Raw genomic sequence first — 56,497 nt, 5'->3', positions numbered from 1 at the left:
CACCTTTATCCCCGTCCAGCGTGCCACTGCAAACGCTGATATTTTTAGCTTTTTGTTTTGGAGATTTTTGCTCGCTAGCGTTTTTATGTATCTTGCGAGCCTGAAATTTAAGCCTAAATTCGACACAAAAACCATATTTTTCGGCATTTTTTGCGGGCTAATGCTCTTTTTTGACTTTACCTGCCAGACCTTTGCCCTGCGCTACACTCTATCATCATCGGTAGCCTTTATTTTGGGGCTTAATGTCATTATGGTGCCATTTATGATGTATGCGTTTTTTCGCAAAAAAGTTGGTATTTTCGCATTTTTAGGCGCAGGAGTGGCGCTTTTGGGGCTGTTTTTTCTAAGTGGGGCTAGCAAGGTTGGCTTTAACCTTGGCGAGCAACTCACGCTGATTTCTGCCTTTATGTATGCCCTACACATCGTATTTACCGGCGTTTGCACTAGGAGGTGCAACCTGCACGGCTTTGTGGTGATGCAGTTTGTTTGCGTGAGTGTTTGCACGCTTTTTGCCGCGATTTCCACACCGCACGAAAATTTCGCAAATTCCATAAATTTAATCGGAAATTTGACATTTTCCTTCAAATTTGACTTCATTTTCGCCCTGATTTTAACCTCGATTTTCGCCACTGTTTTTGCGTTTTTTATCCAAACACTAGCCCAAGAAAAGGGCGTCAGCGAGATCAAAACGGTGCTTATTTTCACACTCGAACCCCTTGGCGCTGGCGTGCTGGGATACATTTTTGGCGAAAAGTTAAGCCCGCTTCAAATCACGGGCGCAGGTTTGATACTAGGCGGAATTTTACTAAGCGAGCTTGGCGGGATTTTAAGCGCGAAATTTCGCAATAAGCGCAGTGGCGAAAAAACAGACCGAAGCGATTAAAATTATCGCCGCACCGCTTGTGAGATTGTAAAAATAGCTTAGCGCTAGCCCACTAAGGCAAAAAATCGCAGAAATTATCACAGCACTTATCATCATAATGCCTAAATTTTTTGAAATTTTTTCCGCGATAAATGGCGGGATCGTCATCAGCGAAATGACTAGTATCAGCCCCACAATCTGGATTGCGCTCACAATCGCAAAGCTCGCCATTATCACCAAAACATAATAAAACACGCTCGTATTTACCCCACGAAGCGTGGCAAACTCCCTATCGAAGCTAATCGCCAAAAACTGCCTATAAAAGCAGATTATAATCAGCACAAAAACAGCATCGCAAATGAGAGTGAAATTCAAGGTCGCGCTATCAATAGCCAAAATCGAGCCAAACAAAAAGCTCATCAAATCGCTTTTATAACCCGGCGCAAGGTCTGCAAAAATAATCCCCAGAGCCATACCAAAAGCCCAAATTGCGCCAATTATGGCGTCAAATCGTTCGTTATTTCTAGCCGTGATATAGGCGATTATCAAAGCTAGCACAAGCGAAAACACGCTCGCGCCCAAAAGTGGCGAAAATCCAAAATATATCGCCATACCGACCCCGCCATACGCCCCGTGCGCGATTCCACCGGCGATGAAGCTCATTTTATTTATGACGATCAATGAGCCTATCACGCCACAAATCACGCTTACTAAAAGTGCGCCTATTAGGGCATTTCGCATAAATTCCAAAGCCAAAATTTCACTCATGCTCGTCCCCGCAGTGGCAGTCATTTAGCGCAAGCTCGACCGAGCAAAAATGCCCATGCTCCTCGCGCAGGTGTTTTAAAAACTTCGCCCTCCCACTCGGATGCACGCTGTGCATGTGAAGCGAACCACCACTGACATAAACAGCGCGGTTTGCGTAATTTAACGCCAAATTTAGATCATGGCTAATCATAATAATGCCCGTGCCCTCTGAATTTAGGCTTTTTAGCAGTTCATAAATCTGCACCTGCCCCATAGTATCGATACTAGCCAAAGGTTCGTCCAAAAGCAAAATTTTCGCATTTGCGCACAGAGCGCGCGCGATATAGACCCGCTGTCTCTGCCCCCCACTTAGCTCGCTGATTTTTGCCTCGCCAAGATCTCTCATACCCACTCGCTCCAAGGCTTCAAGGGCTTTTAGGCGATCTTTTTTGGTGTAAAATCCAAAAATTTTTTTATCTATTAGCCCCATTAAAACCACATCAGCCACGCTGATTGGAAAGCTTTTGTTAATAGCGATGAATTGGGGCACATAGCCGATTTGCTTCCTAGCAGCAACCGGGGATTTGCCAAGCACCTCGATTTTGCCACTATCTGGCCTTAAAAGTCCCAAAATCAGGCGCAAAAGCGTGCTTTTACCACTACCATTAGGGCCAAAAATTGATAAAAAATCGTTGATTTCATACTCTAAATTTATCGAATTTAAAATTTGGCGCTTTTCGTAAGAAAACGAAAGGTTGCTAAGCTTTACGGCGCTCATTTTTGCGCCCCCGCAGCCGAGATTTCATCTATTAATTTTTTAAACTCACTTTGCCACTCATAGCTTAAAAAATCGATTTGTGTGAGCTTTGCGCCTGTTTGGGTGGCTAGGATTTGCGCTGCCTTGCTTGCAAACTGCGGGCTAGTGAAGATCACGCCGATTTTTTCATCATTTGCTAGCTTTATCAAATCCGCCAAATCAGCCGGTTTTGGCTCGCCCCCACCTTGCTCGACTGCGATTTGAGTGAGATTATACCTGCGCGCGAAATACCCAAGTGTGGGGTGATAAATGATAAATTTCGCCCCAGACAAATTTGATAAATTTTGCAAAGCGTAAGCGTGAAGCTCGTCTAATTCGGCTTCAAATTTAGCCAAATTTTGCTCGTATTTGGCGCAGTTTGCGCCGTTTAGTTCGCATAAATTTTTAGCGATATTTTGCGAAATTTGTTTTACCAAAATCGGATCTAGCCAAATGTGCGGATCGGCTCCGTCGTGGGCGTGTTCGGCGTGAGTATCATGCTCGGCGCGATCGTGTTTTTCGCCCTCTTCGCCTAAATTTTCGAAATTTACCTTCTCAATCCCTGCGCTTAAATCATAAAATTTCACCCCACTAGCGTTTGCGCTAAACCTTTTTAACCACACCTCATCAAACTCCGTGCCTATCCCAAAATACGCCACGCTCTTTGCGATATCACGCATTGTGGCGGGTTTGGGCTCGTATGTGTGAGGATCGGCGCCCTTATCCACGACGCTTTTTATCACAAAATCATCATCTGCGATTTTTTGCGCGAAATATCTCACAGGCTCGATTGTTACGCTAATTTGCGCCAAATCTTGGGCGAAATTTGCGCTAAATAAAAATGGGATTATTAAAAATTTGGGCAAAATTTTCATAAATTCTCCTTGTAAAACTGACGATTATATCATTTATAATAGAAATTTTGGTATTATTGCGAGAATTTGAGGTCGTTATGGAAAATATCTGGGACAAAAAAGCCGAAACTTACGCTAAATTCGATACAAATTTAAATGAATTTGGACAAAATTTATTTAAATTTATCGAAGATGAGGGCATAAATTTTGCAAACAAAAGCGTCATCGACATAGGCGCAGGAACCGGCGTGTATTCGCTATATATCGCTACTTTGGGCGCTAAGCTTTACGCTCTTGATAGCGCGAAGGCAATGCTTGGCGAGCTTAAAAACAGCGCGCAAAAATACGGCATTAAAGTCGAGCAAATCATAAATGATGATTTTGCGAATTTTACCCAGAAAAATGAGCTTAAATTTGACATTGCGTTTTTGAGTATGAGCCCTGCACTGCGCAGCGAGCAGGACTTTGATATGTTTTTAAACCTAGCAAAACGCAAAATTTATGTAAATTGGGCGAGCGAGCGAAATTCCTCGATGTTAGCGCCGATTTTCGCGCATTTTGGGATAAAAAAATCTAGTCTAAATTTAACCACGCAAAATTTCGAGTTAAATTTAAAAAACAAAAATATCCCTTACAAATCGCGCGAGATTAGCGAAAGGCGCATACAAAGGCGAAATTTAAGCCAAGCGGTGCAAAATGCGCTGTGGCATTTGGGGGTAAATGGTGCAAATATCAGCGAAAAGACGCTAGAAAATCTTTTGGAAAAACAGGTAAAAAATGGGATTATCACAGATGAAATCAACGCTACTTTCAAAGCTTTTATTATTTAGTATTGTCCCTATTTTAGGCATTTGCGATGATATTTTCACGCCGCTAAAAATGCCAAATTTCAGCCCCGAAAAAGCTAGCCTTGGCATGAAGCTCTACCGCGACACTAAATTTAGCGAGCAAGAGCGCTCTTGCGATAGCTGCCACAATCTATACCTAAACTCATCGGGTGCTAGCGTGCGAAATGGCGAAATCCCCACAATCCTAAACGCTTATTATATCGAGCGATACTCGGGCGGAAACTTTTTCCCTAGCCTAAATGAGCGCATTAAAACCTCGGTTTTAAGCCCCAAAGAGTTAGCCTCATCAAAAGAGAAAATCGAGCTAATAATCACCCAAAATATAGCCTACAAACGCGAATTTAAAAAGCTCTATGGCAAGGCAAATTTCGAAAATTTCGTCGATGCCCTAGGCGAGTATCTGAAATCAAAAACCACGATAAATTCTAAATTTGACCGCGTTTTGCGCGATGAGGAAAAATTCAGCGAAAGCGAATTTAAGGGCTATTTGCTCTTTATCGAGCTGTGTTCGTATTGCCACAATGGCGCGAATTTAGGCACCAACTCATACGCCAAAGTGCCTAATAAAAACCTAAATTTCAACCCAAACACAAGGATTGCAAACTATCGAAGCCACACTTACAAAAGAGTGCCGACCCTGCGCAATATCACCAAAACAGCCCCTTACATAAACGGCGAGTATTCGCTAGCGCGCTCGATTAAATTTTTGTTCCGCGATGTGTTTGATTACAGCTTAGACGATGATGATTTGCAAAATTTGCTGGATTTTTTGGCGACATTATAAGGAGTTATGATGAAAAAATTATTTTCAAATTTTAACCAAATTAGTAAAGACACCATAAACTGGATAATCATGAGTATTATCATGATAATAAGCCTTAGCTTCGCGCTAAGTTACTTTATTTCGCTAAAAAATGTCTCAGACTACAACACCATAACACGCCAAATGACGATGATTTATGATGCGAATACTAGGCTAAATACGCTCTTTGCCTCTGATAAACCTAGCCGCGATTTTAGCTCGATTAACGAAAATATGAAAGTCGTGTATAACACCCTAGATACGCTGGGGCAAAATCCGCTGATTTTGGATAATTCATTTAGCAATGATGTCGAGTATCTAAAAACAGCCTTTGCTGAAAAAATCAAACTCATCGACGAGCTAGGCGCGCTAAATTCGCAAAATAGCGTCATCTTGCACGCCATAGAGCAAAAATACATCAACCCAAACTCGCGCTACGAAGTGGTAAATATTTTCTCGCAAATCACGCAGCTAAACTACAATAACTACACCGAAATTTACGCCATAAAAGAAAAAATCAAATACATAACTCCGCAAAATTTAACCGAGCAAAATTTCTTGAAAAACGCAAATTTGGTGCTTGATAATCTCACTAAGCTAAATTTGATTATCACCCGAAATGAAAGCGCAATCAACGGCAAATTCAAGGATTTAAGGGAAAAATTTGCGAATTTCAACGCCGAATTTTACAACTCGTTTTCCGAAATGACTATGGTTTTTACCGCGATATTTTTGACATTTTTGCTCATCACTTACATGGTAAATTCAGACGCAATCAGCAAAAAACAAAAACTCCGCCCATACAAAGCCCTAGTCGATAGGGACGAAAACGCCGTGTTTTTGCTAAATCATAAATTTCAAATCACCTACGCTAACAAACAAGCAACCGAAATGTTTGGCTACAAACTAGACGAGCTAAAAGGCAAGGATATCGGCATAATCGCAGCTAGCGAGGACCATGCCAAATTCGAAAAAAAACTTAAAGAAGAAAGCGATAAGATTGGATATTTCACGCAGCAGCTGCGTTTGCTAGATAAAAATGGCACGCCGATTAACTCCAAAATAAAGCTCTCAAAATTAGACGAAAAGTCCAAATACCCGCACTATGGCGTTTTTATCAAAGATATGCGCCCAAATGAGGCTATGCAAGCTAGCCTAGCAGCAGCAGAACAAACCCTGCTCGAACAAGGCTATGTCGATAAAATGACAAATTTCGGTAGCGAACTAGCCCTAAACGAAAGGATAATCAAACCAGAGATAGAAGGCTATATCATCTACCTAACAATCGCAAATTTTGATAATCTTAGACTATTTTATTCTAGCGATATTACTAGCCAAATCATAAAGGTATTTGCAAGGTCGCTTGATTTGTTTTTGGCCACAGAAAAAATCCCAGCCCAGCCATTTCGTATGCAAGGCGATGAATTTTGCCTATTTTATCCCGTTCATAAAGCTAGCAAAGAAAATATCGATAATAGAATTATTGTCGCAAATCATGTGCGCAAAATCATCGCAAAATTTACAAACCAACAGACCAAAATCGCAACCAAAGCCGGCGACATAAGCGTAACGATAAATGTCGTGGCTGGCGTAAGTAGCAATAAAGACAATAATCGCGCTACAAGGGTATTTCAAGCGGTCATGGCGATGTATGAAGCACAGCAAAAAAACGAGAATTTGGAGTATTACCGCCCAAACAACCCAATCGAGCTAAAATACACCCAAAACCAGCTTATGATAAATACAATCCAGCAAGCAATCAAAACAAACCATGTCTTCGTGCTAGTCCAGCCGATTTTCGATATCTCAAAATCAGATCCAAACGGCAGAGAATACGGCACGCAAAGGACAAATTTCGTCCCTCTTGTCTATGAAATTTTAATCCGTCTAATCGATGATTCTGGCAGGGTTAGGCACCCGGGCGAGTTTATGGATGTCGCAAAGCAGGCCTCACTTTACACTTCGCTGACAAAAATCGTAATCGAGGAGGCATTTAGGCTAATCGAAAATTTCCCAAATTCGAAATTTAGTATAAATTTGTCGTTTTTCGATATCGCAAACAACGAAATTCGCGCACTTTTGGAAGAAAGATTAGCAAAGGCAAAAAACGCGAAAAATCTCTTTATCGAAATTTTAGAGAGCGAGGAATTCGACGATTACGATAGCCTGCGAAAGTTTATCGCCACAGCCAAAAGCCGCGGCTGCAAGATAGCTATCGACGACTTTGGCTCGGGGTATTCGAACTACTACCGAGTTTTAACGCTGGATGTGGATTTCATCAAAATCGATGGCGCACTCATCAAAGATATCGTAGCAGATGAGAGCTCGCGCGCGATCGTGGAGACTATCACAGCCTTTGCGAAAAACAGAAATTACGAAATCATCGCAGAATATGTCGAAAATCACCAAATTTCGACGATTTTGGAGAGCATGGGTATAAAATACATGCAAGGATTTTTTTACAGCAAACCAATGGAACCATCAAAAATCGCCGTGTAAATGGCGATTTTATCGTGGTTGTAAGCTAAATTTGCTTAATTTGTCATTGCGAGGAGCAAAGCGACGAAGCAATCCAGAGAAATTTAAATTCAAAATTCTACTTAAATTTAGCATTGAATGATTTTGTGAATTTAACCTGCGCTGTGCTTTTTTCGTAAGGGGGAAGGGGGCTTGAATTGCGAGGTCGCGCCCCTTCCCCCTTACAATCCCCCAACCCCCGACGACGCTTTACAAGGTGGCTAAATTTAGAAAAACTTCGTTTTTCTAAATTTAGCTGGTTTTATTTTAACGGAAATGCTTCGCATTTCTCGCAATCGTGGCGAATTTACCCATTTTTTCTGTTATACAAAATCGAGCAAATGAAGGCTGAAAAAATAAAAATTATCCCCAGTGTGCCGGTTATCACCTCGCTGATTTCAAATTCGAGCTTGATAAACATAATCGCTGCAAGCGTGCCAATCGCATAATGCGCGCCGTGTTCTAAAAAAATAAACTTCGCCAGCGTGCCACGCTCGACCAAATATATCGTGAGTGAGCGCACAAACATCGCCCCAGCCCCAAGTCCTAGCATGATGATAAAGATATTGTTGCTTAGCGCAAACGCCCCAATCACGCCGTCAAAGCTAAAACTAGCGTCCAACATTTCGAGGTAAATAAAGCCGTTTAGGCCGTTTCTAACGCCATTACAACTGAAAATTTTATCAAACGACTTTATCAAAATAAACAAAATTATCGCGCTAAAATATGCGATAATCGCCGTTTTTGAGGGGATTAAAACAGCCAAAACTGCGCCTAAAATCACAGCGAGTAAAATTTCAAATTTTGGGAAATTTTTGAGCCTTCTTACCAAAGCATTTTCTTCTAAAACCCGTATCCAAGGCTCTCTGTCCTCATCGTCGAAGAAAAAGCTCAAAAACACCATCATCAAAAACGCCCCGCCAAAAATGTAAATGCCGTCTTTATTTTCTTCTAAAATTTCACTATACCGCGCAGGGTTGTTTAGCGCCAAATTTAGGCTCTCAAAAAGCCCCAAATGCGAAGCAGCGCTTACGATGATAATCGGAAATGCGAACCTCATACCAAAAACCGCCACAGGTATGCCCCACACGATAAACCTTTTGCGCCAAATCGCGTTCATATCCGCTAAGACCTTGGCATTTACCACGGCATTATCGAAGCTAAGGCTGATTTCTAAAATCGATAAAAGCGCGCAAATATACGCCCCAGCGAACCCGCCTAGCCAAAATCCTACCAAAACTGCTACAAAAAATATAAAAAATGATGAATAAAAATAACGCAAATTTTTCCTTTTTTTGAGCGATTTTAGCGTAAATTTGCCTTGAATTTAATATAATTTGCCCAAATTTCACACAAAGGCGAAAAATGTTAAGCAACCCAGTGTTTTTAAGCATACTTTTGATGAGTATTTTGTGTTTGCTTCGCTGTAATGTCATGCTAGCTATCCTAATCAGCGCGATTTGCGCGGTGCTGACTAGCCATATCCCGCTAATGGACGCCATAGGCTATTTCATCAACGGTAACCCACAAACTGGCAGTGTCGGCATGGGCGGAAACTTGGAAACTGCGCTATCGTATATCCTACTTGGCGTCATCGCAAGTGCCGTAGCTCGCACAAATTTAACGGCGATTTTGGTGCGAAGCGTGGCTGGATTTATCAGCGATAAAAAATTTATTTTCATCGCTATGATTGCCTTTATTTCGTGTTTGTCGCAAAATTTAATCCCTGTTCATATCGCATTTATCCCGATTCTAATCCCGCCACTTGTAAAGATTATGAACTCACTAAAACTCGACCGCCGCGCCATAGCCTGCGCGCTGACATTTGGTTTGCAAACCCCGTATATGGCGTTTCCTGTGGGCTTTGGTCTGATTTTTATGGGAATTATCCAAAAAGAGATGAGCAAAAACGGCATGGATGTAGGTATCAGCGATATCGCTGGGGTCATGTGGATGAGTGCCATACCTATGGTAATTGGCCTTGTTTTAGCCATGCTTTACTACCGCAAGCCACGAAGCTATACTCAAACCAAAGAGAGCATTGAGGCGCATTTTGAGGAATTTAAAATGCAAAAACGAGAATGGGGCGTGCTAGCTGGGATTATAGTGTGCTTCATCGCTCAACTTGTCCTTAGCATGGTAATCCAAATCGACGCTGGTTCAATGCCCTTTGCCGCTCTGGCTGGAATCCTTACAATGCTACTTTTAGGCGGTATTCCATGGGGCGAGTTAGATAGCATTTTCGACCAAGGCGTGCATATGCTAGGATACATCGCGTTTTTGATGCTTGTAGCTGGCGGATTTGGCACGATTATCAAAGAAACAGGCGGTGTGGGCGAGCTAGTAAGCGCAGTGGCTAGCCTAAGCGGTGGCAAAATCGGCGGTGCGGTGCTAATGATAGGCATAGGGCTTCTTGTAACAATGGGAATCGGATCTAGCTTTGGCACGATTCCAATTATCGCGACGATTTATTGTCCGCTAGCAGCTGAGCTTGGTTTTAGCGTGGCTGCGACGATTTTTATCATCGGTGTGGCAGCAGGTCTGGGGGACGCTGGAAGTCCAGCCAGCGATAGCACACTAGCCCCTACTGCTGGGCTAAACATCGACGGCGAGCATAACCATATCTGGGATACTTGCGTGCCGACATTTATATTTTTCAATATCCCGCTAATCATCTTTGGCGTAATTTTTGCGATAATTTTATAAATTTTTAGGGTTAAATTTCAAAATTTAACCCTAGATAAATTTTGAAATTTGCAGAATTAGGCAATAAATTTGGATAATCTTTCTAACTAAAATTTCTTAAATTTGCTAAAATTTTCTCACTAAATTTCAATCAAGGAGAAAATATGAAAAAAGTCCTAATTTCACTAGCTCTCGGAGCCATTTTAGCCACCACTGCAAGTGCCAAAGGCGAAGCGGATATGCCAAAAAATGTAGTGAGTGCGTGGGATAAAACCTTTGCAAAAAGCGACAAAGTAAATCACAAAAAAGTAGCCTTCAAAAACCGCTACGGAATTGTAATCGTTGCGGATTTATACACTCCAAAAAATATGAGTGGCAAACTCCCTGCAATCGCCATTTCTGGCCCTTATGGCGCAGTCAAAGAGCAATCTAGCGGACTTCACGCCCAAACCCTAGCCGAGCGAGGCTTCGTAACTTTGGCGTTTGATCCAAGTTTCACAGGCGAAAGCGGTGGCGATGTGCGCGACATTTCTAGCCCTGATATAAACACAGAAGATTTTAGCGCAGCCGTGGATTATCTGGGCGTGCAAGACTTCGTCGATAGAGAAAAAATCGGAATTTTAGGCATTTGTGGCTGGGCTGGATTTGCGCTAAATGCCGCTATCAGCGACACTCGCATAAAGGCCGTCGCAGTTACTACGATGTATGATATGACCCGTGTAACCGCCAAAGGATACAACGACAGCGTAGATGAAAATGCTAGGTATGAAGCCAAAAAAGCTCTAAATTTGCAACGCTGGGCGGACTTTGAAAAGGGCGAGGTAGAGTATTTGCCAAGCGGAAATATCGACCCTAAAACCATTACCGAGCAAACACCAAAATTTGTCGCTGACTACGCGCTGTATTATAAAACCGAGCGTGGTTACCACGAACGCGCTATCAACTCAAAAGAGCATTTTTGGAGCAAAACAGACGCATTAGCGCGTATGAGCGATAAAATTTTAACTTACGCTAGTGAGCTTCGCGCCCCTGTTTTACTAGCGCACGGTGAGATTGCGCACTCACGATATTTTAGCGAGGACGCATTTAAAGAACTTGGAAGCAAAAACAAAGAGCTTTTTATCGTGCCAGGGGCAAGCCACACGGATTTATACGATAAAAAAATTCCGTTTGATAAATTTGAAGAGTTTTTTAAAGCAAATTTGAAATAAATTTGGCAAATTTGGCGCGAATTTGCGCCAAATTTGACTTAAATCACCAAAATTCCAGCATTTCTCATTAAATCTAGCGCGCACTTTTCATAATACTCGCGCGAGTGGTTTGGCGCGTCGTATGTCGCCACACACTCGGTTGGCACGACAATGTCCTTATTAATGTCATTTTCGTTGAAATATGTGCGAAGTGCAAGGGCAAATTGCAAAACGCAAATATCCGTGCAGCACCCCGTAATCACAAATCTATCAAATTCGGCTAAAAGCCCCTTATCAAGGGCATAAAAGCCGTTTGTCGAGCGTTTTTTGGTAGTGTTTTGGGGGGTAGCAAATTCGGCAAGTTCATCGATTATTTCGGCCTCTGGCGAGCCCTCGATACAGTGCGCTGGGTAGCGTTTCATCTCCAAATCCCGCTCGCCGTGCGCGTCGCAGATGAAATGCACGCCTGCGCTTCTGCGGATTTGCGAAGCGATTGCGGGTGCGATTTTAGCGATGTTTGGATCTGCCATTGCGCCAAATTTCGCAAAACCATTTACCATATCGATTACAAAAACTAAATCCTTCATAAAATCTCCTTTAAAATCTCTTTTCGCTCATCTTTTAAAATATCCATTTGCGCCCGAACTAGCGAAATTTGGGCTAAATTAATACCGCAAATTTCACTTTCTTGCCCCACTCCAAGCTCGCACAAAATCTCTCCCTCAGGGCTAATCACGCACGAATGCCCGCCAGAGGCGCTATTTAGGGCTACTAAAAAACACTGCGCCTCAATTGCCCTAGCCCGCGCGAGAGTGCGGAAATGCTCTATGCGAGAGTGCGGAAACTGCGCGATGACAAAGATAATTTGCGCGCCATTTTTGGCAAGGTAGCGGAAAATTTCGCCAAATCGCAAATCATAGCAAATCGCAAGTCCGATTTTTATGGATTTTTCGCCCTGCGAAATTTCACAAAGCCCAAATTTATCGCCAGCGCGGACAAATTTATTTTCACCTGAATTTGAAAAAAGAAAAATTTTATCGTAATGATAAATTTCACGCCCATTTTGATACACCAAGGCGCGGTTGTAAATTTCGCCATTTTCGTTCAGTGCAAGCCCAGCAATTGCGACTTTTTGCGCTGAAATTTCGCGTAAAAAGTCGCGCGCTTTTTCGTTTTTTTCTGATGGAATTTCGCTAAAAATTTCAGGCGCAAATCCGCTTAAAAATGTCTCAGGAAGCACGATAATATCGCAATCCCTCGCCTGCGAAGCCAAATTTCGCGCATTGGATAAATTTTGCTTGAATTTTAAAATTTCGCTTTTAATCTGCGCTAGTGCAATTTTCACTTTTCTACTCCTCTCATAGCGTTTGCGTGAGTGAGCGCAACCGCGATAGCATCGGTTATATCGAGCGGTTTGATCTCGCCTTTGAGCCCTAGTATTCGCTTGACCATGAAGGCGACCTGCTCTTTTGCGGCCTTTGCCTTGCCGGTTACGGATTTTTTGATTTGAAGTGGTGTGTATTCTGCGAAGTTGCCATAAACTTGCAAAATTTTTAGCCCCAAAGCCCCGCGAAACTGCGCTAGTTTTAGCACGGATTGGGGATTGTAGGCGTAAAACATACTCTCGATTGCGACCTCGTCGATTTTGTGTTGCGAAAATATAAGATCAATCGCCTCCGCCATTTGCGTCATCTGAAACTGCACATTTTCAGCCTTCATTTTCACTAAACCTGCCTCGACGAGCGAAATTTTATTCACATTTTTTTCTAAAATCGCATAGCCTAAATTTCTAGTCCCCGGATCAATTCCTAAAATTTTCATCACAATCTTTCACTTTAATTCACGCCTTATTCACTTGTGAATTACTTTATAAATTTAACACAAATTTAGCGAAATTTTGCTAAAATTAAGGATTAAACAAAGGAAAATTTATGGCAGAAACTCAACCACAAGAAATTTTATTAAGTTTAGCGGGCGAAATTCCACCGCTTGATTACGAAAGATACATCAAAAATTTAAAATTTAATGAAAAAAACTCTACCTTTGAATTCTTTGTTTATCACGCAAACAACGAGCTTGTGGCTAGATACATACAGACTAAATACGCTGAGAGGATTAAAAACGCGCTAGTTAAAAAATTTGGCGTTAGCAATATCACGGTCAAAATCACTTCAAAAGCCAAAATTTCTCCAAAAGAAATTTCAAAAATGATCCCACAAGACAAGCCAAAAAGCACGATTGTCAATGACAATTACACATTTGAAAATTTCATCGTGGCTGATTCGAACAAACTCGCATTTTCTAGCGCAGTCAGTGCCGCCAAAAACCCCGGAAACAAAATGTATAATCCGCTGTTTTTATACGGACCTAGCGGGCTTGGCAAGACCCATTTGCTCCAATCAATCGCAAATCATTGTATCAAAAAAAATCTAAGCGTCATTTGCGTAACCAGCGAGCAGTTTGTAAATGAATTTATCTCAAATTTGGAAAATCAAACAATGGATAAATTCAAGCACAAATACCGCAACTGCGATATTTTGCTAATCGATGATATTCAGTTTTTGGTAGGCAAAAGCTCGACGATTGAGGAGTTTTTCTTCACTTTCAACGAACTTAGAGAAAAAAAATGCCAAATCGTCCTAACCAGCGATATCGCGCCAAAATACCTAAAAGGCTTTGAGGAGCGCATGATTTCGAGATTTAGCGATGGTTTAATCGCTGATATCATGCCACCAGAGTTAGAGACCAAAATCGCAATCATCAAGCGCAAAAGCGAGGAAAATAATTTTTATGTCCCAAACGATGTCATACAATACATCGCCGCGAATATGGGCGATAATATCCGCGAAATCGAGGGCGCACTAAACAAACTAAACGCATTTTCTTCTCTTGTAAATGCCAAAATCGATTTAGCATTTGCCAAAACCACGCTTCAAGATCAGATCAAAGAACACTACCAAAATGTCGATTTGGAGCAGATTATAAGCGTGATTTCAAAAGAACTAAATATCAAACCAAGCGAGCTAAAAAGCAAAACAAGGGCCAAAAATGTCATCGAAGCGCGCCAAATTTGCATATATTTAGCCAAAATTTTAACCAAAAATTCAATGCCAAAAATCGCGTCGTATTTCAATCTCAAAGATCACAGCGCGATTAGCAAAAATATCAAAAAAATCAACGAAACGATTGAGAAAGATGAATTTTTTAAAATCAAAATTGATGAGTTAAAAAACAAAATAACCCAAAAGGAAAATAATGAAAAAATATGAAATAAAATCAAAATTTGTGAATAATGGTGAATAAAATGGCAAATTTAATTCACAAAGTAAATTTCGCTAAATTCAGCATTTGCGCGGGGTATTCACTAAATCCCACACTCTACTATAACAAAAACAAAAATTTAAAATTTAAAGGACAGCTATGAAAGTCATAATTGCAAAAAAGGTTTTAGAAGACATTGTTTCAAACACCAATCCTTACCTTGACAAAAAGGATTTAAGCTCGATTACTTCTCATATTTTAATCAGAGCTAGAAACGGCGAGCTTAGTATCAAGGCCACAGATCACGAAATCGGCCTTAGCTATGTTTTGCCTTATGCTATGATTGAAGAAGAGGGCGAAGCCACAGCCAATGGCTCAAAACTTCTTAGTGTAATCAAGGGTTTAGGGGACGAAAATGTCACATTAGAGACAATGAACGGAGCGCTTTTTGTAAAACAAAAAAAGTTAAAATATAAACTCCCTATGTTTGACTCAAAAGATTTTCCAAATTTCCCTACAATCGAGGGCAAAAACAGCTTCAATGTAAATGCTTTGGTGCTTGGCAGAAGTCTTAAAAAAATATACTCTTCAATCGATACAAACAACCCAAAATACGAGCTAAACGGAGCTTTGATTGATGTAAAAGACGGGTATTTAAATTTAGTCGGAACCGATACAAAACGCCTTAGTGTCTTTGTGCTAAATACAAATATGGGCGAATTTGCCAAAAAAGATACTCAAATTTTAATCCCTAAAAAGGCAATTGGCGAAATTCAAAAACTATTTTCAGATAAAATCGAAATTTATTATGACGAAAATGTCCTTTTAGCAGTGAGCGAAAATTTCGAATTTTTCACAAAACTAATCAACGGAAAATTCCCAAATTATGAGCGCGTAATCCCAACTGAGACAAATTTTAAAGTAATTTTACCACGAGATAAATTTGTCGGTGGCGTAAAAGCAATCAACGCAATGTGCGAAGAAATGAAGGTTACGATTAAGCCTGATGGCATTATTTTTGAAAGTATTAACGAGGATAATTCTGAGGCAAAAGCCGAAATTGAGGCAAATATCGCAGTTTCATCAAATTTGATTTTTGGCGTTAAAAACAGATTTTTACTCGATTTTTTAAACAGCGTCGAGGACGATATGTTTGAGCTAAATTTTAACAACTCAGAAACAGCATTTGTGCTAAGCTCAGGCGAGCTAAAAACGGTCGTAATGCCGATTAATAAAATTTAAGAAATTTAAGGGAAAATTTAATGGAACAACAAAATTACGGTGCAGGAAATATTAAAGTTTTAAAAGGTCTTGAAGCGGTCAGAAAACGCCCAGGAATGTATATCGGCGATACAAATATTGGCGGACTACACCACATGATTTATGAGGTCGTGGATAACTCTATCGACGAGGCTATGGCTGGGTATTGCGATACTATCGATGTAGAAATCACGCGCGAGGGTAGCTGTATCGTCACAGATAATGGCCGTGGAATCCCGGTAGATATGCACCCCACAGAGCATTTGCCAGCAGCGACTGTGGTTTTGACCGTTTTGCACGCTGGTGGTAAATTTGACAAAGACACTTACAAGGTCTCAGGCGGACTTCATGGCGTGGGTGTGAGCGTCGTAAATGCGCTCTCATCAAAGCTTGTGCTTACAATCAAACGCCAAGGCAATGTTTATCGTCAAGAATTTGCAAAAGGTAAGCCAACTACTGATTTAGAAATCATAAAATCCACAAACCGCACTGGAACGACTGTGGAATTTTGGCCAGATGGCGAAATTTTTGAAATTTTAGAATTTAATGCCGATACTTTGTCAAAAAGATTTAGAGAATTAGCATATTTAAACCCAAAAATCACCATAAATTTTAAAGACCAAAGAGACGGCAGAAATGAGAGCTTTCATTTCGAGGGCGGATTAGAGAGCTTTGTAACTGATATGAACAAAGCCTCACCCGTTAGCAAGGCAGTTTCATTTAGCGATAGTGTCGAAGATGTCGCTGTGGATATCGCGCTAATGTATAATTCGACCTACGATGAAAAATTATTAAGTTTTGTTAATAATATCAAAACCCCTGATGGCGGAACGCACGAAGCTGGATTTAGAGCGGGACTAACTCGCGCTATCACAAACTATATCGCAGCAAACGCAGCCGCACGCGAAAAAGATACCAAAATCACTGGCGATGATGTCAGAGAAGGCCTAATCGCAGTCGTAAGCGTCAAAGTGCCTGAACCGCAATTCGAGGGTCAAACTAAGGGCAAACTTGGTTCAAGCTATGTCAAACCAATCGTGCAAAAAATGACCTTTGAGGTGCTTTGCAAATATTTCGAAGAAAACCCAAATGAAGCACGAGCGATTATGGAAAAGGCTCTTTTAGCAGCCCGTGGTCGCGAAGCTGCGAAAAAAGCGCGCGATTTAACGAGAAAAAAGGATAACATAAACTCAGTCGGCACACTTCCAGGAAAACTCGCTGATTGCACCAGCAAAGATGCTAGTATGAGTGAAATTTTCCTTGTCGAGGGCGATAGTGCGGGCGGATCTGCCAAAGGTGGTAGAGATAGGGAATTTCAAGCGATTTTGCCTTTGCGTGGTAAAATTTTAAATGTCGAAAAAGCGCGCTTGGATAAAATTTTACAATCCGAAGAAATCAAAAACATGATAACCGCCTTTGGTTGCGGTGTGGGTGAGGAATTTAACGCCGATAAACTTCGCTATCACAAAATCATCATTATGACAGATGCCGATGTCGATGGTAGCCATATCCAGACCCTGCTTTTGACATTTTTCTTCCGCTATTTGCGTCCGATTATCGAAAACGGCTATGTTTATATCGCTCAACCGCCACTTTTCAAATACAAAAAGGGCAAAAAAGAAATTTATCTAAAAGATGAGCGCGCACTAAGTGAATTTTTGATCGAAACTGGTATCGATATGGGCGAATTTGAGGGAATTGGCAACCAAGATTTAATCGATTTTCTAAAAATCGTTTCAAATTACCGCTCACTTTTAAACGAGCTTAAAAAGCGTTTTAGCGTCATTTCTGCGATTAGATATCTAATCGAAAACGACGAAGCGCGCTCTATGGAATATTCTGCGCTTTTTGAAGTGATTAAAACCCGTTTAGAGAGCGAGGGATTTAATATTTTAAATTCAAATGTCAGCGAGAGTGAAATTCGTATCTATGTCCAAACTCCAAATGGTTTGGAGCAACTAAATATCAACGAAGCCTTGCTTACAAATCATATTTTTGCCGAAGCGATCCGCGTGTATGGGCTAATCAAAGAGCGCGAGGTCGATTTTGGCAGAGATTATATCGAGGTTTTGGACGAGATAGAGCGAAATTCGAAAAAAGGTGCGTATATTCAACGCTACAAAGGTCTTGGCGAGATGAACCCAGATCAGCTTAGAGAGACCACGATGAGCAAGGAAAATCGTCGTTTGCTTCGCGTGGGTATAGCTGATGCGCAAAGCGCTAGCGATACATTTAACCTTTTTATGGGTGATGAAGTGGAGCCTAGGCGAAACTATATCCAAGACCACGCAAAAGATGTTAAGAATTTGGACATTTAATGGGTAAATTTATCGAAAACGAAGTAATTCTAGTCTCAGAGCAAAAAGAGCGCGAAACCAGATTTATAACGGCACTTAAAATTTCAGTGCCTTTTACACTCCTGCTTATCGCTTTTGGATATACGATGTTTAAAAACGGTGAGTTTAATAGCGATGATGTGATACTTTTTTCGCTACTTTTGATTTGCTATGTGTATTATGTAATTTATCAAATTTACTTTGGTTTTAAAAAGACGCTAATCGATCCAGTCAGCCATGTATTCGTGCGCGATGAGATCGAGCGAATTTTAAAAAAACAGATGAAAAAAAATAAAATCAACCATGTGGTTTTGCTTCGTATCAAAAATATCGCCGATATCAACGATAGATATGGTTATCAAAACGGCGATGATATTTTGTATAATTTTTGCAAAGAATTTGCGAAATTTATGTCAAATCAGGGCTTTAAAAATTTGCACATTGGGCGTTTTATCAACGGCCACTTTATCTTTGGACTTAACGGCAAAATGGCGAATTTAACGCACATTTTGAAGATGTTCGAGCATAAAATTTCAAACCAAAGCATAAACAATATCGAGATTAAAACCGAATTTGAGATCATGCCTACTTCGTATGACAAAAATCTCAGCAATATCACAAACGCGCTATTTTTTAAGATAAATCGCAAAGAGGTCGAAGAGGAAAAATCCAGCGAAAATATTGATCTAAATAAAATTTTGCTCGATGATTTTAACAAAGATGTCGTTGATGCGATTGACAATGAGAGTTTTAGCTTTAAATTTCAATATGTCGCCGATAAAAATGGCGTCAAATCGCATATAAACTTAATCCCAAAACTAGATCTCAGAACTGGCGATAAGGTTACAAAAAGCCGAATTATCGATATTTTGCACTTTAATAATTACGATATCAAATACGATATTGCGATGATTAAGCAAATTTCGCGCATTATCTATTTTAAGGATATCGAGCATAAAATTTTCATCGAAATCATGCCTCAGACACTGCGAAATGCCGAGTTTCGCAACGAAATTTTAAAGCTAATTGATAATAATTTAATCGATCCAAGCAAGATTGTTTTGGAGTTTAACGAAGAAGAAATTTACTCCGAAACAAAGCGATTTGCCGAAATTTTGCTTAAATTTAAAGAGCTGGGATTTAGCTTTGGACTTAGCCAGTTTGGCGGTGCGAACGCGAGTTTCGAGTATTTTAAATTTTTCGATATTGATTTTGTGATTTACGATATCGAGTATAATAAAAATTTAGGCAACGAAAAAATAAAAAATGTTTTTATGAAACTAAACGAAATGTGCCATAAATCGGGCATTAAAAGCATTATTCGCTTTGTAGATAAGCCGAAATTTCAAGACGAACTTTACGAGCTTGGGGTCGATTTCGTGCAGGGTTTTTGCGTAGGCAAACCAGAAGATATTATAAATTTAAGGAAATAAAATGCGTTATGGCGAAAAAGAGATAAAAGAATTTGACATAGAAAAAATGGAAATTTGGCCAAATAAACACGAAAATGATTATTTGATCAAAATCACGCTTCCAGAGTTTTGTTGCCGCTGTCCGCGCTCAGGATACCCTGACTTTGCGACGATATATTTAGAATACATACCGAATAAATTTGTCGTAGAGCTCAAAGCAATCAAACTCTACATTAACTCATTTATGGATCGCTACATCTCTCACGAGGACAGCGCAAACGAAATTTACGCTACCTTGCAAGAAAAATTGCAGCCAAAATACCTAAAAATCGTGGCTGACTTTAACCCGCGCGGAAATGTGCATACCGTGATTGAAATAAATTCGGATAAAATTTACAAATGATAAGTTCAAATTTAGTAGAAAAAATCTTTAAAAGTGCGAGTATTTCGCGCTGGAACGACTACCCAAAAATGGTAAATTTAGTCGAGCTTGACAAACAAGCGCACAAATTTATCATTGCCTATTTTATCGCTAGTTTTGAGCGCGATATTGATATGAGCTATGTCATCGAGGCTGGGATTTTTGATTTTCTCTCACGCATCGTAGTAACCGATATCCGCCCAGATGTGTTTCACCAAATTCAAAAAAGTAAAAAAGATCAAATTAACAAATGGGTTCTCTCACAACTTGAAAACGACCTTTCTAGCGTGCAAGATGGTGAATTTTTGAAACGATTTATAGCCTATCAAAACAGCTACTCGCACGAAAAAGAAAAGCTCGTTTTAAAGGCGGCAAGTTATCTGGCTACGAGGTGGGAATTTAATATCGTTTATCAAACTAGCCAGTTTTTAAACGATATCGAAGAGCTTAAATTCAAAGTCGAAGAGGAATTAGAGGATTATTATGAGCTAATCGGCGTGCGAAAAATCGTAATGAATAAAAAACTAGCCCGAATTGTAGATCTTAGCGGTAGATTAAGGTTTCAAAAGCGCTGGGCACAAACCCCGCGCATACCTGAGACTAGCGTGCTAGGCCACATGCTAATCGTGGCGATTTTAAGCTATTTTTACTCGCTAAAAGTCGGTGCTTGCAAGAGTAGAATTTTTTATAATTTTTACTGCGCGCTTTTTCACGATCTACCTGAAAGCCTTACCCGCGATATCATCAGCCCCGTAAAATACGGCGTGGCTGGGCTTAGCGATATTATCAGCGAATACGAAATGCGCCTAATAGATGATAAAATTTTGCCCTTCGTGCCGGAGCATATCAGAGATGAGTTTAGCTATATTTTAGGTATTAGAAACGACGGCGAGAAATTTATAAAAGATGAGTTTGAAAACAGAATTTACGAGCTTGGCGGTAAGCCAAATTTCGCAGACGGCTCGCTTGGTGCGTATAACGAGGATAAATTTCGCGCAATTGATGGCAGAGCGCTTAAATTTTGCGATAAACTAGCAGCGTTTTTCGAGGCTGGAATTTCGATAAGCTATGGCGTCAAAAGCAAAGAATTAGTCAGCGGATATAACTCGATGCTCGAAAATTTCAGACGAAATAAAAGCATAGAAGGCGTCGATTTTCACAGCGTTTGTGATGATTTCATCGAAAATTTTGGATTGGATAGGGTTGAATTTTAAAACCCCTTCCCAGATGACTGCGGCACACGATAGGTAAAAGTGCTCTGCTGTGTTCCCACCCTGAAGCGGTGTTTTTAAAAACCGTTGCACAGGTCTAAGAAAGGGCGAATCGGATTATAATTAAAAGTTTCTTAAAATAAGGTTATAAATGAATTTAAAAGATTATATTTTTTCGGTTTTTCGTGAAATTTCGATTTCTCACCACCGTTCTATCGAATTTAGAGCGAAAATTTTCGCTGCAATGTTGCTTGCTAAAAAGAAGCAAACCGATGAGGATTACGAAAACCTGCGCGAAATCGCAAGCGAAATTTACAGCGACGATTCGCGCAGAGTGGGGGTTTTGGTATCGATTGTGAGCGAGTATATCCAAAAGGCCCACACCTACAAAAGTCTAAATTTAGACTCACTTTTAGTAGAAATCGACAAAGAGATAAAAAACGCGCCTCGCTATGTCAAAAAGATCGATTTCTCGCACCTTAGACGCCTCATTAGCGATGATGAAAACGACGCTTTAATCCAGCAAAGAGTGTATGAGTATTTGGTAAATGAGGTCAAAGAGTATTCTTAGAATTTAAGAATTTTTAGTGTATAATCATCGGTTTTTAAACATAAAATTTTGGAGTAAAATTTGGAAAATATTAGAAATATCGCAGTTATCGCCCATGTCGATCACGGAAAAACCACTATCGTAGATGAACTTTTGAAACAATCAGGCACATTTAGCGAGCACCAAGAGGTCGGCGAGCGCGTAATGGACAGCAACGATATCGAAAAAGAGCGTGGAATCACGATTTTATCGAAAAACACAGCTATTCGCTATGGCGATACGAAGATCAATATCATCGATACCCCAGGCCACGCGGATTTCGGTGGCGAGGTTGAGCGTGTGTTAAAAATGGTCGATGGCGTTTTATTGCTCGTCGATGCGCAAGAAGGCGTAATGCCTCAAACCAAATTTGTCGTTAAAAAGGCCCTATCTTTGGGACTTCGCCCAATCGTTGTGGTAAATAAAATCGACAAACCAGCCGCAGATCCAGATCGTGTGGTAAATGAGATTTTTGACCTTTTTGTCGCACTTGATGCCAACGACGAACAGCTCGAATTTCCAGTCGTGTATGCTGCGGCAAAAAACGGCTATGCTAAACATAATCTAAGTGATGAAAATGTCGATATGAAGCCACTTTTTGAGACGATTTTATCTCATGTGCCAAGCCCAAGCGGTAGCGATGAAAACTCTTTGCAACTTCAAGTCTTCACCCTTGACTACGACAACTATGTCGGTAAAATCGGAATTGCTAGAATTTTCAATGGTAGAATTTCAAAAAATCAAAGCGTAATGCTTGCCAAGGCTGATGGCACAAAGGTAACTGGCAGAATTTCGAAGCTTATCGGATTTAACGGCTTGGAGCGTATCGATATCGACAACGCCGGCACTGGCGATATCGTCGCTATCGCTGGATTTGACGCGCTTGATGTAGGCGATAGCGTGGTTGATCCCGCAAACCCTATGCCACTAGATGCGCTTCATATCGAGGAGCCAACCCTAAGCGTAATTTTTAGCGTAAATGACGGCCCACTAGCGGGAACTGAGGGTAAATTTGTAACTTCAAACAAAATCGATGAGCGCTTGGCAGCGGAGATGAAAACAAATATCGCAATGCGATACGAAAATGTCGGCGAGGGTAAATTTAAGGTTAGCGGTCGTGGTGAGCTTCAAATCACGATTTTGGCTGAAAACATGCGCCGTGAGGGATTTGAGTTTTGCCTAGGTCGCCCAGAGGTCATCATCAAAGAAATCGACGGCGTGAAATGTGAGCCGTTCGAGCACCTAGTAATCGACGCTCCTGATGATTGCACAGGCACAGTTATCGAAAAACTCGGCCGCAAAAAAGCCGAAATGAAGGTGATGAACCCCACAGGCGATGGCCAAACTAGAATCGAGTTTGAAATCCCAGCTCGTGGGCTAATCGGATTTAGAAGCCAGTTTTTGACCGATACTCGTGGCGAGGGCGTTATGAACCACAGCTTTTTGGAGTTTAGGCCGTTTTCAGGCGCAGTCGAAAAACGCCAAAATGGCGCACTAACTAGCATGGAAAATGGCGTCGCACTGGGATATAGCCTATGGAATCTGCAAGATCGTGGCGTGCTATTTATCGCTCCACAAGCGAAGGTTTATGTCGGTATGATTATCGGCGAACACAGCCGTCCAAACGACCTAGATGTCAATCCAATCAAAGGCAAAAACCTAACAAATGTCCGCGCTAGCGGTAGTGATGACGCGATCAAACTAGTTCCGCCAAGAAGCCTAAATTTGGAGCGTGCATTAGAGTGGATTGAAGAAGATGAGCTAGTCGAGGTCACTCCGATAAATATCCGCGTGCGCAAACGCTACCTAGACCCGACTACGCGCAGACGCATGTCAAAAACTAATTCGTAAATTTTAAAATTCGTGCGAAATTTGGCTAAATTTTGCACGAATTTTGCTCAAATTTTTCTAAATTTTACTCCTTAAATTCCGCTATCGCAACCTTGAAATACTGCCCCTAAAATTTTCTTTTTGCTGTCATTGCGAGCGAAGCGAAGCAATCCAGAGAAATTCCGTTGAATTTTGAAATTCAAAATTTAGTCAAATTCCGCTTTTAAGTGTCATTGCGAGCCGTGCGAAAGCACGGCGTGGCAATCTACAAAGTCGAAATTAACGGCAGGGCAAATGGCAGAATTTTGAATTTCATTAAATTTGACTTTTAAAATTCTGCCATTTGCGCGGTTAGAATTTTAAATTTTGTAGATTGCCACGCCTGCAAAGCGGGCTCGCAATGACACTTAAAAAACAAAATTTAGCGAAATAAAAATTTCGGCGCAGGTATTCCAAATTTGCGATAGCTAAATTTTGCCTGCAAAATTTGGTAAATTTTCCGTAAATTCGGCTATTAACACACCATAAAATTTCCGAATTTTTATTCTAGTTTTGTAAAATTTCGCCAAAGGATTTTTATGAAATTAGTTTGTTTTGACTTCGACGGGACGATTACCAGAGATGATTCGTTGCTCGAATTTATCGCCTATGTCGTGGGGTTTAAGAAATTTTTCCGCGGGATTTTTAGGCTTAGCCCTATTTTGCTGGGATACAAGCTTGGGCTGTGTTCGAACAATTTCACTCGCCGCAAGCTTATGGTGCATTTTTTCGGCGGTATGAGTGTGGATAAATTCGCCAAAATTTGCAAAAAATACTCCACCACGCACATTGAAGATATTATCAAATTTGAAGCCATGGCAAAAATTAAAGAATACATCGCAAATGGCGATAAGGTCGTCATCGTAACGGCCTCTTTGGAGGATTGGCTGGCCCCTTGGTGCAAAGAAAATGGGCTAGAACTTTTGGGCACAAAAATAGAGAAAAAAGGCGGCATAATCACCGGTGAAATCGATGGTCTAAACTGCTACGGGGCGCAAAAGGTGGCGCGCATAAAAGAAGCTTATGATTTGAGCAAATTTGAAAAAATCATCGCCTATGGCGATAGCAGGGGCGATAAGGAAATGTTAGAATTCGCAGATGAGGCGCATTTTAGGGCGTTTGAGTGAAATTTAAGCGTGAATTTAGCGTGAAATTTAGCGTAAATTTTAGGCTAAATTCGGCGCGAAATTTAATCAAATTTCATGCTAAATTCAACGCAAATTTTATGCAAAATTCCACGCGAATTCCACGCCAAATTTTAAATTTAAAATTCCAAATTTCATGCTTTCGTAATTGCAATTTTGACAAGTTGCGAAAATTTCACACCTTTAAGTCCGCCGATTTTGGCGCTAAATTTCTCGATTTCGCCCATTTTGCCACGCACATTTATAGTCTCTAAGCAGTTATCGTGATCTACATGGATATGGTTCGTGCAGACAACATCGATTTTAGCGTGGTGTTCGAGCTCGATTAGGTTTTCGAGCAGGTCGCTTTGGTGGTGCGAATACGCTATACAAATCACGCCAAGCCCCTCTTTGTCGCTGTTTTCCTCGCTCCATTTGTCGCTGACGATTTTCTCGCGGATTAGGTCTCTGATATACTCGCTCCTGCTAGGATAGCCCCTGCTCTCTACACGCGAGTTTAGCTCGTCAAATAGCTCCTCTGGCAGTGAAACGCTAAATCTGATTACATTATCCATTTTCGCCCTTTTAATCTTCTTTTTTCTTGACCCTAAGCGAGGCTATCGAGGTGCCGTCCATCGCAAGCACGGTGTAATCGCAGTTTTCGTCGCTTATCTCATCGCCATTTTCTGGCAAACGACCAAAGAGATTAAAGACATATCCGCCAATCGTGAGCTGCTCGGTCTCATCGTCAAAGGCGATTTCCATTATCTCCTCGACATTTTCGATCTCGAAGCGACCTTTAAATTCGTAAGTATTATCGTCAATGCGGGTGAAATTTTGCTCTATATCGTCGTATTCGTCCTCGATCTCGCCAAAAATTTCCTCGATTATGTCCTCCATGGTCAAAAACCCAGCCGTTCCGCCGTATTCGTCGATGACAAGGGCGGCGAAAATGCGCTCTTTATTCATCATTGATAAAATTTTCGTTATCGGGGAGTTTTCTGGCACGATGATGAGTTTGCGCACGATTTTATCGAAATTTTTCTCGCCGTTTTGCTGCATGATATCGCGGATATGGATTAGTCCTAGCACCGTGTCTTTGCCTCCGTCGATGTATGGGAAGCGGGTAAATTTCGACTCCAAAACTACGCGGTAATTATCTTCGTAGCTTTCGTTTTTATCTAGGCAGACCATATCCTTGCGCGGAGTCATAATCTCCTTTGCCACAGTATCGCCAAAATCCACGGCGTTTTTGATGATTTCGGTCTCCACACTATCTAGCACACCGCCTTTTAGGCTTTCGCTAGCGATGATTTTGATCTCTTCTTCGGAGTGGGCGACCTCGCTATCTTTGACTGCGCGGATTCCAAAGAGCCTAACCACGCTTGATGCGACGAAATCAAACGCCTTAATCGCAGGCAGACACAAAACCCAAAAACAATAAAGCGGTCTAGCTATCCAAAGCACGATTTTTTCGGATTTTGCGATTGCGATAAGTTTCGGGGCCTGCTCGCCTAGGACGATATGCAGTGTCGTAATGATACTAAACGCGATAATCACAGCCACGGTATGCACGCTAGCCTCGCCCAAATTTAGGCTAGCAAGTGGCTTGCGGATTAGGCTAGCTACGGCTGGCTCGCCTATCCAACCAAGGGCGAGGGAAGCCAGCGTAATGCCGATTTGGCAGGCGCTTAGGTAGGTATCGATTGAGTTTGTCATTTTTAGAGCGAGTGAGGCGTTTGCGACCTTGTCTTTGACGAATTCTTCGAGTTTTGAGCGTCGAACTTTAACAAGGGCAAATTCAGATAAAACAAAAAAAGCATTTAAAAAAATTAAAACAAAAGCGAGAAGTAACATAAAGACCGAACGATCCGTGTCCAAAATTTAATCCTTTGAATTTAAAATAAAATGCAGATTATAGCAAAATTAAACTAATTTTCACAAATTTTTTTAAATTTTAAAAGTGCGGAATTTTGAAATTTAGCTGGTGCGAAATTTCACAAATTTCGCACCGATGAAGCTTACGAAGCTATTTTTTACCTTTTTTGGCTTGCTCGTATAGTGGCATGACGACTGGGATTGTTTTTTCTAGGTTTTTGATACGGGTTTCATCGCCTGGGTGAGTTGAGAAAAACTCAGGCGTTTTACTGCCGCTTTCTAGTTTCGCCATTTTGCGCCATACATTTGGGGCTTCGTTTGGATTGTATCCAGCGCGCGCCATAAGCTCTAAGCCCATGATATCGGCCTCTGTTTCGTGTGAGCGAGAAAACGGCAGACTAAATCCATACTGCCCCAAAATCGCTAATCCAGTCGCGCCCAAATCCCCTAGCCCAGCGGCTTGCGCGCCGATTGAAATGCCTAGATTTTTTACAGACTCTGTGCTGGCTCGCTCTCGTGAGTGTTCGCGAAGAGCATGAGCGATCTCGTGTCCTACGACAGCCGCTAACTCGCCATCAGTTAGGCTAAGCTTGTTGATAATGCCTGTATAAACGGCAATGCGACCCCCTGGCATACACCACGCATTTACGGTCGGATCTTCGATGACATTTACCTGCCAGTTCCAGTTGCGCGCATCTGGTCTGAAAACGCCTACTTGGTTAATCAATCTATTTGAGATTGTTTTGACCCTTTTGGTTTGTTTGGCGTTGGTGTTTAGCTTTTTTTGGCTTTTTGCTTGGCTGATTACTTGCGTGTATGAGCTTGCTGCTGCCTTGTCAAGCTCGGCTTCGCTTACCGTGAGTAGCTGGGTGCGATTTACCCCCACAGCGCCACCTTGGGTCGTGCTAGCACAACCGCCCAAAAAAATCGTGGCGAAAATCGCCAAAATTAAGGAAAGTTTTTTCATCTTTTCTCCTTTGAAATTTGAAAATTTAAATTCGCCAAATTTTAGCCAAAATTTTTAAAATTTCATTATAATTGAGTAAAAAAGGAAAATTTATGAAAAAAAATCTACTAGTTTTTATCCTCGCTCTGCTCGTTGGTTTGGGCGTTGGTGTGTATATGATGGGTGGGACTAACACTCATGGGGACGGCGGAAATGGCGAATTTAGCGCAGGCGAGCATTATTTGGTTTTGGATAAACCACTAAGTGTGGATAAGGGCAGTTTCGTGGCGATTTCTAGTTATGCTTGTCCGTTTTGCTATAAATATTATCAAAATGTCCTGCCTGAAATTTTAGGCGAAATCCGTGCTACTTACGAGCCGTTTCACATGCACGCTATGGGCGAATTTGGCGTGAGTGTGAGTAAAATTTTGGCTGTGGCCAGAGTTTTGGATAAAAGAGAAAATATCGCTCCAAACTCGCCAAATTCGAAATTTAAGAAAATTTTATTTGCATATTTTGAAAGCTATCACGACAAAAAAGAGCGCCCTAGCGCGGAAGCAGACGAGATGAAATTTTTGCAAACGGGCTTTACGGCCGGCGGTATTACGCGCGAAATTTACGAGAGCGAATTGCAAAATAGTGAAGTTTTGGATTTGCTTGGGCTTTGGGACGAGGGCTATGATGTCGCACTTATCCAAGGCGTGCCAGCTTTCGTGGTGGGTGGTAAATACCTCATAAAAACCGAAAAAATCGCCTCCACGGCCGAATTTGCGAAATTAATTGATTATTTGGCGAGCAAAAATGAGTAGAGTGCTGTTTAAAATTTGCGCGTGGCAAAACAGCGCGAAGCCTTGGATTTATCTGATTTTTGTCTGCGCGCTTTTAATCATTATCGCGCACTATTTTTTCCAAGAATACCTATTTATGGCGCCTTGCGAGCAGTGTGTGTATATCAGACTGGCGTTTTTTGTGATATTTTTTGGAGCGATTTTAGGCACGATTTGCGGGGGAAATTTGTTGCTTAAATTTTGCGCTTATGGCGTGTGCTTTGTGGGCGCATTTTATGGAATTTTGCGCTCACTTCACCTATACAAGGTGCATAGCGCGATTTTGGATAAACTGCCTTTTGGCGTGCATGGTTGCTCGTTTAAGCCAAATTTCCCGCTAAATTTGCCACTTGATGAGTGGTTTGCTGGCTTTTTTAAGCCAACTGGCGATTGTGGCTTAGACGCGCCTATAATTCCGCTAGGAACGAGCTTAGATCCTATTCAAAGCTTTTTTGTGGATTTGTATTCTAATGGCTGGTATTTAATCCCAAGCGCGAAATTTGGCACAATGGCTGAGTGCATGATTTTGGCCTTTGGCGTGATTTTAGCGGTTTTATTTGTGATGATGTGTGCGCAAATTTATGCTATGTTTTCAAAGAAAATTTAGGGCAAAATTTTAAAATTTTGATGATCTAATTTTTGGATTTTTTTATTTTTGATTAGCTTATTTACAGCCACGGAGACATTTTGGCGTGGGGCTCCGACGAAGCTTGCGATTTCGCTGACACCGCCATTTACATGCGCGACGCCCTCTTGCGAGATTTGGAGCAAAAATTTATATGTGCGGGTTTCGACACTATCGAAAACTAGCTCTTTTATCACATTTTTTTGCATTGTCATATTTTTCAAAAACGAGTTAAAAAGATAAATCGCAAAGTCTTGATTAAACTCAAACAGATCAATCACGGTGGATAAATTTGCCTCTAAAATTTCAGCGTCTTTTGTGATTTCAAATGACGAAAAGGTATCGACTAGCACGAAAGAACCCGCCCCAAAGTAGCTTAGCACATACTCCCTGCCGCTTTCGTGGTAGGTATTTAGCTTGCCCTCGCCTTTTAGGATTATCATAAAAAGCTTTTTTTGAGCGTAAATCATCGAGCCTTTTTGATAGGAAATGCGTCTAAATTTATCCAAATCCTCTTTGCCAAAAAACGATAACTCCTCGCCCTCAAAAACCCCTGTCGTCCTAGTCCCCATAAAATGCCTTTTTATTTTTATTATCTCACAAAAAGGTTAAGTATCGATAATAAAAACTAAATTTGTCATAAAAATGACAAATTTTTATTTTTGTTTTTTATAAAATTTCGCAAATTTTAAAAAAGGAGAAAATTTGAAAATTCTAAATTTAGCTCTTTGCTTAGGTCTTTTAACCTGCGCCGCAAACGCCCTTAGCGTGGGCGATAGCGCGTATAGCGTAGCTGTTAAAAATATCAGCCTAAGCGCGGATTTAAGCGAAAGTGTCGGAAGATTAATGCCGACAAATGAGATCAAAATCATCGAAGCAGATGATAAAAAGGTCAAATTTAGCCTTGAAGGCTACCAAAGCGCAAAGGCGCAAAATATCATTTACTTCACAGATAAGGCGAGGATTATCTCGGTTGCCTTTTCAAAACAGGCGAAATTCGACGCTGAGGTTTTGGAGAATTTAGGCGAATACAACAAGGTAAAAATCACAGCCTATACTTCGCCAGACGCGCTAGAAACGGATTTGAAAGCGATTTTTAGCACAGCGAAGAAAAACCACGAAGAAAACTGCGGCACCTGCCACCCGCTTCACAGAGGCGAAACTCAGGTCGCAAATAGATGGCCTGCGCTGATTAAATCAATGCAATCACGCACACCATTAACCCAAGATGAAATTTGGGTTATCACTCAGTATTTACAAAAACATTCAAAAGACATTAATGTCGATTAAAGGAGAAAATATGAAAAGACGAAGTTTCTTAAAAGCAAGCGCCGCACTTGGCGCAGCGAGTGCTATGCCAAATTTGGCATTGGCAGAGAGTGCAAACACAGCCCTTGTTAAAGACGGTGAAGTCATCACTGGTGCTCACTGGGGTATCCTAAAAGCTACCGTAAAAGACGGCAAAATCGTAAAATCGGAAGCTTGGAAAAAAACTTCAAATGTGCCAAATCCTTTGCAAACAGCCATGGACGATTTGGTTTATAAAGCAAGAATCAAAGCCCCGATGGTTCGCAAAAGCTACCTTGAAAACCCAGATAGCCCAAAACCAGAGCTTCGCGGTAAGGACGAGTGGGTAGAAGTGCCTTATGAAGAGGCTATTAAACTGGTCGCTAGGGAGCTAAAAAAAACGCGCGAACAAAAAGGTATGAATAGCATTTGTGCTGGAAGTTACGCTTGGCAAAGCTCAGGCGCACTTGGTATGGCAAGGACGCTTCTTCATAGATTTATGAATATGACAGGTGGTTTTGTGGGCGTTACGGGAGACTTTTCAACCGGAGCTGCACAAGTGATTTTGCCACATGTCGTGGGATCTAGCCAAGTTTATGAGCAACAAACCGTTTGGCCTGTGGTTTTAGAAAACTCAAAAGTCGTCGTGCTTTGGGGTATGAATCCAATCGGCACTTTGCGTTTGTCATTTACGGTTTCTGATGAAGGCTCGTTTAAATATTTTGAAAAATTGCGTGATAGCGGTAAAGAAATCATTATTATAGATCCGCTCAAAACAATCACAACTAAATTTTTTGAAGGCAAAGCTACTCATATCAGACCTACTCCAAATACCGATGTTGCGATGATGTTAGCTATGGCAAATCACTTGCTAAAATCAGGTAAATATGATAAAGAATTTTTAAGCACTTACACCGTTGGCTTTGATAAATTCGAGCAGTATCTACTAGGCAAAGAAGACGGCGTAGAAAAAACACCTGAGTGGGCAGAGAAAATTTGCGGAATCGAAGCAAAAGTTATAAAAGAATTAGCCGAAAAATTCTTTGATAATCGCACTATGATTATGGCTGGTTGGGGTATGCAAAGAGCGCACCACGGCGAACAGGTTCATTGGATGATAGTAACTCTTGCTAGTATGCTTGGTCAAATAGGGCTTCCTGGTGGTGGATTTGGTTTTAGCTACCACTATGCAAACGGCGGAACGCCAAGTTGCGTTGGTGGCGTAATTAAAACAATCAACGCAGGAAGCGTAGGCGTTATCAAAGACGGCAAATATATGGGTCCTGCTAATGCTGATGGCGCAAAAGAAAATGCAGCGCAATCTTGGCTATCAAATACTGCTTTGATGTCATATCCTGTCGCAAGGAACGCGGACGCTTTGCTAAATCCGGGCGCAACGCTTGATGATAACGGAAATAAAATCACATATCCTGATATGGATTTTATCTACTGGGTCGGCGGAAATCCGCTCACACAACAACAAGACACAAATAAAAATGTCAAAGCTTGGCGAAAACCACGAACTATCGTCGTAAATGAAATTTACTGGACACCGACAGCGAAAATGGCTGACATCGTGTTCCCGGTAACTAGCTCGTATGAGAGAAATGACATTTCTATGACAGGGGACTACACAAATATGCATATCGTCCCACAAAAACAGGTCGTAGAAAAACAATTTGGCGCAAAAGATGATTATCAAGTTTTCGTTGATTTGTGTAAAGCTTATGCCGATGGTCTAGCCGAAGCCTACACAGAAGGTGGCAAAACCGAAATGGACTGGATAAAAGAGTTCTACGAAACAGCGGCAAATCAAGTAAATGCAAACGAAGCTTTGGGAATAAAAATGCCAAGTTTCGAAGAGTGGTGGAACAAAAACGAACCGACTGAATTTAGCCCTACAATGGAGAGCGAAAGCTATGTAACTTTTGCAGATTTTAGAGAAGATCCGATTTTAAATGCACTTGGCACACCAAGCGGATTAATCGAAATTTACTCTGAAACTATCGAAAAAATGGGCTATGATGACTGCAAGGCTCACCCGACATGGTTTGAGCCAATCGAGTGGCTAGGTATGAAAGACAAACCAGCCAGATTCCACATGATAAGCCCACACCCAAATGATCGTTTGCACTCTCAACAAAACCAAACTAAGCTAAGAGATAGCTATGCAGTAGCTGGAAGAGAGCCGATTTTCATCAACGAAGAAGACGCAAAAGAGCTAGGTATAAAGGGCGGCGATTTGGTAAGAGTTTTCAACGCTAGGGGTCAAATTTTAGCAGGTGCGGTTGTAAATGACGATACGCCAAGAAATGTCGTAAAACTATGCGAAGGTGCTTGGTATGATCCAAACGAAAACGGACTTTGCAAAAACGGCTCGGCAAATGTGCTTACTATCGATATTCCGACAAGCAAACTAGCCAACGGAAATATCTCTCACACTTGCCTTGTAAATGTGGAAGCCTATAAACCAAAAGAGGGCGAAGACATCACGCTAACTGCGTTTATGCCACCAAAAGGTGCGAAATAAGCAAAATTTGGCTAGGATTTCCTAGCCAAATTTTAAAATTCTACAAAATTTTGCAAATTTCAAAATTCCGCTATCGCAAATTTGAAATACTGCCACGAAATTTTGCTTTTTAAAATCCAACGAAATTTCTACGAATTTCTCAATTTACAAAGTTACTTCGCAAGCTTATAATAAATCAATACAAAATTTTGCACCACATAATCAAAATTTCAACCCATTTTAAGGGGGGGGGGGGGGTAGAATAAAACTTTATTTTTTTTCAAGGAGAAAACTATGGATGAAGAGCTACACTTAATCTGCCCATTTTGTGGCAAGGATGACATCAAATACGGAGTATCAGTTTGCAGTGGTTGCCAAGCTGAGATTAGATATGGTGTAGACTGGGCTCCAGTTTTAATTTTGGGTGTAATATTGTTTATCGTAGTTGCTGTTATTGCTAACAGTTCTTATGGCGCTATTAGTGGCCTTGTTGGGCTCGCTTGCTTTGTCGGTAGCTTGGTCTGTATCGTCACAGGTGCATATAGATTTTTAAAAAATTTAAGCTATAAAAAAGGTCCTAAATTTTTCAGACGAGAATTTCGTTAATTCTATTGTTTATTTGTAGGTATCCAAACCTACAAATAATCGTTTATGTGATATTAGAAGTTCAATATGGCTTATTATAAGTAAAATTTTCGGCGCAGTGTTTCCGTGAATTTCTCAAATTCACGGAACGAAAATATTCCCACCGGCGCGCGGATTTAGCGGATCGTCGCCGTATTTGTTAGCTCCGTCGGTGCCCTTTAAAATCGTAGAGATAAAAATATAAATTATAAGCCCCACAGCAACAAATAAAAACAGCATAGCTAAAATTCTAATTCCATCAGCAAACATTATCCCAAGCACGCACAAAAGAAAAATTGCGCCAAAATACCACCCGCTGATATCTCTATCGTGTAGCCTTCTCCACAAAACCGCAAATGATGGCACAAGCAAGCCCAGAGCAACCACGCTGGCTACGATACCGATGACTTGCGGGGTGCCGTTTTTGTCAAACCCCAAAACGATATTTGTGCCAAGCATGGCGTCGATTACGGCGGTTGCGACATTTACTAAAACACTAAAAAGGTAAAACCACCAATACTCGCTTCTGCTAGCCCTGCCAGAAAATGTGGCGTATTTTTGTTTGAGGCAAACGCTAATCGCCTCGCCAAAACTCATCATTTTTTCTCCTTATGATTTGATTTTGTTAAATTCGCTAATGTGAAATTTCAAATTCGAAAAATAATAGTTGTTTTTCGAAATTTCGAAATTTCGGCTATCTTTGGCACAAGCAATGATAAAAAGCGAATTTATAATCGAGCAAATTTGCACCGCGATTATCGCTAAAATCGGATTAAAATAGACTAAAACTAGCCCAATCACGCACGAGAGCGCATATACAAAAAACGCCTTAACGAAAATTTCGCACCCGCTTGTTTCAAAAAGCTCTTTGTAAATTAGCAGAGCAAAGCATGCGCCAAGCCCCGTAAATACTGCGCCCAAAACAAATACAACCAGGCTTTTATCCCCAAACATCATCATCAAAAACGGGATTAGCGCAAGGCTGTCAAATACGACAAAAAGGGTTAAATTTCGCAAAAGTGTCTTTGAGCAAATTGTGCTAGCGATGAAATACGCGCTCATTGCTAAGCACACTTGCCCCGCTGTTGAGGCGAGTTCGGCGCCGTTAATCTTGGTGCCAAAAATGTTTAAAACTGCCATTAAAATCAAAAGTCCGCACCCAATGTAAGCTAGCTGTCTAGCCGAGGCTAAATTCGCGCTTTTTTCCTCTAAATTTAGGCTTTGGCTGGGATTTTCGCTGGGATTATCACTCAAATTTTCGATCTCGCACCCTGCGCTAAGATTTGCGCTATCTACCATTTTTTCTAAATTGAAAAAATCGTGTATTATCCACGCCAAATAGGCTAAATTCGGCAGTGCAAAGACCATAATCGGTTTTATTAAATTTTCCCTAGCCCTAAGTGTATCTTGGTCGTCAAATTCGAGGCTTGGCCTTATGGAGCGCAAAATTTCGAGCGCGCTATCGTTTGATATCAAAGCATACGCCACCAAAAAGCAGACAAAGATGATAAACCCAAATCCGCCAAGAAGCTGGAAAATCGCGCTTACATTTTTTTTCAGATAAAATCTGTGCGCGCTAAAAACTCCTAGCGTCAAATATAGCGTGTAGGCGGTGTTGAGGTGAAATTTAGGCGCGTTTTGCGGGAGGGTTTGCATGGATTTCCTTTTTTTAAATTTGGGCGAAATTATAGCCAAATTTTAAAATTTTGCGCCAAAAAATAATCTGTTAAATTTTATGAGATAAAATGTGTTTTATTTTTTACAAGGAGAGAAAATGCAAGTAAAATTTTTAGGAAACCCCGTAAATTTGGGCGGAAATGAAGTAAAAGTCGGCGAGGCTGCGCCAGAAGTCGTAGTCGTTGGGAAAGATTTAGCAGATATCGTAATCGGCAAAAGCGAGAAAAAACAAATCATCGTAGCTGTTCCGTCGTTAGATACGCCAGTTTGCGCTAGCGAGGCTCGCAAATTCAACGAAAAAGCAGCAAGCTTGCCAAATACCGAAGTAATCGTGGTTTCAATGGATTTGCCGTTTGCGATGGGTAGATTTTGCACGACAGAGGGTATCGAAAACTTGCGCACAGCAAGCGATTTTAGAGCGAAAAAATTCGCCAAAAGCTATGGAATTTTAATCGAAGATAGCGCGCTAGCTGGGCTAAATGCAAGAGCGGTTTTCGTCATCAGCGGCGGCGTAATCGCATACAAAGATATCATGGCTGAAATCACCGAAGAGCCGAACTACGAAGCAGTTTTAGAGGCTGCAAAAAACGCATAAATTTTTAGCTTCCCCCTTAAAAATACAGCGAAATTCCGCAAATTTTGCGGAATTTCTAATTTAGATTTAAAATTTCCTTCGCTCTTGTTTTTTTGTATAAAATCGACTTCAAATTTTGCATTTCGCGTTCGTTTAAAGGGCTAGCATCAAGCAGTTTGGCGCAGTTTTTTTGCCTAGGGTTTTCGCAAAATTTAGGCGCGAAAAGCTCGCTAATACCGCCGTGAGTTTCTCCGCTTTGGAGCGGATTTTCGTGGCAGGCCTCACAGGATTTGCCGATTTTCTGCACGCTATGAGGCGAAAACGGCTTCCAAACCTCGAATATCTCGCCACTCTCGCCAAATTTAGCCACGCTAGCATTTTCATCTTTTATGCCAAGATTATATCCAAACACAGGACGCGCAAGGGCGATTTTGCCGTTATTTTTGCGCACCAAAAGGACATTTTCGAAGCGTTCTAAACTAAACGCGCTATGCCAAATGCCAGGTTTTTTCTCGCCTCCAAGCGTGCGCGAAAACGGCGCAGGGCGCGTATTTTGGCGCAGGGCGCGTGCGTTAAATCGCTTAGCAACCGCGTCAAATTCGATTAAATTTTGCCAGTTTTCGTAATCCTTGCTAAAATCAAGCATAGCATTTAGCTCGTAAAAACTCCCGCTCCACGCGCTGTGGCAGGTGGCGCACTCCAAATTTTGGTGGAATTTGTGCGAGGTGTTATTTTGCGTGGCGGTTTCGTGGCAGGCTTCACAGGTTTTGGTTTCGCTCATTTTGTGGCAATCCGCACATACTAGCCCCGCGCTAAAATGTGCGTCAGGGCGCAAATTTGCGTATGTTGCGCCATGCCGTAGCCCTGGGAAATTTCCATTTTTTTGCAACGGCGTGCGGTAGTCTTTGTGCGCGTTTTGTGGGAAAAGCCCCATAAAATCGGCGCCGATGAAGTATTTGTTGTGGCAAGAGGCGCAAACTTCATTATCCGCGCGCGAGAGCGTGTGAGTGCGCGAGTGCGGGCGCGCGCTAGTATTCGCGTCGCTGCCGCTGTAATGCGCGCTGGGCGCGTAGCTAGCGTGGCATGCCATGCAACCCTTTCCGTGAGCCGAAAACAAGGAATTCTCGCCATTATCATAGGCGTGGCATTTTAGGCATTTGCGCTCCACGAAGTCCGCCACGACGCGCTCTTTCTCGCTCAAATTTGGCAAATTTTGGCTTAAAAAATCTTGCAAACTAAGATTTAAATCCATGTTAAATGCGCTAAAAATCGTTTTTATCTCGTTTTTGTGCGTGAAATGGTTGCTTTTTTCAAATTCGCTGATTTGCTTGGCGTGACAGTTGCCGCAAAACTCGCCATAATGCGCGGGGCTTGCTGGGTGAGCGATGATATTTTCGTGCGAAAATCCGCCAAATTTGGCTAAATTCTGTGGGAAATCTGAGGGTGAAATTTTGCTTTTATGACAACTTTCGCATGAAAAATTGTGATTTTGCGCGTCAAATTTCTCCACGCTGTGGCAGTTTTCGCAGGATAAATTTTGAGCAAAAGTGAAATTTAAAAACGCAAAAAATATCAAATTTATCACTCTAAACATTTCGTCTCCCCTGCCCTAAATTTGGCCTTTGAGGCGTTAAAATCGGCATAAATTTTATCATCGTAGCGATCGTGGCAGATAGCGCAGGCATAGGCGTCTAGGATTTTTTTCATTTGAGCTAAGCTTAGCGTGGAATCGTTTTTAGAAATGATTTGATTTTGCGCTCCTGTGGGGCTAGCAAAGGCGTCAAGGGCGAAATTTAACTCGCCAAAATTTGCCAAATTTGGACTAAATGAAATCTCGCCGTTTTTATAGTCCAAAACACCGCGCCCAAGCCCAAGCGAAGACGGCGAGAAGTGGCAAGCAGCGCAGGTTTTGCTCTTGCCAACGCTGTGTTGCGCCCAGCTAGCTAGGCTAAGGGCGTCAAAGTGCTTTGTAGCGCCATTTTCGTAGATACTAGCCACGACCTGACAGCCTGGGGCTAGGTTTGCGATTTTGCCGTCATTTCTCACGCCCAAAGCAGGGTCTTCGAAGCGCAAAAAACTGCGCATTTCGCTCCACGCACCTTCGCTGTATTCGCCCTTTTGCCACTCAAACTGCTTTGCGCCCGCAAATCTTTGCTCGTGGCAACCAAAACAGCTTGCTACGCTTTTTTCGTGGCAGGCTTGGCAGGATAAATTTGCATGCAAAGGCTCGTGTGCTGGGTGTTTTAGCGCTGAAATTTCAAATTTTGCTCCGTCTTTTTTGCGCGTAAGGACTGCTTTTTCGCCCACTTTGGCGACATTGTAAAGTGGGAAATTTCCCTTTTTCGTGTAGGCGATGAGCGCGCTATCTGGGATATTTGGATTTGTTTTTGCTAAATTTCGCGCCGTCTCGTTTGGCGTGGCAAAATTTGGCGCGTGGCAGTCCTCGCACGCGATAATTACGGCCTCTCTCATATTTGCGTGGTTTTTTTTATCGCCCATTACCCCAAGGCTAGTATGGCAATCCACGCACTCTAACCCTGCCCTTTCGTAGTGAATATCGGCGCGCAAATCGTGGAAATGGCGCCCGTCGGATAGCGTATGGCTCTGCTCGAAAGGCGCCTTGCTTCCCTCGCTTTCGAATTTTCCATAATACGCAAAACCAATGCGAGCCGAGCGGTTGTGGCAGGCTAGGCAGTTTTGGCTAGGGATTGCGGTGGAAAATCGCGTGTGGGTTTTGGGCGCAGTATTTGGGGAGGTTGCGTGCGCGCTGGAATTTACGCTGGAATTTGCGCTTAAATTTGGCGCAGAATTTGCATTTTTGCTGGCGAAAAACGGGGAGAGCAAGAAATTCTCATCTAAATTCGAAGCCTTATGGCACGCCCCACACCCGCCACCTTTGGCGATATTTTGATTTATAAAAACCTCTTTTTCTTGCGAGATATGACAACTGGCGCAGGCTTTGGCGTAGTGGTCCTTGGCGAATTTTTCGATTTGCTCTGCGCTAAAATCAGAGCTTGCGCCCTGCTTCGCCCACTCGCCTAGCAAATTTTGCTTGATTGGATTTTGGGTTTGCATTACTGTGGTGCTAACGCGGGCGATTTGGTCCTTGTGACAGCGCGCGCAACGGCTTTTGGCGTTTTCTAGCGTGGCTGGATTTGGGATTAGGGCGATGTGAGCGAGCGATTTTTCGCTAGCAATCTCGTTGCCCCCATGGCAGCTCTGACAGGCAACCTCATCGTGCGAGGGGCTTAGTGAGCCGTAATTTTCGTGGCAGGCGGTGCATGAGTTTATCTGCGAAAATGCGCTTACGCAAAAAAACAAAATAGCAAAATTTGCGAAAATTTTAAAATTTAGCCCTTTTAAAATTTCGCAAATTCTTCTCACTAGCAACCCTCAAACTGCGCTGGTGCGCCACTAGGTTTCGGTGCGGCGGCTTCGCTTTCATCGGCTTTGGCGCCAAATTCGTCTATCATGCCTTCATCAGCTAGGCGTTGGATGACATCGTCATAGCTTTCCCACGCTTTTTTGTTGTAAGCGTCTGCTTGGATTGCCTTTTTTGCGTATGCCCTAGCAAGTGTGAGATTATTTTTTGCCACAGCTTCGCGAGAGAGATTTACAAAATGCTCCGCCTGCGCTTTTGAAGTATTGTAGCTTTGCAAATTCTCCGCAAAACCAAAACTGCAAAGTAAAACCATGCTTAAAATTATCTTTTTCATCATTTACTCCTATGAATTTATCGTTACATAATAGACATTTGGTTCAAGTCCGTCACTCTCTTTTAGGCGAGTTATACTTGTCGCCTTAGCTAAAATTTGCGAAACATCGCTATTTGGGTCATTTAAATCGCCAAAATTTCGCGATTTTCCCACGCAGGTAGTTACGCAAGCCGGAAGCAAACCTTTATCCACTCTTGGGGCGCAAAATGTGCATTTATCGACGCTTTGTTTGTGTTCGTCGTAATATCTGGCATTATACGGACAGGCTACCATACAGGCTTTGCAACCTATACAAAGTGACGGATCGACGATGACAATGCCGTCTTTTTCACGCTTAAAACTAGCTTCTGTCGGGCAAACTGCCACGCACGGGGAATTTTCGCAGTGGTTACAAAGCACAGGCAAGAAATTTAAAATCGGATTTCCTGCATTGTCTTCGTTTTCTACTTCAAAAACCCTTGTGCGATACGCTTCTTTGAAAAGCGGCACTTCCCACTCGGTTTTACAAGCTACATAACACGCATCGCACCCGATACAGCGATCGCCGATAATCACCATAGCTAGGTTTTTTTCTTTTTTGTGATTTTTATTTATTAGTGAGTTCATCTTACGCCCTTTCAAGTCTAACAAAGCCGTTGTTTAAGCCGCTACAACCACTAACAGGATCAATGTCGTTACTACAAAAATAAACATCGCTAATGCCTTTATCAAAGCCGCTCTTCCACTCTTTGCTAACATGCCCAAAGCCGTGGTGGATAAAGACATTTCCCTTGGTTATTCGCTTTGTGATTTTTATATTTTGCGGTTTTGATTTGAGCCCTGTTTTAGCATTTATCATTATGACTTTATCGCCAGTTTTTAAACCTAAATTTGCCGCGTCATCAGGATTTATCCAAATCGGGCTATCATCTTCAAGTTCGAGTAAGAGCTTGTTATTTTGGCTTCTTGCATGTGAGTGAGCAGGACCCCTGCCAAATAAAAGTCTAAATTCGCCTTCTTTTGGCATTGGCGGTGCTACCCAAGTAGGCAGTGGCGCACAGACATCGCCGTATTCTTCATACATTTTTTCCATATCAGGGTTATATAGATGAATTTTGCCCGTGCTAGTAGGGAAGCTTAGTGGTTTTCCGCTACTTTGCGGATACGCATCGGCTAAATAATCGCACAAAATGCCGTCTTTTTCAAATTTAGCTTTTTCATCAGGGCTGAGTGAATTTACGAAATTATTTATCGCGTCGCTTGGCGAAATGGTAAAATACTCGTCCATATCAAAGCGTTTGCAAATCCCACGCACTATGTCAAAAACATGCTTAGTATCGTGTAGCGGTTTAATCGCAGCCTTTCTTACAGCCACAAACGGCACATCGTATTTTTGGATATATGGCCCGTCGTCTTTTTCTAAATATGTACTTTCAGGCAAAACTATGTCGCAATACTGACAAAAATCGTTCATCTGCGTATCAATTGCCATTAAAAAATCTAGCTTTTCGATCGATTTCATAACGCCGTTTGCTTCGACTGCCGTGTGTCCTAGCGGATTTGTATCGTAGGTCAGCCACGCTTTTATCGGATATGGTTGTTCGCTTAAAGTCGCGCGATAAATTTCACCACTTAGCCCTAAATTTGGCGGATTAAACGGCCACCTTGTGCCAACTCCATCAGCCCTTGGCTCCCTTACAGCTGGTGCTTCATCATCTTTTGGGAGCTTGGCTAAATTTATACTTTGATTTACCCAAGTTCCGCCCTTTACGCCGTAATTTCCCATAATCGCATTTAATATCGCAATCGCTCTTGCTGTTTGCGTATCGTTTGCGTATCTTGAAAATCTACGCGGTGCGATAGCTAGGACATGCGGGGCAAACTTCGCAAATTCCCACGCTACTTCTTCAATAGTTTCAGCCTTTATACCGCAAATTTCTTCTGCCCATTTTGGGGTGTATTGTTTGACATGACGGGCTAGTTTATCAAAGCCGTAGCAGTATTTATTGATAAATTCCATATTTGCTAGATTATCTCTAATTATGACATGGATTAGCGCTAGTGCTAGTGCCATATCGCACCCCGGTTTTATGCGAAGCCATTTGTGCGCTCTAATCGCACTTTCGCTCTGGCGTGGATCTACATAGACGAGTTTTGCGCCATTTGCTAAACCTTCCATAAAATCCCTTGCTTCTCTAACCTGAATCGCTCCTGCCATATTTCTACCAAATAAAATCATATATTTGGTGTTTGCCATGTCGTAGTTTTCATGTCCGCCGATACCGCCGCCGCCAAATGTCAAAGACCAGCCAATCGCTCTACTGCCACGACACTCAGAAAATGAAGCATAGCTTACATTTGGAGTGCCAAGTAGGCTAGCAAATTTGTGAAAATAAGAAGAACAGCTTCCGTGCGCAAATGCTGCAATGCTTTTTGCGCCGTATTTGTCGATGATTTTTTCTAAATTTTCATGCACGAAGTCAAACGCTTCGTCCCAGCTGACCTTTTTCCATTTGCCTTCGCCCCGCTTACCGACTCTAATCATCGGGTATTTTAAGCGATCTGGATCGTAAGTAGAATAAACCCCTGCATTTCCCTTAGCGCAAATCGTGCCGTAATTGTATGGATTTAGCTTGTTTCCTTCGATTTTGTGAATTTTACCGTCCCTTGTAAAAACATTTACGCCACAATTCCAAAAACACATTTCGCAGTAATTTGGAGTTTTTACGCCTTCGTCATATTCTAATAAATTTGAAAGCTCGGGCGAATTTTTGTGCGTTTTTGCCATTAGTGGATTTGGAAGCCCTGTGATACCTGCCGTGCTGGCAACTGCGACACTAGAAGCCATTTTTAGGAAATTTCGTCTTGTTATTTTAAGCTCTCTCATTTTCACTCTCCAAATTTAAAAATGTTTTTCCAAGTGCGTAAATAAAGAGCATTACGCCAATGCCTGAGATAAAAATCGTGATTTCTGCCACGCTTGGGCAGTATGAGCCAAACTCTATCTTGCCTAAAAATTCGCTCTCGACTTTAACAAGCTGTCCGCCCACAATGCCGTCAAACCTAGCAAAAAATACGCCGATAATGGCTAAAATTCCAGCCAAAAATGAAATTTTTAAATTTTGAAATTTAGACAAAATAAGCAAAATCATCGGAAGTAAAATTCCAATGCAAATTTCAAAAACATAAAAATTAAAAGACAAATTTCCGTTTGTAAAAACTTCAAAATTTTTGGCTAGATAACTTCCGCTTCCATACGATGAAATCACAATGCCCCAAAAATTTATAAATAAAACAGCCAAAAGTAGCAAAAACATAAAAATATTTAAATTTCGCAAAATTCGCTCATTTAGGGCTTTTTTGCTTAAATTTACAAAGGCAAAAATCACGCTTATGCCACAAATCAAAGCTCCAAAAATAAATGAAATAGTAAAGCTTGGCGTATGCCAGATTGGTCTAGCTGAATTTACGGCAAAGACCATTGAGAGTGTGCTAAATGCTACAATTCCCATTATAAATGCGACGATTCCTGCGTAAAACGAAGCTTTTTCGCTGTTTTTTAGCATTAAAATTAGCTCGATTATCAAAAGCGGAGTTTCAATTAAATAAAAAGTGCTCATCCACCAAATCGGGCTTTCTACCGCGAAATTAAAGTAATATCGCACGAAGCGCAAAACTTGCAGTTTAAAAGGGCTTCCAAGCTCCCAAAAAATCAGCCAAAATGCCGCTAAAAGCGCAGCAATAGCCAAAAGCTGTAAATGGCGTGAAATTTTAGAAAATGCGTGAAATCCAAAGAGATGATCAGCCGTAGCGATCGTGGCAACTCCCACGCTAATGCCCACAAAAAAGGCATACCCCATAAGCAAAAGCCCAAGCGGAACCTCGCGACTGACATTGTAGCTGGCCTCTTGGCCATTTAAAAACACGCTACAAATCCCCACGAGCCCCACTGCGCACAGCGCAAGTGATAGAAAAAGAAGCCCAAATTTCGGGGTTTTGGCGACTTTTGTCATCTTTGCTCCTTTAAATTTGATATTAAAAATTTGGCAAAATTTAAAATAAACTCAAATTCTTTTAAATTTTCAAAATTTGCTAAATTTTTACTCAAAGGCTCTAAAAAGTCCAAAAATTTAGTAAATTTCAAAAATTTCTCCCACTCGCCCTGCTCTGCTAAAATCGCGCAAAATGCGAGTAAATTTGAGGCGTGGTCGCAGTTTTTTTCCACCACAAAACCACAAATTTCGTAAAATTTGCAAATTTCATTGTAACTCTCGCCAAACATTTTTTTATCTAACCAAACCCCAGCTAGAAGCGAAGTGCCGAATTTGGCTGAGTTTAAATCAAAATAAAAAATGTAATTGCTGATAATTTCGTCTAAATTTGGCGTTTTTAAATCGTTAAATTTGAAATTTGAAAATTTATTGAAGCGTTTGGCAAATTCGCCGTTTGCAAATTCGCCAAGCGCGCAGTATTTCTCGCGCCAATCCTCCGCTGGAAAAGCGAGCAGATCGGCGCATAAGTCTAGGCAATCAATCAAAATTTGATTATTTTTCATCGCCTTTTAGCACTTTTCTTTTTGGCAGGTTCGAATACTCGACCATGCTTGCTTCGTAGTTTTTGACCTTGTCATTTCCCATGATGTATTTTGTCGCAAACCAGCCACCACTTGCGTGCCAACCTGTGTTGCAATACCAAATTTGTGGTGCGTTTGGATCTAGACCAGCTGTTTTAAATAGCTCGCCAACAGCTTCTTTGTCAGTGTTGATATAAAAAACGCCGTCATTTTCTTTGGCAAGTTTGCCGATAAAGATATTTCCATCAACGCCCTCTAAGTGCCCGCCTTTGGCTGCTTTTGGGTGAGCTTTTTCGCCAGAGTATTGAGCTTCGATTCTGCCGTCAATTAGCGCTACGCTGTTTGTAACCACGGCCTCGTCGATATCGTAAGCAGTCGCAACGATGTCTTTGTTAAATTTAGTGATTTTAAAATCGCTTTTTTCTGGTGTGACGGCCTCTGTGCTTAACTCGCCACCAGCTTTTTTCCAAGCGTCAATTCCGCCGTTTAAAATCGCTGTGTTTGTAAGTCCGTAGTATTCAGATACGAATAGAGCCAAAGTTGAAAGCGTATAATCAGGAGCGGCTTTTGCGTCGTTGTAGAAAACTACTGCGCTAGTATCTTTGATACCGCTTTTTTGAAATAATCTCTCAACCGTAGTCGGAGAAGCGATAAATCCTGGCATTTCGCCTCTTGCCTCTCTGAAATCAGCCTCTTTCCAAGCAACTGCACCTTTGATATGACCTGCGCCATATCCTTCGCCTTCTTGAAGGTCGATTAAAACTAGGTCTTTATCAGCTAAATTTGCTTTTAGCCACTCGACATCTACGACCTTGTTTTGTGGTAAATCTAGGGCAAATGCGCATGTGCAAGCAGCCGCTAGTAATGATGAAGTAAGTAATTTCATGATATCTCCTTAAAAATGAAATTGTTGCAAAAAAAAATTGTAACAAAATTTAGTAATATTAAATTAAAAATTTATCGAAATTTTATAAGTTAGATTAAAATTTTCCGTGATTTTGTCACAAAAAATCTGAAAAATTTAGAAATATTAAATTTTCATTTACTTTTGTGTTAATAATTTATTTTGCAGAATTTGGATAAAATCGACAGCTTTTTACTTTAATTATTAAAATTTAATAACCGAGGTTTGTATGAAGAAAATTTTCTCACTAATTGCGACGCTAGCACTGCTTAGCGGATGTTCGTATTTCGAAAAAAAAGAAGAGGGTGCAGGAGGGGGCGCCAAGGGCGCTGGCGGTATGCCACCGCTTCAAGTAGCTGTTTTTAAAGCCCAAAAATCCGATGTTCCAATCGCACTAAAATTTAACGGCGAAACCGCGAGCGATTTAGATGTAACGCTAAAATCGCAGGTTTCTGGCACAATAGAAAAACAGCTTTTCACACCTGGCGTGCGCGTAGAAAAGGGCGAGGGGCTCTATGAAATCGACAAATCTCGCTACCAAGCGATTTTTAACAGCGCGAAAGCTAGCCTAAACAACGCCAGCGCAGATTACGAGCGCGCTAGGAAATTAAAGGCAAGCAATACCATTTCAGCGCGCGAATTTGACGGCGCAAAATCAGCTTACGAAGTGGCTAAGGCAAATTTCGAAAGTGCGAAAATCGACCTTGATAATGCCCTTGTCAAAGCCCCATTTGACGGCATTGTAGGCGATACGCAAAAAGATACTGGCTCGTTTGTGAGCGTAGGCGAAAATCTAGTCAGGCTTACAAAACTAAATCCAATTTATGTGAAATTTGGGATTTCTGATACTGATAAGATGAAAATTGATAGAAATTTAGCCAGCAGTGATTGGTATATGAAAAATACAAAGGCTACAATTTCCTTTAATGACAAAATTTATGAAGGAAATGTGGTTTTCGTCGATAGCGTCGTAGATAGCGCGACTGCAAGCGTGAGCGCCAAAGCGCAATTTAACAACCTAAATTATGAAATTCAACCAGGAATTTACACTAGAATTTCAGTCGATGGTTTCGTGCAAAAAGATGGCTTCCAAATCCCGCAAATCGCAGTTTTGCAAGATTTAAGCAACTCTATCGTTTATGTCGTAGATGCAAACAATACCGTGGCTAAAAAAATCGTAAAAGTTATAGCGCAGGATTCTACGACGATGACTATTTCAGAGGGTTTGAGCGAGGGCGATTTGATTGTTTTGGATAATTTTTCAAAAATTCAAGTCGGCGCCAAGGTAACCCCGCTTCCGCCAGAAACAGACGCGACAAAGGCTAGGTAGGCAAGTATGTTTTCTAAATTTTTTATCAATCGCCCAGTTTTCGCAAGCGTTATTTCGATTATTATCGTTATTGCTGGAACGATTTGTCTATTTATCGCCCCTGTGGAGGAATACCCGCAACTCACCCCACCTCAAATTTCAGTTACAGCCACATATAGTGGCGCAGACGCGCAGACTATCTCAGATACCGTCGCTTCGCCGCTAGAAAACGCAATCAACGGCGTCGATGATATGATTTATATGAGTTCATCATCTAGCTCGTCAGGCAGGGCAAATATCAGCGTGTTTTTCAAGGTCGGCACCGATCCGCAAGAAGCACTCGTAAATGTAAATAACAGAGTAAATCCAGCCCTAACCACGCTTCCGGCCGAAGTGCAAAGAATGGGCGTTAGCGTTACAGAGCGTTCATCATCTATACTTTCTGCGTTTTTCTTTTATGATCCAACAGGTCAAATGAGCCCGCTTGAAATCCAAAACTATGTCAGCATTAATGTCGTCGATGAGCTAAAACGCGTTAGTGGTGTGGGCGACGCACAGGCTCTTGGCACGAAGGATTACTCAATGAGAATTTGGGTAAATCCAGGACTTATGGCTAAGCATAATGTCGTATCATCTGACATAATCGCAGCCATTAGAGAGCAAAACAGCCAATACCCAGCCGGAAAGCTAGGCGAGCAACCAAACGATTTGGGTAACCCTTATGTCTATGCAATCCAGCCAGAGGGGCGTTTGAAAACGGTCGAAGAGTTCGAAAATGTAATCATTAGAGCCAGTGATGATGGTAAATTTTTGCGTGTAAAAGATGTCGCTAGGGTCGAGCTTGGGGCTGAGAGCCTTATCATCAATGGTAAATACCAAGGATACGACGCGACGCCAGTTTTTATCTATCAACAAAACGGCGCAAACGCCATTGCTACGCTTGATGCCGTAACTGCGCGTTTGGAGCAGTTAAAGCAAAATTTCCCAGGCGCACTGACTTATAGCAACGGATACGACACGACAGAATTCGTAAAGGTCTCTATCGAAGAGGTTATTCATACCTTCGTAGAAGCGATGATTTTGGTCGTTTTGGTTATTTATATGTTCTTAGGAAATTTCCGCGCGACGATTATTCCAATGCTAGCGGTGCCAGTATCGATTTGTGGAGCGTTTATTGGAATTTACGCTTTTGGATTTTCGATAAATTTAATTACCCTTTTCGCCCTAGTTTTGGCTATCGGTATCGTCGTCGATGACGCTATTATCGTTATCGAAAATGTGGAGAGAATTTTGCATGAAGAGCGAAATTTAAGTGTCAAAGAGGCCACGATTAAGGCAATGGACGAGATCGTAAGCCCAGTAATTTCAATCGTGCTCGTTTTGGCGGCGGTTTTCGTGCCGGTTGCTTTTATGGAGGGTTTTGTCGGCGTTATCCAAAGACAATTCGCGCTCACACTCGTCTCATCTGTGGTTTTCTCCGGATTTGTCGCCCTTACCCTAACCCCTGCGCTGTGCGCGCTTTTACTTCGCAAAAAAGAGGCCGAGCCGTTTTGGTTAGTGCGTAAATTTAATGAATTTTTCGATTTTTCAACCCGCCTTTTCTCGGCAGGTGTTGCAAAAATTTTGCGCCATGTGATTTTATCGTTGTGCCTTGTGGGAATTATCATTTTTGTGATGTTAGAGTTATTTAAAATTACTCCTGGCGGACTTGTGCCAGCCGAGGATAAAGGCTATGTAATGGGCTTTTCGACACTTCCGTCGGCTAGACCTTTGGTAGCTACTGAAAAGCACATGGATTTCTTGCGTGGCACACTTTCACAAAATCCAAATGTCGAAGCAATCACCACAATCGCGGGATTTGATATGATGGCAGGTGGTGCTAGGGAAAATTCAGGTGTATTTTTCTCTAAACTCAAACCTTGGGAAGTCCGTCCTGAGGCAAACCAATCAGCCCAATCAATCGCAAACGCGCTAACTGGACAGCTTTTTGTCATGGATAGAAGTGCGATGACCTTTGCCCTAACCCCACCTCCGATCAATGGTCTATCAATGACTGGCGGATTTGAAGTGTATGCAGAAAATACTACGGGCAAAAACTATCAACAAATCGCCGATGATATGGCGCGAATAGTCGCCAAAGCTTCGCAAAATCCAGCTTTGCAAAATGTCCGCTCTACGCTAGATGTAAATTTCCCGCAATACAATCTAAGCCTAGATAAGGAAAAAATCAAAATGCTTGGAATTTCAATCCCTGATATTTTTACGACGATAAATTCGACTATCGGACAATACTACATAAACGATTTTAACCTTTTGGGTAAGACATACCGCGTCTATATGAGAGCAGAACAGCTCTTCCGCGATACGCCAAATGATTTAAGGACGCTTTATGTGCGCTCAGCTAGTGGAAATTTGGTTTCGCTTGATTCGGTTGTAAATTTAGAACGCGCCAAAGGCCCTGATATCGTCGATCGTTTCAATGGCTTCCCAGCAGCTAGACTTATGGGCGATCCTGCCCCTGGATATACTTCTGGTCAGGCGATTGATGCTATTAGAGATACGATTCTTGGCGAATTCCCTACTGGATACACACTTGGCTGGTCAGGCACGGCTTATCAAGAGGTAAATGCAGCAGGAACTGGCGCAAAGGCTTTTGCGTTTGGACTTTTGTTTGTATTTTTGATTTTGGCGGCGCAGTATGAGAGGTGGCTAATGCCAATGGCGGTTCTTACAGCCGTGCCATTTAGCGTGTTTGGTGCGCTTTTATTCACATGGGCTAGGGGATTAAACAACGATATATATTTTCAAATCGGACTTATTTTGCTTATCGGACTTGCGGCAAAAAATGCGATCTTAATCGTCGAATTTGCTATGCAAGAGTATCAACACGGCGGAAAAAGTATCGCAGAAGCGGCGATAAGTGCAGCAAAAATGCGTTTTAGACCGATTGTTATGACATCTTTGGCTTTTGGTCTTGGTGTTTTGCCTATGGTACTTGCCACAGGAGCAGGTTCTGCTAGCCGTCACGCGCTAGGAACTGGCGTGCTTGGTGGAATTTTGGCTGCTTCGACGATAGCGATTTTCTTCGTGCCACTATTTTTCTACCTTTTGGAGAGCTTTAATGCGTGGCTAGATAAGCGAAAAATAAAATCAGAGGAAAAAGATGAAAACTAAAATTTTACTAGGAATTTTAACTGGCGCACTGATTAGTGGTTGTAGCTTTAAGCCTGATATGCCTACTTGCCATATCGAGTATAGATCTGGATACGAGGCGACAAATGTGAGCCAAATGTGGTGGAAAAGCTACAATGACACCCAGCTAAATGCGCTAATTGATAGTGCTTTGGCGAATAATTCTGATTTAATGCTAGCTTTGAATAATATTGAGCGCGCAAGGCTAAATTTGGGTCTAGGCAAGCTTGAATATCTACCAAATATCGGAATTTCAGGCTCTGCAATGCGCCAGAATAATTATGCTAATATGCCTGATTCAAATTCTCACGCTTCTTACGCGATTTCAGCACCACTTAGCTATGAGATTGATTTTTGGGGTAGGGTGCGAAACAGCGTGGGTGCTAGCGCGGCGCAGTATATGGGGACTAAATACGATTATGAAACAGCTAAAAACACAATCACTAGCGCGGTTGCAAGCTCGTATTTCGCGCTTTTATCTCTAAAAGAGCAAGAAAGAATTCTAACTAAATCGCTTAAAAGCTACGAGCAGACGCAAAATTACCGCAAAAAAGAGCTAGAAGCTGGCACGATAAATCAAATCACGCTTAGCCAAGCAAGTGTCGCTGTGCAAAACGCCAAAGCAAGCCTAATCGCCGTGCAAAACCAAATTTCTCAGGTGCAAACCTCGCTTGCGATTTTAGCCGGCAAAAGCTACGACGGGGTCGTAAATCCGCAAATCCTCACAGCTGCAAAACTTCCTAATGCCCCACAAATCCCAAGTGGCGTGCCAAGTGATGTTTTGCTTCATCGCCCAGATGTAGCAAAGGCGTTGGAGGATTTGCGCGCTAGCAATTTCCTAGTCGGCGTTGCCAAGGCGGGGTATTTCCCGACTATCTCGCTAACTGGGGCATTTGGCTATGCAAGTAGCGATTTTGATAGATTGATTAGCTCGACTACTAGCTCGTGGAGTATCGGTGGCTCACTCGTGGGACCTTTGCTTGATTTTGGGCGAACTAAAAAGAGGGTTGATATCGCAAATGTCGATCAAAACTCATCTTTTATCGCTTATGACAAGGCGCTAAAAACGGCTCTTGGCGATGTCAAAGACGCCCTAACTACGCTTAAAAACGCAAAAGAACGCAAAAAAGCGATGAGCGATTTGCTAAGCTCGCAACGCAAAATTTACAAAGACGCAAGCGAGCTTTATAACGCTGGATATTCTAGCCATTTAGAATTCCTAGACGCGCAACGCAATCTTTTAAACACAGAACTTGCCAAAGTGGGCGCTGATTTAGAGGAATTAGAAGCTAGCGTAAATGCTTACAAGGCGCTTGGCGGGGGATTTAGCATAAGCGATGAGGAGCTAAAAGAGATTTTAGGAGCTGATGCCGATACCGCGCCTGATATGTCTGCTGTGCCGATAGATAGGATATTTAGGTAAAATTTGCGGAATTTTAAAATTCCGCAAATTTTCAAATTTCAGCTTCAAATTTAAAATTTTAGTTATAATCCAAACCTTTTTAGACAGGTGTCCGAGTGGTCGAAGGAGCACGCCTGGAACGCGTGTGAGGTGCAAGCCTCCGAGGGTTCGAATCCCTTCCTGTCTGCCAGAATGCAAATTACAGAATAAATTTTATTTAAATCAAATTTTGCTTATAATTGCGCCTTAAATTTTATTACAAGGAGGGGTGATGTTTTCGCCTGTTTTGATTGGATTTGGTGGCGGTTTGGTCGCTATTGTAGTCATTTGTGTGCTTGCAGCTATGTATTTTAGGACCGTCGTGGAGACAAACGAGGTTCATATCGTCCAAAGCGCGCGTAAAACGCAAAGTTTTGGCAAAGACACTGGAAATGGAAATGTGTATTATAATTTCCCAGGTTGGGTGCCGATTTTAGGCGTTAGCAAGATAATTTTGCCAGTTTCAGTATTTAGTATCAAAATCGAGGCTTACGAGGCTTACGATGTGGGTAGGTTGCCATTTGTCGTGGATATCACGGCGTTTTTCCGCATTGCTGATTCAAATTTAGCCGCCCAAAGGGTCAAAGATTTCGACGATCTCAAAAAGCAACTCACAGATATTATCCAAGGCTCAATCCGCTCGATTTTAGCCAAACGAGAGCTCGAAGAAATTCTTACAATCCGCTCAGCCCTAGGCGAGGATTTCACTGTTTCGGTTCAATCTCAGCTCGAAAACTGGGGCATTGCGCCTGTGAAAAATATCGAATTAATGGATATTAAAGACAAAGATGGCGAAAAGGTTATTTTCAACATAATGGAAAAGAAAAAATCTGCTATCGAAAAAGACAGCCGTGTCGAGGTTGCCGAAAACCGCAAACGCGCCCAAATCGCTGAAATCGAAGCCAAAAGAGAAACCGAAATCAAAGAGCAAGAAGCCCTAAAACTCGTAGGCCTTAAAACCGTCGAGCAAGAGCGCGAGGTCGCAATCAGCAAAGAACAAGCCAAACAAGTGGTAAAAGAGCAGGAAAAAATCACCCAAGAAAAGGCAATGGAGGTCGTGCGCGTCCAAGATGTCAAAAAAGCAGAGATTAAAAAGCAAGTAGAAATCGTCCAAGCCGAGCAAGAACAGCGCAAAATCGAAATCGACGCAGAGGCCAAGAAAACAGCCAAAATCAAGGAAGCCGAAGCCCAAAAAGAAAATCAAATCCTAATCGCGCAAGGCGATAAAGAAAGGCAGTTTTTGGAGGCGGCTGCGCTTTTAGAAATCAAAGACAAAGAGAGCCAAGGTATCGCAAAAATCGGTTCTGCTGAGGCTGAGGCTTTGAGATTAAAAGAGCTAGCCCCTGTCAATGCGCAAATCGAGCTAGCGCGCGAAATCGGCGAAAACGAGGGCTATCAAACATATCTAATCTCAATCGAGCAAATCAAGGCTAACCGCGATATCGGCTTAGAGCAGGCCAAAGCCCTAACTAGCGCAGATTTAAAAATCATCGCAAACAACGGCAATGTAAGCGAGGGGCTAAATTCGCTTGGTAGCGTGCTAAGCACGAGTGGTGGCACAAAAATCGCCTCCATGCTAGAAGGGCTAGCCCAAAGCGAGCTAGGAAAACAGCTTGTCGATAAAATCACCAAACCAAAAGAGGGCGAGAAATAAAATTTAACCCCAAATTTGGGGTTAAATTTTATTTATTTTATCTTGACATTAATTTGAAATCTAACTATAATACGCCCTAAATTTTAGGGGCAAAAATGAAAAAAGAACGCAAAAGCATATTTTTAAGCGCACAGCTTGTAAGAGAGGCGAACGATTACATTATAAACGAATTTAAAAGGCTTGAAATTTTAGGGATTTCACCCAGCCACGGGGATATTTTTCACTATCTTTTTGGGGGTAAAATTTTAAGTCCAGCCCAAATCGCCACTAAAATCAACCGCACAAAAGCAACTGTTACAACCCTGCTTGATAGGCTTGAAATGGACGGCTATTTGGTGCGAGAAAAGGACAAAAACGACGCAAGAAGCGTAAATGTAAAACTCACGCCAAAAGGTGAGAGTTTAAAGCCGAAATTTGATGAAATTTCAAAGAATTTAAATAAAATTTTAGCGAAAAATTTTAGCGAATTTGAATTGGACGCGCTAGATACGCTTTTAAGCCGTGCAATTAAAAATTTTAATAAAAAAATTAATTAGATATCAAAGGAAATTTATGAAAAAATTTGCGATTTTTGCTGTTTTGGTGGGTCAAATTTTATGCGCTAATTCAAATTTAGCCCAAAGCTTAGAGCCAAATTTTAACCAAATTTGCTACCAAAGCAGGGCCAAATCCGAGTGCAACAAAGAGGCGATGGCATACTTCCAAACCGCCATAAATACCGCTGATACCGCCTTGGCAGAGAAGCTAATAAACCAAAACGCTACATTTTTCACCCCAGTTTCCAAAGACCCGCTTTATGGCGGCGCAGGGTATATCTCGGTGGTAAATTTCATGAGACAAAGCTTCCCTGATATCAAATGGCAAATCAAAGATATCGTCGCAAACGACGCTGTGGTGGCTGTTTTGTGGGAGTGTAGCGGCACACATGAGAGGGGCGAATTTTACGGCAAAAAGGCGGACGGAGCGAAATTTTCGTTTAGCACGATGAATTTTTACTATTTTGACGAAAATGGCAAAATCACAAACGATGTCGCAGGCGAGGGGCTTGCGGGGCTTTTAATCGATCTTGAAATTTTAAAATAATCTTATTTAAGGAGAAAAAATGAAAAACTATACTTTTGCAAGGCTTGATAGCAACGAGCGCGTTGAGTTCAAAGAGCTTTTAAGTCTAAGTGGCTGTGAGATTAGCCTAAACACATTGCCTGCTGGCATTAGCGTGCCTTTCGTGCATGCGCACCAACAAAACGAGGAAGTTTATATTATCTTAGAGGGCAATGGCAAGCTCTTCATCGACGGCGAGGAAATCGCGATTAAAAAGGGCGATATTTTCAAAATCGATCCAAGTGGCGAACGCTGTATCAGCGCTGGCGATGAGACGATTAGATTTCTTTGTATCCAGGTCAAAGCAGGCTCTTTGGAGCAATACACCGACACTGACGGCGTTTTGCGCGAGGGGATTAAGCCAAGCTGGCTATTTAATGTAAAATAGTGGAATTTGGAAATTCCGCTTCGTGGGCTTGTAATACTGCGCCCGAATTTTAAAATTCGGCGCAAAATTTGAAATTTGCGAAGTGGGGAAAATTTAAAATTTAAGGGGTTTTTATGCCGTATATCGATGCGAAATTTAGCGCGAAATTTGATGAAAAAACACGCGCAAATCTGGCGGGCGCACTTTGCAAGGCTGTGGCAGAGGCGTTTGGCAAAAAAAGTGAGAGCATAATGAGTGCGGTAGAGTGCGACAAGGCGCTTTTTACCTCGAAAAACGCGCTAGATAGCGGCGCGTATATCGCAATCTCGCTGCTAGGAACTAGCGTAGAAAAGCAAAAATGCGAGGTTTGCGTTAGGCTTGTGAGCGAGGCGTTGCGTGGCTTTGCTATAAATCCTGATGAGGTGTATGTGACATTTCACCCGATCCCGCTGTGGGGCAGAGGCGAGAAGATGTTTTAGGGTGAAATTCGCCGGGTCTGTCATTGCGAGGCGTGATAGCGCCGAAGCAATCCAGGGAAATTCAGATAAATTTCAATTCTTAAAATTTTAAATTCGCTATAAATTTTACTGGATTGCCACGCTCGTTACACTCGCTCGCAATGACAAATTAAATAAAATTTTGCTCGTAATGGCGCGAAATACAAATAAAATTCCATGCTAAATTTGCAAAATTTTATAATTTCTCCAAAATTCACAACAAAAATTTAAAAGGATTTAAAAAAGTGGCCGGGAGATAGGGATTCGAACCCCAGGAGGTGTTACCCTCAACGGTTTTCAAGACCGCCGCTTTCGACCGCTCAGCCATCTCCCGATAGAATTATTCTGTTTTTTCGCTGACCCACTCTGCGCCGTTATGAACCTTTTCTTTGGTCCATTGACCAGCGTTTTTTGAGTCTTGTTTCACGCCTTGCCATGTGTTTGAACACCCGCTAAACGCCAAAACTAAAAGTATCGTAACTATATATTTCATAGACTCTCCTTGTTGTTTTGGAAGCGACACCCGGATTCGAACCGGGGATCAAGGCTTTGCAGGCCCATGCCTTACCGCTTGGCTATGTCGCCACACTAAGCCGTTTTTGGTGGTGCCCGGAGCCGGACTTGAACCGGCACGGAAGAAAAAATTCCGAGGGATTTTAAGTCCCTTGCGTCTACCAATTCCGCCATCCGGGCACATTTTCAACACATACAAAATCATGGAGCGGGAAACGAGAGTCGAACTCGCGACATCAACCATGGCAAGGTTGCGCTCTACCACTGAGCTATTCCCGCATCAAAAACGAAAGCTGATTTTAGCAAATTAAAACTTAAAATTTTATTTTATTTGCAAAATTTCTGTTTTTTAAATTCATTATAAGCTAAAAAGTGTAAAATTACAGAGCTTTTTGGGGTTATAGCTCAGCTGGGAGAGCGCTTGAATGGCATTCAAGAGGTCGGCGGTTCGATCCCGCTTAACTCCACCATTTTATTTTAAATCCACACCCATTTAACACTGCGCCGAATTTCAAATTTCGTAAATTTTGTCATCGTTAGTGAAGCGAAATGAGCGTGCTAATCTAGTAAAATTTAGAGAATTTTAAAAATTTGAGAATTGAAATTTGTTTGAATTTCGCTATATTGTTTGCCCGCGATGACAAACCAGCCAAATTTACAAAATTTCATCATTAAATGCTATACTCGAAAAAACAAAAGGAAATCCTATGAAAAAAGCATTTAGTATGGTTGAGCTTGTTTTTGTGATTGTGATTGTTGGGATTTTGGTTGGCGTTGCGCTTCCACGCTTACAAGCTTCGAGAGATGATGCCTTGGTCGTGGCGGCCAAAAACGACCTAAAAACCGCACTTAGCGATGTCATCGCCTATAATCTCACGCAGGGGCGGTATTCGACCAATATCAAAGACATGACGAGCGTGGATTTTAAAAACAGCGTTTTTCGCGTGAAAAAGCGGGATTGTTTGAAGTTTATTTTCCATGGCATGAGCGTTATGGAGGTGCGGATAGACCGCGCTGGGCTGTGCGGGAGAGTGCTAGAAGGCTCTGCGGTCGAACCATACCTCAAAATGGACGCAGGAGGGCTCAAACACAGCGATAGCGTCTCATATATCCCGCTGGATAGTTCGACGATTTCGGCGATAAATGGAGCGAAATTTTAGAGGGATTTGCAAATTTTAAAATTTAATGTAGAATTTTGGGCAAAATTTGCCCAAAATTTTAGAAAAACGATTTATAAACATTGTCGAGTAGGAAGTATTTTTTATCAATCGTGCCCTTGTAAAACGGCTCGAAGGTCTCGTTATAGGCTTTTGTGAAAAATCCCTCTTTGCTTAGAGCAATGATTTGCTCGTTTAAAAATTCAAGCAAACTTGTGTTTCCTTTTTGGATTGCGATTGATAGAAAAACGGTGTTGCCAAGGTTTGAGAGTTTGACCTCCATTGTGGGGTCAAAAATCGGATAAGCATAGACAAAAAGGTTGTTATTGACATAGCCGTCAAGTTCGCCATTTTTGACTTTTT

At 41.8% G+C, this 56,497-nt stretch carries 53 protein-coding genes, 6 tRNA genes and 1 other RNA gene (2 of these 60 only partly in view); 32 read left to right on the top strand and 28 right to left on the bottom strand.

Features of this window, described 5'->3' with window-relative positions:
* Nucleotides 1-883: the 3' portion of a DMT family transporter gene (locus OFO01_RS02800; protein ID WP_270858659.1), read on the top strand. The gene continues 80 nt to the left of window position 1, outside the view; 883 of the gene's 963 nt are visible here — the last part of the coding sequence; the start codon falls outside the window, past its left edge; the stop codon is at nucleotides 881-883.
* Here OFO01_RS02800 and OFO01_RS02795 read toward each other — a convergent pair.
* Genes OFO01_RS02795 through OFO01_RS02785 form a run of 3 tightly spaced genes read right to left on the bottom strand, consistent with a single transcriptional unit; the run spans nucleotide 827 to nucleotide 3,280 of the window.
* Nucleotides 827-1,630, bottom strand: a complete 804-nt coding sequence (locus tag OFO01_RS02795) for a metal ABC transporter permease (protein ID WP_270858658.1) — start codon at nucleotides 1,628-1,630, stop codon at nucleotides 827-829. The genes OFO01_RS02800 and OFO01_RS02795 overlap by 57 nt on opposite strands.
* Nucleotides 1,623-2,387, bottom strand: coding sequence for a metal ABC transporter ATP-binding protein (locus OFO01_RS02790; protein ID WP_270858657.1), 765 nt, complete (start codon nucleotides 2,385-2,387; stop codon nucleotides 1,623-1,625). The genes OFO01_RS02795 and OFO01_RS02790 overlap by 8 nt, the downstream gene beginning before the upstream one ends.
* Complete coding sequence (locus OFO01_RS02785; protein WP_270858656.1) at nucleotides 2,384-3,280, bottom strand: metal ABC transporter solute-binding protein, Zn/Mn family; 897 nt, start codon at nucleotides 3,278-3,280, stop codon at nucleotides 2,384-2,386. The genes OFO01_RS02790 and OFO01_RS02785 overlap by 4 nt, the downstream gene beginning before the upstream one ends.
* Before the next feature lie 77 nt (nucleotides 3,281-3,357).
* On the opposite strand from OFO01_RS02785, the gene OFO01_RS02780 reads away from it, so the two are divergent.
* Genes OFO01_RS02780 through OFO01_RS02770 form a run of 3 tightly spaced genes read left to right on the top strand, consistent with a single transcriptional unit; the run spans nucleotide 3,358 to nucleotide 7,408 of the window.
* Nucleotides 3,358-4,089 (top strand): class I SAM-dependent methyltransferase, encoded by a 732-nt coding sequence (locus tag OFO01_RS02780; RefSeq protein ID WP_270858655.1) that lies wholly within the window; start codon nucleotides 3,358-3,360, stop codon nucleotides 4,087-4,089.
* Nucleotides 4,052-4,891 carry a cytochrome-c peroxidase gene (locus OFO01_RS02775; RefSeq protein ID WP_270858654.1) on the top strand — a complete coding sequence of 280 codons (840 nt, stop codon included), beginning with the start codon at nucleotides 4,052-4,054 and terminating at the stop codon, nucleotides 4,889-4,891. Before OFO01_RS02780 ends, OFO01_RS02775 begins: the two co-directional genes overlap by 38 nt.
* Nucleotides 4,892-4,900: 9 nt before the next feature.
* On the top strand, nucleotides 4,901-7,408 hold the full coding sequence (locus tag OFO01_RS02770) for a sensor domain-containing phosphodiesterase (protein ID WP_270858653.1): 2,508 nt from the start codon (nucleotides 4,901-4,903) through the stop codon (nucleotides 7,406-7,408).
* Nucleotides 7,409-7,733: 325 nt separating this feature from the next.
* On the opposite strand, the gene OFO01_RS02765 is transcribed toward OFO01_RS02770, so the two are convergent.
* Nucleotides 7,734-8,708: a DUF475 domain-containing protein gene (locus tag OFO01_RS02765; RefSeq protein WP_270858652.1), complete on the bottom strand. Its 975-nt coding sequence runs from the start codon at nucleotides 8,706-8,708 to the stop codon at nucleotides 7,734-7,736.
* 83 nt (nucleotides 8,709-8,791) lie between these two features.
* Between OFO01_RS02765 and OFO01_RS02760 the strand changes: the two genes are divergently transcribed.
* A complete protein-coding gene (locus OFO01_RS02760) occupies nucleotides 8,792-10,132 on the top strand; it encodes a Na+/H+ antiporter family protein (RefSeq protein ID WP_270858651.1) in 1,341 nt (446 codons plus the stop codon).
* A 218-nt stretch (nucleotides 10,133-10,350) separates the two neighbouring features.
* The gene (locus tag OFO01_RS02755) at nucleotides 10,351-11,322 is read left to right on the top strand and encodes an alpha/beta hydrolase (protein ID WP_270858747.1); all 972 of its coding nucleotides are present in this window, start codon (nucleotides 10,351-10,353) and stop codon (nucleotides 11,320-11,322) included.
* 38 nt (nucleotides 11,323-11,360) lie between these two features.
* On the opposite strand, the gene OFO01_RS02750 is transcribed toward OFO01_RS02755, so the two are convergent.
* From OFO01_RS02750 to ruvC, 3 genes are read right to left on the bottom strand one after another with little or no spacing between them, the layout of a single operon-like run.
* Nucleotides 11,361-11,888: a cysteine hydrolase family protein gene (locus OFO01_RS02750; protein WP_270858650.1), complete on the bottom strand. Its 528-nt coding sequence runs from the start codon at nucleotides 11,886-11,888 to the stop codon at nucleotides 11,361-11,363.
* Nucleotides 11,885-12,646 carry a nitrilase-related carbon-nitrogen hydrolase gene (locus tag OFO01_RS02745; RefSeq protein WP_270858649.1) on the bottom strand — a complete coding sequence of 254 codons (762 nt, stop codon included), beginning with the start codon at nucleotides 12,644-12,646 and terminating at the stop codon, nucleotides 11,885-11,887. Before OFO01_RS02745 ends, OFO01_RS02750 begins: the two co-directional genes overlap by 4 nt.
* A complete protein-coding gene (gene ruvC, locus OFO01_RS02740; RefSeq protein ID WP_270858648.1) occupies nucleotides 12,643-13,122 on the bottom strand; it encodes a crossover junction endodeoxyribonuclease RuvC in 480 nt (159 codons plus the stop codon). The genes OFO01_RS02745 and ruvC overlap by 4 nt, the downstream gene beginning before the upstream one ends.
* A 110-nt stretch (nucleotides 13,123-13,232) precedes the next feature.
* Between ruvC and dnaA the strand changes: the two genes are divergently transcribed.
* The 6 genes from dnaA to OFO01_RS02710 all read left to right on the top strand — a co-directional run bounded on the left by dnaA (nucleotide 13,233) and on the right by OFO01_RS02710 (nucleotide 21,205).
* Complete coding sequence (gene dnaA, locus OFO01_RS02735) at nucleotides 13,233-14,570, top strand: chromosomal replication initiator protein DnaA (protein ID WP_270858647.1); 1,338 nt, start codon at nucleotides 13,233-13,235, stop codon at nucleotides 14,568-14,570.
* A gap of 151 nt (nucleotides 14,571-14,721) precedes the next feature.
* Entirely contained in the window at nucleotides 14,722-15,804 is a 1,083-nt protein-coding gene (dnaN, locus tag OFO01_RS02730) for a DNA polymerase III subunit beta (protein WP_270858646.1), read from the top strand.
* A 20-nt stretch (nucleotides 15,805-15,824) separates the two neighbouring features.
* A complete protein-coding gene (gene gyrB, locus OFO01_RS02725; protein ID WP_270858645.1) occupies nucleotides 15,825-18,140 on the top strand; it encodes a DNA topoisomerase (ATP-hydrolyzing) subunit B in 2,316 nt (771 codons plus the stop codon).
* Complete coding sequence (locus OFO01_RS02720; protein ID WP_270858644.1) at nucleotides 18,140-19,591, top strand: EAL domain-containing protein; 1,452 nt, start codon at nucleotides 18,140-18,142, stop codon at nucleotides 19,589-19,591. The genes gyrB and OFO01_RS02720 overlap by 1 nt, the downstream gene beginning before the upstream one ends.
* 1 nt (nucleotide 19,592) lies before the next feature.
* Nucleotides 19,593-19,973, top strand: coding sequence for a preQ(1) synthase (gene queF / locus OFO01_RS02715; protein WP_270858643.1), 381 nt, complete (start codon nucleotides 19,593-19,595; stop codon nucleotides 19,971-19,973).
* Nucleotides 19,970-21,205, top strand: a complete 1,236-nt coding sequence (locus OFO01_RS02710; protein ID WP_270858642.1) for an HD domain-containing protein — start codon at nucleotides 19,970-19,972, stop codon at nucleotides 21,203-21,205. The genes queF and OFO01_RS02710 overlap by 4 nt, the downstream gene beginning before the upstream one ends.
* A gap of 3 nt (nucleotides 21,206-21,208) precedes the next feature.
* Here the strand turns inward: OFO01_RS02710 and ffs are convergent.
* Nucleotides 21,209-21,306, bottom strand: an RNA gene (ffs, locus tag OFO01_RS02705) — signal recognition particle sRNA small type.
* 47 nt (nucleotides 21,307-21,353) lie between these two features.
* Between ffs and OFO01_RS02700 the strand changes: the two genes are divergently transcribed.
* From OFO01_RS02700 to OFO01_RS02690, 3 genes are all read left to right on the top strand, one after another.
* Nucleotides 21,354-21,773, top strand: a complete 420-nt coding sequence (locus tag OFO01_RS02700; protein ID WP_270858641.1) for a hypothetical protein — start codon at nucleotides 21,354-21,356, stop codon at nucleotides 21,771-21,773.
* A gap of 60 nt (nucleotides 21,774-21,833) precedes the next feature.
* The gene (typA, locus tag OFO01_RS02695) at nucleotides 21,834-23,642 is read left to right on the top strand and encodes a translational GTPase TypA (protein ID WP_270858640.1); all 1,809 of its coding nucleotides are present in this window, start codon (nucleotides 21,834-21,836) and stop codon (nucleotides 23,640-23,642) included.
* 557 nt (nucleotides 23,643-24,199) lie between these two features.
* The gene (locus OFO01_RS02690) at nucleotides 24,200-24,787 is read left to right on the top strand and encodes an HAD-IB family hydrolase (RefSeq protein WP_270858639.1); all 588 of its coding nucleotides are present in this window, start codon (nucleotides 24,200-24,202) and stop codon (nucleotides 24,785-24,787) included.
* A gap of 152 nt (nucleotides 24,788-24,939) precedes the next feature.
* Here OFO01_RS02690 and nikR read toward each other — a convergent pair whose 3' ends face one another.
* The 3 genes from nikR to OFO01_RS02675 all read right to left on the bottom strand — a co-directional run bounded on the left by nikR (nucleotide 24,940) and on the right by OFO01_RS02675 (nucleotide 27,629).
* Entirely contained in the window at nucleotides 24,940-25,359 is a 420-nt protein-coding gene (gene nikR / locus OFO01_RS02685; RefSeq protein WP_270858638.1) for a nickel-responsive transcriptional regulator NikR, read from the bottom strand.
* A 10-nt stretch (nucleotides 25,360-25,369) separates the two neighbouring features.
* Nucleotides 25,370-26,641 carry a hemolysin family protein gene (locus tag OFO01_RS02680; RefSeq protein WP_270858637.1) on the bottom strand — a complete coding sequence of 424 codons (1,272 nt, stop codon included), beginning with the start codon at nucleotides 26,639-26,641 and terminating at the stop codon, nucleotides 25,370-25,372.
* A 172-nt stretch (nucleotides 26,642-26,813) separates the two neighbouring features.
* Complete coding sequence (locus tag OFO01_RS02675; RefSeq protein ID WP_270858636.1) at nucleotides 26,814-27,629, bottom strand: M48 family metallopeptidase; 816 nt, start codon at nucleotides 27,627-27,629, stop codon at nucleotides 26,814-26,816.
* Nucleotides 27,630-27,721: 92 nt separating this feature from the next.
* Here OFO01_RS02675 and OFO01_RS02670 point away from each other — a divergent pair, with 92 nt between their 5' ends.
* Both OFO01_RS02670 and dsbI read left to right on the top strand, forming a co-directional pair.
* A complete protein-coding gene (locus tag OFO01_RS02670) occupies nucleotides 27,722-28,417 on the top strand; it encodes a thiol:disulfide interchange protein (protein WP_270858635.1) in 696 nt (231 codons plus the stop codon).
* Nucleotides 28,410-29,042 (top strand): protein-disulfide oxidoreductase DsbI, encoded by a 633-nt coding sequence (dsbI, locus tag OFO01_RS02665; protein ID WP_270858634.1) that lies wholly within the window; start codon nucleotides 28,410-28,412, stop codon nucleotides 29,040-29,042. Before OFO01_RS02670 ends, dsbI begins: the two co-directional genes overlap by 8 nt.
* On the opposite strand, the gene OFO01_RS02660 is transcribed toward dsbI, so the two are convergent.
* On the bottom strand, nucleotides 29,039-29,632 hold the full coding sequence (locus tag OFO01_RS02660) for a Crp/Fnr family transcriptional regulator (protein ID WP_270858633.1): 594 nt from the start codon (nucleotides 29,630-29,632) through the stop codon (nucleotides 29,039-29,041). The genes dsbI and OFO01_RS02660 overlap by 4 nt on opposite strands.
* A gap of 133 nt (nucleotides 29,633-29,765) precedes the next feature.
* Here OFO01_RS02660 and OFO01_RS02655 point away from each other — a divergent pair, with 133 nt between their 5' ends.
* From OFO01_RS02655 to OFO01_RS02645, 3 genes are all read left to right on the top strand, one after another.
* Nucleotides 29,766-30,350, top strand: coding sequence for a cytochrome C (locus tag OFO01_RS02655; RefSeq protein WP_270858632.1), 585 nt, complete (start codon nucleotides 29,766-29,768; stop codon nucleotides 30,348-30,350).
* A gap of 10 nt (nucleotides 30,351-30,360) precedes the next feature.
* Nucleotides 30,361-32,877 carry a molybdopterin guanine dinucleotide-containing S/N-oxide reductase gene (locus OFO01_RS02650; RefSeq protein ID WP_270858631.1) on the top strand — a complete coding sequence of 839 codons (2,517 nt, stop codon included), beginning with the start codon at nucleotides 30,361-30,363 and terminating at the stop codon, nucleotides 32,875-32,877.
* 273 nt (nucleotides 32,878-33,150) lie between these two features.
* Nucleotides 33,151-33,462: a hypothetical protein gene (locus OFO01_RS02645; RefSeq protein ID WP_270858630.1), complete on the top strand. Its 312-nt coding sequence runs from the start codon at nucleotides 33,151-33,153 to the stop codon at nucleotides 33,460-33,462.
* 120 nt (nucleotides 33,463-33,582) lie between these two features.
* On the opposite strand, the gene OFO01_RS02640 is transcribed toward OFO01_RS02645, so the two are convergent.
* Both OFO01_RS02640 and OFO01_RS02635 read right to left on the bottom strand, forming a co-directional pair.
* Nucleotides 33,583-34,080 (bottom strand): DUF805 domain-containing protein, encoded by a 498-nt coding sequence (locus OFO01_RS02640; protein WP_270858629.1) that lies wholly within the window; start codon nucleotides 34,078-34,080, stop codon nucleotides 33,583-33,585.
* A 9-nt stretch (nucleotides 34,081-34,089) separates the two neighbouring features.
* Nucleotides 34,090-35,136, bottom strand: coding sequence for a TM2 domain-containing protein (locus tag OFO01_RS02635; RefSeq protein WP_270858628.1), 1,047 nt, complete (start codon nucleotides 35,134-35,136; stop codon nucleotides 34,090-34,092).
* Between the two features lie 118 nt (nucleotides 35,137-35,254).
* On the opposite strand from OFO01_RS02635, the gene tpx reads away from it, so the two are divergent.
* Nucleotides 35,255-35,752, top strand: a complete 498-nt coding sequence (gene tpx / locus OFO01_RS02630) for a thiol peroxidase (protein WP_270858627.1) — start codon at nucleotides 35,255-35,257, stop codon at nucleotides 35,750-35,752.
* Between the two features lie 55 nt (nucleotides 35,753-35,807).
* Here the strand turns inward: tpx and OFO01_RS02625 are convergent, their stop codons facing one another.
* The 8 genes from OFO01_RS02625 to OFO01_RS02590 are packed head-to-tail and all read right to left on the bottom strand — an operon-like array spanning nucleotide 35,808 to nucleotide 44,885.
* Entirely contained in the window at nucleotides 35,808-37,325 is a 1,518-nt protein-coding gene (locus tag OFO01_RS02625; RefSeq protein WP_270858626.1) for a hypothetical protein, read from the bottom strand.
* Complete coding sequence (locus tag OFO01_RS02620; protein ID WP_270858625.1) at nucleotides 37,313-39,115, bottom strand: hypothetical protein; 1,803 nt, start codon at nucleotides 39,113-39,115, stop codon at nucleotides 37,313-37,315. The genes OFO01_RS02625 and OFO01_RS02620 overlap by 13 nt, the downstream gene beginning before the upstream one ends.
* Complete coding sequence (locus OFO01_RS02615) at nucleotides 39,115-39,447, bottom strand: hypothetical protein (RefSeq protein WP_270858624.1); 333 nt, start codon at nucleotides 39,445-39,447, stop codon at nucleotides 39,115-39,117. Before OFO01_RS02615 ends, OFO01_RS02620 begins: the two co-directional genes overlap by 1 nt.
* A 9-nt stretch (nucleotides 39,448-39,456) precedes the next feature.
* Complete coding sequence (locus tag OFO01_RS02610) at nucleotides 39,457-40,053, bottom strand: 4Fe-4S dicluster domain-containing protein (RefSeq protein WP_270858623.1); 597 nt, start codon at nucleotides 40,051-40,053, stop codon at nucleotides 39,457-39,459.
* Nucleotide 40,054: 1 nt separating this feature from the next.
* Complete coding sequence (locus tag OFO01_RS02605; RefSeq protein WP_270858622.1) at nucleotides 40,055-42,313, bottom strand: molybdopterin-containing oxidoreductase family protein; 2,259 nt, start codon at nucleotides 42,311-42,313, stop codon at nucleotides 40,055-40,057.
* Nucleotides 42,300-43,439, bottom strand: coding sequence for an NrfD/PsrC family molybdoenzyme membrane anchor subunit (gene nrfD / locus OFO01_RS02600; protein WP_270858621.1), 1,140 nt, complete (start codon nucleotides 43,437-43,439; stop codon nucleotides 42,300-42,302). Before nrfD ends, OFO01_RS02605 begins: the two co-directional genes overlap by 14 nt.
* Nucleotides 43,436-43,981, bottom strand: coding sequence for a molecular chaperone TorD family protein (locus tag OFO01_RS02595; RefSeq protein ID WP_270858620.1), 546 nt, complete (start codon nucleotides 43,979-43,981; stop codon nucleotides 43,436-43,438). The genes nrfD and OFO01_RS02595 overlap by 4 nt, the downstream gene beginning before the upstream one ends.
* Complete coding sequence (locus OFO01_RS02590; protein ID WP_270858619.1) at nucleotides 43,971-44,885, bottom strand: sulfurtransferase; 915 nt, start codon at nucleotides 44,883-44,885, stop codon at nucleotides 43,971-43,973. The genes OFO01_RS02595 and OFO01_RS02590 overlap by 11 nt, the downstream gene beginning before the upstream one ends.
* A gap of 247 nt (nucleotides 44,886-45,132) precedes the next feature.
* On the opposite strand from OFO01_RS02590, the gene OFO01_RS02585 reads away from it, so the two are divergent.
* The 9 genes from OFO01_RS02585 (at nucleotide 45,133) to OFO01_RS02545 (ending at nucleotide 54,446) form a co-directional block, all read left to right on the top strand.
* The gene (locus tag OFO01_RS02585; protein WP_270858618.1) at nucleotides 45,133-46,233 is read left to right on the top strand and encodes an efflux RND transporter periplasmic adaptor subunit; all 1,101 of its coding nucleotides are present in this window, start codon (nucleotides 45,133-45,135) and stop codon (nucleotides 46,231-46,233) included.
* 6 nt (nucleotides 46,234-46,239) lie between these two features.
* Nucleotides 46,240-49,386, top strand: coding sequence for an efflux RND transporter permease subunit (locus tag OFO01_RS02580; RefSeq protein ID WP_270858617.1), 3,147 nt, complete (start codon nucleotides 46,240-46,242; stop codon nucleotides 49,384-49,386).
* On the top strand, nucleotides 49,376-50,827 hold the full coding sequence (locus OFO01_RS02575; RefSeq protein WP_270858616.1) for an efflux transporter outer membrane subunit: 1,452 nt from the start codon (nucleotides 49,376-49,378) through the stop codon (nucleotides 50,825-50,827). The genes OFO01_RS02580 and OFO01_RS02575 overlap by 11 nt, the downstream gene beginning before the upstream one ends.
* Nucleotides 50,828-50,908: 81 nt before the next feature.
* Nucleotides 50,909-50,996 (top strand) — tRNA-Ser (locus OFO01_RS02570).
* A gap of 81 nt (nucleotides 50,997-51,077) precedes the next feature.
* The gene (locus OFO01_RS02565) at nucleotides 51,078-52,499 is read left to right on the top strand and encodes an SPFH domain-containing protein (protein WP_270858615.1); all 1,422 of its coding nucleotides are present in this window, start codon (nucleotides 51,078-51,080) and stop codon (nucleotides 52,497-52,499) included.
* 95 nt (nucleotides 52,500-52,594) lie between these two features.
* Nucleotides 52,595-53,035 (top strand): MarR family winged helix-turn-helix transcriptional regulator, encoded by a 441-nt coding sequence (locus OFO01_RS02560; RefSeq protein WP_270858614.1) that lies wholly within the window; start codon nucleotides 52,595-52,597, stop codon nucleotides 53,033-53,035.
* Nucleotides 53,036-53,051: 16 nt separating this feature from the next.
* Nucleotides 53,052-53,582, top strand: coding sequence for an ester cyclase (locus OFO01_RS02555; protein WP_270858613.1), 531 nt, complete (start codon nucleotides 53,052-53,054; stop codon nucleotides 53,580-53,582).
* 19 nt (nucleotides 53,583-53,601) lie between these two features.
* Nucleotides 53,602-53,988: a cupin domain-containing protein gene (locus tag OFO01_RS02550; protein ID WP_270858612.1), complete on the top strand. Its 387-nt coding sequence runs from the start codon at nucleotides 53,602-53,604 to the stop codon at nucleotides 53,986-53,988.
* Between the two features lie 113 nt (nucleotides 53,989-54,101).
* Nucleotides 54,102-54,446 carry a phenylpyruvate tautomerase MIF-related protein gene (locus tag OFO01_RS02545; protein ID WP_270858611.1) on the top strand — a complete coding sequence of 115 codons (345 nt, stop codon included), beginning with the start codon at nucleotides 54,102-54,104 and terminating at the stop codon, nucleotides 54,444-54,446.
* 264 nt (nucleotides 54,447-54,710) lie between these two features.
* On the opposite strand, the gene OFO01_RS02540 is transcribed toward OFO01_RS02545, so the two are convergent.
* The 5 genes from OFO01_RS02540 to OFO01_RS02520 form a co-directional block, all read right to left on the bottom strand.
* Nucleotides 54,711-54,798 (bottom strand) — tRNA-Ser (locus tag OFO01_RS02540).
* Nucleotides 54,799-54,804: 6 nt separating this feature from the next.
* Nucleotides 54,805-54,957 (bottom strand): hypothetical protein, encoded by a 153-nt coding sequence (locus tag OFO01_RS02535; protein WP_270858610.1) that lies wholly within the window; start codon nucleotides 54,955-54,957, stop codon nucleotides 54,805-54,807.
* An 18-nt stretch (nucleotides 54,958-54,975) separates the two neighbouring features.
* Nucleotides 54,976-55,049 (bottom strand) — tRNA-Cys (locus tag OFO01_RS02530).
* Nucleotides 55,050-55,067: 18 nt separating this feature from the next.
* Nucleotides 55,068-55,157, bottom strand: a tRNA-Leu gene (locus OFO01_RS02525).
* 24 nt (nucleotides 55,158-55,181) lie between these two features.
* Nucleotides 55,182-55,256, bottom strand: a tRNA-Gly gene (locus OFO01_RS02520).
* 115 nt (nucleotides 55,257-55,371) lie between these two features.
* Here OFO01_RS02520 and OFO01_RS02515 point away from each other — a divergent pair.
* Together OFO01_RS02515 and OFO01_RS02510 are read left to right on the top strand one after the other, a co-directional pair.
* Nucleotides 55,372-55,447: transfer RNA gene (locus tag OFO01_RS02515), tRNA-Ala, on the top strand.
* A gap of 237 nt (nucleotides 55,448-55,684) precedes the next feature.
* On the top strand, nucleotides 55,685-56,137 hold the full coding sequence (locus OFO01_RS02510) for a type II secretion system protein (RefSeq protein WP_270858609.1): 453 nt from the start codon (nucleotides 55,685-55,687) through the stop codon (nucleotides 56,135-56,137).
* A 58-nt stretch (nucleotides 56,138-56,195) separates the two neighbouring features.
* Here OFO01_RS02510 and OFO01_RS02505 read toward each other — a convergent pair whose 3' ends face one another.
* Nucleotides 56,196-56,497, bottom strand: partial view of a transporter substrate-binding domain-containing protein gene (locus OFO01_RS02505; protein WP_270858608.1) — the final stretch only. The gene runs 505 nt beyond the window's last position; the window shows 302 of its 807 coding nt (coding positions 506-807); the start codon falls outside the window, past its right edge; its stop codon occupies nucleotides 56,196-56,198.

The organism is Campylobacter sp. JMF_01 NE2, from assembly GCF_027737365.1.
Classification (GTDB): domain Bacteria; phylum Campylobacterota; class Campylobacteria; order Campylobacterales; family Campylobacteraceae; genus Campylobacter_B.
The sequence above is the reverse complement of the archived record's forward strand: the minus strand, read 5'-3'. Positions and strand labels throughout refer to the sequence as shown.

What these genes read in the sequence shown, in the direction of transcription:
- OFO01_RS02795 (WP_270858658.1), bottom strand. Translation starts at nt 1,630, where the DNA reads ATGAGTGAAATTTTGGCTTTGGAATTTATGCGAAATGCCCTAATAGGC.
- OFO01_RS02790 (WP_270858657.1), bottom strand. Translation starts at nt 2,387, where the DNA reads ATGAGCGCCGTAAAGCTTAGCAACCTTTCGTTTTCTTACGAAAAGCGC.
- OFO01_RS02785 (WP_270858656.1), bottom strand. Translation starts at nt 3,280, where the DNA reads ATGAAAATTTTGCCCAAATTTTTAATAATCCCATTTTTATTTAGCGCA.
- OFO01_RS02780 (WP_270858655.1), top strand. Translation starts at nt 3,358, where the DNA reads ATGGAAAATATCTGGGACAAAAAAGCCGAAACTTACGCTAAATTCGAT.
- OFO01_RS02775 (WP_270858654.1), top strand. Translation starts at nt 4,052, where the DNA reads ATGAAATCAACGCTACTTTCAAAGCTTTTATTATTTAGTATTGTCCCT.
- OFO01_RS02770 (WP_270858653.1), top strand. Translation starts at nt 4,901, where the DNA reads ATGAAAAAATTATTTTCAAATTTTAACCAAATTAGTAAAGACACCATA.
- OFO01_RS02760 (WP_270858651.1), top strand. Translation starts at nt 8,792, where the DNA reads ATGTTAAGCAACCCAGTGTTTTTAAGCATACTTTTGATGAGTATTTTG.
- OFO01_RS02755 (WP_270858747.1), top strand. Translation starts at nt 10,351, where the DNA reads ATGCCAAAAAATGTAGTGAGTGCGTGGGATAAAACCTTTGCAAAAAGC.
- OFO01_RS02750 (WP_270858650.1), bottom strand. Translation starts at nt 11,888, where the DNA reads ATGAAGGATTTAGTTTTTGTAATCGATATGGTAAATGGTTTTGCGAAA.
- ruvC (WP_270858648.1), bottom strand. Translation starts at nt 13,122, where the DNA reads ATGAAAATTTTAGGAATTGATCCGGGGACTAGAAATTTAGGCTATGCG.
- dnaA (WP_270858647.1), top strand. Translation starts at nt 13,233, where the DNA reads ATGGCAGAAACTCAACCACAAGAAATTTTATTAAGTTTAGCGGGCGAA.
- dnaN (WP_270858646.1), top strand. Translation starts at nt 14,722, where the DNA reads ATGAAAGTCATAATTGCAAAAAAGGTTTTAGAAGACATTGTTTCAAAC.
- gyrB (WP_270858645.1), top strand. Translation starts at nt 15,825, where the DNA reads ATGGAACAACAAAATTACGGTGCAGGAAATATTAAAGTTTTAAAAGGT.
- OFO01_RS02720 (WP_270858644.1), top strand. Translation starts at nt 18,140, where the DNA reads ATGGGTAAATTTATCGAAAACGAAGTAATTCTAGTCTCAGAGCAAAAA.
- queF (WP_270858643.1), top strand. Translation starts at nt 19,593, where the DNA reads ATGCGTTATGGCGAAAAAGAGATAAAAGAATTTGACATAGAAAAAATG.
- OFO01_RS02710 (WP_270858642.1), top strand. Translation starts at nt 19,970, where the DNA reads ATGATAAGTTCAAATTTAGTAGAAAAAATCTTTAAAAGTGCGAGTATT.
- OFO01_RS02700 (WP_270858641.1), top strand. Translation starts at nt 21,354, where the DNA reads ATGAATTTAAAAGATTATATTTTTTCGGTTTTTCGTGAAATTTCGATT.
- OFO01_RS02690 (WP_270858639.1), top strand. Translation starts at nt 24,200, where the DNA reads ATGAAATTAGTTTGTTTTGACTTCGACGGGACGATTACCAGAGATGAT.
- nikR (WP_270858638.1), bottom strand. Translation starts at nt 25,359, where the DNA reads ATGGATAATGTAATCAGATTTAGCGTTTCACTGCCAGAGGAGCTATTT.
- OFO01_RS02680 (WP_270858637.1), bottom strand. Translation starts at nt 26,641, where the DNA reads ATGTTACTTCTCGCTTTTGTTTTAATTTTTTTAAATGCTTTTTTTGTT.
- OFO01_RS02675 (WP_270858636.1), bottom strand. Translation starts at nt 27,629, where the DNA reads ATGAAAAAACTTTCCTTAATTTTGGCGATTTTCGCCACGATTTTTTTG.
- OFO01_RS02670 (WP_270858635.1), top strand. Translation starts at nt 27,722, where the DNA reads ATGAAAAAAAATCTACTAGTTTTTATCCTCGCTCTGCTCGTTGGTTTG.
- dsbI (WP_270858634.1), top strand. Translation starts at nt 28,410, where the DNA reads ATGAGTAGAGTGCTGTTTAAAATTTGCGCGTGGCAAAACAGCGCGAAG.
- OFO01_RS02660 (WP_270858633.1), bottom strand. Translation starts at nt 29,632, where the DNA reads ATGGGGACTAGGACGACAGGGGTTTTTGAGGGCGAGGAGTTATCGTTT.
- OFO01_RS02650 (WP_270858631.1), top strand. Translation starts at nt 30,361, where the DNA reads ATGAAAAGACGAAGTTTCTTAAAAGCAAGCGCCGCACTTGGCGCAGCG.
- OFO01_RS02645 (WP_270858630.1), top strand. Translation starts at nt 33,151, where the DNA reads ATGGATGAAGAGCTACACTTAATCTGCCCATTTTGTGGCAAGGATGAC.
- OFO01_RS02640 (WP_270858629.1), bottom strand. Translation starts at nt 34,080, where the DNA reads ATGATGAGTTTTGGCGAGGCGATTAGCGTTTGCCTCAAACAAAAATAC.
- OFO01_RS02635 (WP_270858628.1), bottom strand. Translation starts at nt 35,136, where the DNA reads ATGCAAACCCTCCCGCAAAACGCGCCTAAATTTCACCTCAACACCGCC.
- tpx (WP_270858627.1), top strand. Translation starts at nt 35,255, where the DNA reads ATGCAAGTAAAATTTTTAGGAAACCCCGTAAATTTGGGCGGAAATGAA.
- OFO01_RS02625 (WP_270858626.1), bottom strand. Translation starts at nt 37,325, where the DNA reads ATGTTTAGAGTGATAAATTTGATATTTTTTGCGTTTTTAAATTTCACT.
- OFO01_RS02615 (WP_270858624.1), bottom strand. Translation starts at nt 39,447, where the DNA reads ATGAAAAAGATAATTTTAAGCATGGTTTTACTTTGCAGTTTTGGTTTT.
- OFO01_RS02610 (WP_270858623.1), bottom strand. Translation starts at nt 40,053, where the DNA reads ATGAACTCACTAATAAATAAAAATCACAAAAAAGAAAAAAACCTAGCT.
- OFO01_RS02605 (WP_270858622.1), bottom strand. Translation starts at nt 42,313, where the DNA reads ATGAGAGAGCTTAAAATAACAAGACGAAATTTCCTAAAAATGGCTTCT.
- nrfD (WP_270858621.1), bottom strand. Translation starts at nt 43,439, where the DNA reads ATGACAAAAGTCGCCAAAACCCCGAAATTTGGGCTTCTTTTTCTATCA.
- OFO01_RS02595 (WP_270858620.1), bottom strand. Translation starts at nt 43,981, where the DNA reads ATGAAAAATAATCAAATTTTGATTGATTGCCTAGACTTATGCGCCGAT.
- OFO01_RS02590 (WP_270858619.1), bottom strand. Translation starts at nt 44,885, where the DNA reads ATGAAATTACTTACTTCATCATTACTAGCGGCTGCTTGCACATGCGCA.
- OFO01_RS02585 (WP_270858618.1), top strand. Translation starts at nt 45,133, where the DNA reads ATGAAGAAAATTTTCTCACTAATTGCGACGCTAGCACTGCTTAGCGGA.
- OFO01_RS02580 (WP_270858617.1), top strand. Translation starts at nt 46,240, where the DNA reads ATGTTTTCTAAATTTTTTATCAATCGCCCAGTTTTCGCAAGCGTTATT.
- OFO01_RS02575 (WP_270858616.1), top strand. Translation starts at nt 49,376, where the DNA reads ATGAAAACTAAAATTTTACTAGGAATTTTAACTGGCGCACTGATTAGT.
- OFO01_RS02565 (WP_270858615.1), top strand. Translation starts at nt 51,078, where the DNA reads ATGTTTTCGCCTGTTTTGATTGGATTTGGTGGCGGTTTGGTCGCTATT.
- OFO01_RS02560 (WP_270858614.1), top strand. Translation starts at nt 52,595, where the DNA reads ATGAAAAAAGAACGCAAAAGCATATTTTTAAGCGCACAGCTTGTAAGA.
- OFO01_RS02555 (WP_270858613.1), top strand. Translation starts at nt 53,052, where the DNA reads ATGAAAAAATTTGCGATTTTTGCTGTTTTGGTGGGTCAAATTTTATGC.
- OFO01_RS02550 (WP_270858612.1), top strand. Translation starts at nt 53,602, where the DNA reads ATGAAAAACTATACTTTTGCAAGGCTTGATAGCAACGAGCGCGTTGAG.
- OFO01_RS02545 (WP_270858611.1), top strand. Translation starts at nt 54,102, where the DNA reads ATGCCGTATATCGATGCGAAATTTAGCGCGAAATTTGATGAAAAAACA.
- OFO01_RS02535 (WP_270858610.1), bottom strand. Translation starts at nt 54,957, where the DNA reads ATGAAATATATAGTTACGATACTTTTAGTTTTGGCGTTTAGCGGGTGT.
- OFO01_RS02510 (WP_270858609.1), top strand. Translation starts at nt 55,685, where the DNA reads ATGAAAAAAGCATTTAGTATGGTTGAGCTTGTTTTTGTGATTGTGATT.